38 protein-coding genes are annotated in these 41,047 nt (G+C 69.1%); 17 read left to right on the top strand and 21 right to left on the bottom strand.

Annotated elements, in window-relative coordinates:
- Positions 1–170 precede the first annotated feature (170 nt).
- Entirely contained in the window at positions 171–440 is a 270-nt protein-coding gene (locus tag ACESK5_RS07670; RefSeq protein ID WP_372910965.1) for a BolA family protein, read from the top strand.
- A 30-nt stretch (positions 441–470) separates the two neighbouring features.
- Here the strand turns inward: ACESK5_RS07670 and ACESK5_RS07665 are convergent, their stop codons facing one another.
- Positions 471–2,525 (bottom strand): 5'-nucleotidase C-terminal domain-containing protein, encoded by a 2,055-nt coding sequence (locus ACESK5_RS07665; protein ID WP_372910964.1) that lies wholly within the window; start codon positions 2,523–2,525, stop codon positions 471–473.
- A 158-nt stretch (positions 2,526–2,683) separates the two neighbouring features.
- Between ACESK5_RS07665 and ACESK5_RS07660 the strand changes: the two genes are divergently transcribed.
- Entirely contained in the window at positions 2,684–3,364 is a 681-nt protein-coding gene (locus ACESK5_RS07660; RefSeq protein WP_372910963.1) for a hypothetical protein, read from the top strand.
- 39 nt (positions 3,365–3,403) lie between these two features.
- Here ACESK5_RS07660 and ACESK5_RS07655 read toward each other — a convergent pair whose 3' ends face one another.
- From ACESK5_RS07655 to ACESK5_RS07640, 4 genes are all read right to left on the bottom strand, one after another.
- Positions 3,404–4,552 (bottom strand): ABC transporter ATP-binding protein, encoded by a 1,149-nt coding sequence (locus ACESK5_RS07655; protein ID WP_372910962.1) that lies wholly within the window; start codon positions 4,550–4,552, stop codon positions 3,404–3,406.
- An 80-nt stretch (positions 4,553–4,632) separates the two neighbouring features.
- Entirely contained in the window at positions 4,633–5,541 is a 909-nt protein-coding gene (locus tag ACESK5_RS07650; RefSeq protein ID WP_372910961.1) for a carbohydrate ABC transporter permease, read from the bottom strand.
- Positions 5,538–6,641 carry a carbohydrate ABC transporter permease gene (locus ACESK5_RS07645; protein ID WP_372910960.1) on the bottom strand — a complete coding sequence of 368 codons (1,104 nt, stop codon included), beginning with the start codon at positions 6,639–6,641 and terminating at the stop codon, positions 5,538–5,540. The genes ACESK5_RS07650 and ACESK5_RS07645 overlap by 4 nt, the downstream gene beginning before the upstream one ends.
- A gap of 21 nt (positions 6,642–6,662) precedes the next feature.
- Positions 6,663–8,036: an ABC transporter substrate-binding protein gene (locus tag ACESK5_RS07640; protein ID WP_372910967.1), complete on the bottom strand. Its 1,374-nt coding sequence runs from the start codon at positions 8,034–8,036 to the stop codon at positions 6,663–6,665.
- A 391-nt stretch (positions 8,037–8,427) separates the two neighbouring features.
- Here ACESK5_RS07640 and ACESK5_RS07635 point away from each other — a divergent pair, with 391 nt between their 5' ends.
- Both ACESK5_RS07635 and ACESK5_RS07630 read left to right on the top strand, forming a co-directional pair.
- A complete protein-coding gene (locus ACESK5_RS07635; RefSeq protein WP_372910959.1) occupies positions 8,428–9,834 on the top strand; it encodes a class II fumarate hydratase in 1,407 nt (468 codons plus the stop codon).
- Positions 9,835–10,107: 273 nt separating this feature from the next.
- Positions 10,108–10,272: an HVO_2901 family zinc finger protein gene (locus ACESK5_RS07630; protein WP_201741598.1), complete on the top strand. Its 165-nt coding sequence runs from the start codon at positions 10,108–10,110 to the stop codon at positions 10,270–10,272.
- On the opposite strand, the gene ACESK5_RS07625 is transcribed toward ACESK5_RS07630, so the two are convergent.
- Positions 10,269–12,032 carry a hypothetical protein gene (locus ACESK5_RS07625; protein WP_372910958.1) on the bottom strand — a complete coding sequence of 588 codons (1,764 nt, stop codon included), beginning with the start codon at positions 12,030–12,032 and terminating at the stop codon, positions 10,269–10,271. The two genes, ACESK5_RS07630 and ACESK5_RS07625, sit on opposite strands and share 4 nt — an antisense overlap.
- A 138-nt stretch (positions 12,033–12,170) precedes the next feature.
- On the opposite strand from ACESK5_RS07625, the gene gatE reads away from it, so the two are divergent.
- Entirely contained in the window at positions 12,171–14,039 is a 1,869-nt protein-coding gene (gene gatE / locus ACESK5_RS07620; RefSeq protein WP_372910957.1) for a Glu-tRNA(Gln) amidotransferase subunit GatE, read from the top strand.
- Between the two features lie 63 nt (positions 14,040–14,102).
- On the opposite strand, the gene ACESK5_RS07615 is transcribed toward gatE, so the two are convergent.
- A complete protein-coding gene (locus ACESK5_RS07615; protein ID WP_372910956.1) occupies positions 14,103–14,771 on the bottom strand; it encodes a helix-turn-helix domain-containing protein in 669 nt (222 codons plus the stop codon).
- Positions 14,772–14,854: 83 nt separating this feature from the next.
- Here ACESK5_RS07615 and ACESK5_RS07610 point away from each other — a divergent pair, with 83 nt between their 5' ends.
- From ACESK5_RS07610 to ACESK5_RS07600, 3 genes are all read left to right on the top strand, one after another.
- Entirely contained in the window at positions 14,855–16,126 is a 1,272-nt protein-coding gene (locus ACESK5_RS07610) for an FAD-dependent monooxygenase (RefSeq protein ID WP_372910955.1), read from the top strand.
- A 2-nt stretch (positions 16,127–16,128) separates the two neighbouring features.
- On the top strand, positions 16,129–16,929 hold the full coding sequence (locus ACESK5_RS07605; protein ID WP_372910954.1) for a cytochrome bc complex cytochrome b subunit: 801 nt from the start codon (positions 16,129–16,131) through the stop codon (positions 16,927–16,929).
- 125 nt (positions 16,930–17,054) lie between these two features.
- Positions 17,055–17,765, top strand: coding sequence for a ferredoxin--NADP reductase (locus tag ACESK5_RS07600; RefSeq protein ID WP_372910953.1), 711 nt, complete (start codon positions 17,055–17,057; stop codon positions 17,763–17,765).
- A gap of 180 nt (positions 17,766–17,945) precedes the next feature.
- Here the strand turns inward: ACESK5_RS07600 and ACESK5_RS07595 are convergent, their stop codons facing one another.
- A complete protein-coding gene (locus tag ACESK5_RS07595) occupies positions 17,946–18,428 on the bottom strand; it encodes an Lrp/AsnC family transcriptional regulator (RefSeq protein WP_372910952.1) in 483 nt (160 codons plus the stop codon).
- A gap of 173 nt (positions 18,429–18,601) precedes the next feature.
- On the opposite strand from ACESK5_RS07595, the gene ACESK5_RS07590 reads away from it, so the two are divergent.
- A complete protein-coding gene (locus ACESK5_RS07590; protein WP_372910951.1) occupies positions 18,602–19,537 on the top strand; it encodes a DMT family transporter in 936 nt (311 codons plus the stop codon).
- A 25-nt stretch (positions 19,538–19,562) separates the two neighbouring features.
- Here ACESK5_RS07590 and ACESK5_RS07585 read toward each other — a convergent pair whose 3' ends face one another.
- The gene (locus ACESK5_RS07585) at positions 19,563–20,315 is read right to left on the bottom strand and encodes an RNA methyltransferase (protein WP_372910950.1); all 753 of its coding nucleotides are present in this window, start codon (positions 20,313–20,315) and stop codon (positions 19,563–19,565) included.
- On the bottom strand, positions 20,312–20,932 hold the full coding sequence (locus tag ACESK5_RS07580; protein ID WP_372910949.1) for a hypothetical protein: 621 nt from the start codon (positions 20,930–20,932) through the stop codon (positions 20,312–20,314). Before ACESK5_RS07580 ends, ACESK5_RS07585 begins: the two co-directional genes overlap by 4 nt.
- Before the next feature lie 142 nt (positions 20,933–21,074).
- Here ACESK5_RS07580 and ACESK5_RS07575 point away from each other — a divergent pair, with 142 nt between their 5' ends.
- Together ACESK5_RS07575 and ACESK5_RS07570 are read left to right on the top strand one after the other, a co-directional pair.
- Complete coding sequence (locus ACESK5_RS07575; RefSeq protein ID WP_372910948.1) at positions 21,075–22,214, top strand: dihydropteroate synthase; 1,140 nt, start codon at positions 21,075–21,077, stop codon at positions 22,212–22,214.
- A 169-nt stretch (positions 22,215–22,383) separates the two neighbouring features.
- Positions 22,384–23,064 carry a 6-hydroxymethylpterin diphosphokinase MptE-like protein gene (locus ACESK5_RS07570; protein WP_372910947.1) on the top strand — a complete coding sequence of 227 codons (681 nt, stop codon included), beginning with the start codon at positions 22,384–22,386 and terminating at the stop codon, positions 23,062–23,064.
- Between the two features lie 15 nt (positions 23,065–23,079).
- On the opposite strand, the gene ACESK5_RS07565 is transcribed toward ACESK5_RS07570, so the two are convergent.
- Positions 23,080–23,892: a hypothetical protein gene (locus ACESK5_RS07565; protein WP_372910946.1), complete on the bottom strand. Its 813-nt coding sequence runs from the start codon at positions 23,890–23,892 to the stop codon at positions 23,080–23,082.
- Between the two features lie 288 nt (positions 23,893–24,180).
- Between ACESK5_RS07565 and ACESK5_RS07560 the strand changes: the two genes are divergently transcribed.
- Complete coding sequence (locus ACESK5_RS07560; protein ID WP_372910945.1) at positions 24,181–25,593, top strand: deoxyribodipyrimidine photo-lyase; 1,413 nt, start codon at positions 24,181–24,183, stop codon at positions 25,591–25,593.
- A gap of 9 nt (positions 25,594–25,602) precedes the next feature.
- Here ACESK5_RS07560 and ACESK5_RS07555 read toward each other — a convergent pair whose 3' ends face one another.
- The 3 genes from ACESK5_RS07555 to ACESK5_RS07545 all read right to left on the bottom strand — a co-directional run bounded on the left by ACESK5_RS07555 (position 25,603) and on the right by ACESK5_RS07545 (position 31,575).
- On the bottom strand, positions 25,603–27,294 hold the full coding sequence (locus tag ACESK5_RS07555; RefSeq protein ID WP_372910944.1) for a histidine kinase N-terminal 7TM domain-containing protein: 1,692 nt from the start codon (positions 27,292–27,294) through the stop codon (positions 25,603–25,605).
- A gap of 135 nt (positions 27,295–27,429) precedes the next feature.
- Positions 27,430–29,952, bottom strand: a complete 2,523-nt coding sequence (locus ACESK5_RS07550) for an RND family transporter (protein WP_372910943.1) — start codon at positions 29,950–29,952, stop codon at positions 27,430–27,432.
- Positions 29,953–29,961: 9 nt separating this feature from the next.
- Positions 29,962–31,575 (bottom strand): COG1361 S-layer family protein, encoded by a 1,614-nt coding sequence (locus ACESK5_RS07545; RefSeq protein WP_372910942.1) that lies wholly within the window; start codon positions 31,573–31,575, stop codon positions 29,962–29,964.
- A 232-nt stretch (positions 31,576–31,807) separates the two neighbouring features.
- Here ACESK5_RS07545 and ACESK5_RS07540 point away from each other — a divergent pair, with 232 nt between their 5' ends.
- Positions 31,808–32,455: a DJ-1/PfpI family protein gene (locus ACESK5_RS07540; RefSeq protein ID WP_372910941.1), complete on the top strand. Its 648-nt coding sequence runs from the start codon at positions 31,808–31,810 to the stop codon at positions 32,453–32,455.
- Here the strand turns inward: ACESK5_RS07540 and ACESK5_RS07535 are convergent.
- On the bottom strand, positions 32,420–33,586 hold the full coding sequence (locus tag ACESK5_RS07535) for an MFS transporter (protein WP_372910940.1): 1,167 nt from the start codon (positions 33,584–33,586) through the stop codon (positions 32,420–32,422). The two genes, ACESK5_RS07540 and ACESK5_RS07535, sit on opposite strands and share 36 nt — an antisense overlap.
- Before the next feature lie 154 nt (positions 33,587–33,740).
- Here ACESK5_RS07535 and sod point away from each other — a divergent pair, with 154 nt between their 5' ends.
- Positions 33,741–34,340 (top strand): superoxide dismutase, encoded by a 600-nt coding sequence (gene sod, locus ACESK5_RS07530; RefSeq protein WP_372910939.1) that lies wholly within the window; start codon positions 33,741–33,743, stop codon positions 34,338–34,340.
- 93 nt (positions 34,341–34,433) lie between these two features.
- Positions 34,434–34,631, top strand: coding sequence for a hypothetical protein (locus ACESK5_RS07525; protein WP_372910938.1), 198 nt, complete (start codon positions 34,434–34,436; stop codon positions 34,629–34,631).
- Positions 34,632–34,687: 56 nt separating this feature from the next.
- Here ACESK5_RS07525 and ACESK5_RS07520 read toward each other — a convergent pair whose 3' ends face one another.
- Positions 34,688–34,825, bottom strand: coding sequence for a hypothetical protein (locus ACESK5_RS07520; protein WP_372910937.1), 138 nt, complete (start codon positions 34,823–34,825; stop codon positions 34,688–34,690).
- 102 nt (positions 34,826–34,927) lie between these two features.
- Between ACESK5_RS07520 and ACESK5_RS07515 the strand changes: the two genes are divergently transcribed.
- Positions 34,928–35,224, top strand: a complete 297-nt coding sequence (locus tag ACESK5_RS07515) for a DUF5827 family protein (protein WP_372910936.1) — start codon at positions 34,928–34,930, stop codon at positions 35,222–35,224.
- A gap of 4 nt (positions 35,225–35,228) precedes the next feature.
- Here ACESK5_RS07515 and ACESK5_RS07510 read toward each other — a convergent pair whose 3' ends face one another.
- Together ACESK5_RS07510 and ACESK5_RS07505 are read right to left on the bottom strand one after the other, a co-directional pair.
- A complete protein-coding gene (locus tag ACESK5_RS07510; RefSeq protein WP_372910935.1) occupies positions 35,229–35,837 on the bottom strand; it encodes an MBL fold metallo-hydrolase in 609 nt (202 codons plus the stop codon).
- Between the two features lie 61 nt (positions 35,838–35,898).
- A complete protein-coding gene (locus ACESK5_RS07505; RefSeq protein ID WP_372910934.1) occupies positions 35,899–37,305 on the bottom strand; it encodes an alpha/beta hydrolase family protein in 1,407 nt (468 codons plus the stop codon).
- A 103-nt stretch (positions 37,306–37,408) separates the two neighbouring features.
- Here ACESK5_RS07505 and ACESK5_RS07500 point away from each other — a divergent pair, with 103 nt between their 5' ends.
- The gene (locus ACESK5_RS07500; RefSeq protein ID WP_372910933.1) at positions 37,409–38,581 is read left to right on the top strand and encodes an alanine--glyoxylate aminotransferase family protein; all 1,173 of its coding nucleotides are present in this window, start codon (positions 37,409–37,411) and stop codon (positions 38,579–38,581) included.
- A gap of 78 nt (positions 38,582–38,659) precedes the next feature.
- On the opposite strand, the gene ACESK5_RS07495 is transcribed toward ACESK5_RS07500, so the two are convergent.
- The 3 genes from ACESK5_RS07495 to ACESK5_RS07485 form a co-directional block, all read right to left on the bottom strand.
- The gene (locus tag ACESK5_RS07495; protein WP_372910932.1) at positions 38,660–39,043 is read right to left on the bottom strand and encodes a VOC family protein; all 384 of its coding nucleotides are present in this window, start codon (positions 39,041–39,043) and stop codon (positions 38,660–38,662) included.
- 171 nt (positions 39,044–39,214) lie between these two features.
- Complete coding sequence (locus tag ACESK5_RS07490) at positions 39,215–40,594, bottom strand: HEAT repeat domain-containing protein (protein ID WP_372910931.1); 1,380 nt, start codon at positions 40,592–40,594, stop codon at positions 39,215–39,217.
- Between the two features lie 324 nt (positions 40,595–40,918).
- Positions 40,919–41,047: PGF-CTERM sorting domain-containing protein (locus ACESK5_RS07485; protein WP_372910966.1), on the bottom strand; the 129-nt coding region annotated here is incomplete at its 5' end.

Genomic DNA, 41,047 nt, shown 5'->3' with positions numbered 1-41,047 from the left:
GCGAGCGGAGTATTTCAGCGTTCGTCCCCGGCTATCACGTCTGGACTCGGCCCGTGGACCGAACTCCACTCCTACTTGACGCTTCGCCCCCGACTATCACCGCTGAGTCGAGGCGATCGGGGGGGGGCAGGACCCGTCGATTTTTCACCTCACGGCTCCCCCGTCACGGTATGGACACCGACGAAGTCGAGCGGCTCATCGAAGCAGGCATCGAGGACGCCGAGGCGACGGTCACGACGCCCCGGAACCCGGACCAGGAGTTCGAGGACGCCCACTTCGCGGCCGTCGTCGTCTCGCCCGCCTTCGCGGGGAAGTCGCTCGTCCAGCAGCACCAGATGGTGTACGACGCGCTCGAAGGGCACATGACGACCGACATCCACGCGATGGAGATGAAGACCTACACTCCCGAGGAGTACGAGGAACACGCCGGCGGGGTGTGAGCGCGGCGCGCCCGGCCCGCGGCGGCCGGTTCAGTTCTCGGTGATGCGTCCCTCGGTGGTCGGGGCGATGGTACCGTCCGCCTCGACGGCGTCGACGACCACCGTCGCGAGGAGCGGTCCGTCGTCCGCGCCGACTTGTCGCGGGACGTCAGTGAACATGGCGTAGCCGTCGCCGCCGCCGGCGACGAAGTTGTTCGTCGCGAGCGTGTACGTCGCGTCGAGGTCGAGCGCCGACCCGCCGACCGTCACGTCCGCGGGGTCGACGCGTTCGCCGACGGGCGCGCTCGGCGTCCACGCGAACGACAGCCCACTGACCTGCGGGAAGCGTCCTTCGAGGTTCGCGACGCCGCTGACGCCGTTCTCCAGCGCGTCGTGGAGTTTCTGGCCGGTCACTTCGAGTTTCACGACGGTGTTGCCGAACGGCAGGATGTCGAAGACGAGGCGTTTCGAGACGTCGAGCGGCCCCTCGTACAGTGTGTCGGTCCGGATCCCACCGCCGTTCATCAGGCCGACGTCCGCGTCGACGACTGCTCGCTTGGCGTCGGCGACGTAGTTGCCCGAGTTCGCTTCCTCGGTTCTCACCGTCGACCGACGCGTATCGAACGTCGCGCCGGATTCGAGTTCGCCGACGACTTCGCCGAGCGCGGCGTCGAGGCCTTCCTCGTAGAACGACTGGACGTTCCCGACCGCCTGGCTCGGCTCGAACGACTCGCCCGACGTCGCCTCGGCGACGTCGTGGAGCGTGAAGTCGACGGCCGCGACCGATCCCCGTACGACATCGAGGGTGAGTTCGCCGAGATACTCGTAGGAGTCGCCGACGAACGAGAGGACCGTGTCGTTGATCACCTCGGGTTCTTCGAGCACCTGCGCGGCGTGGTCGCCGACGATCGCGTCGATGCCGTCGACGTTGCGCGCCAGGTCGCGGGCGACTGGACTGGAGAGGTGCGACAGTACCACGACGATGTCCGCGCCCGCCGCGCGCATCTGTGGGGCGACCTCCCGCATCGCTTCGTCGACGGGGACGACCGTGTTGTCGCCGAGGCTGGTGATCTCGGGTGCCTCCTCGTTGATGAGACCGGTGATGCCGACGTCGAGTCCGCCGACCTCGTGGACGACGAACGGCGCCGCGCCGGCGTCGGCGGCGAACACCTGTTCGCCCGAGGGGTCGCGCATGTTCGCGCTGACCCACGTGAAGTGACTCTCCGCGACCTGCTGGCGGAGCACCTCGGGCCCCATGTCGAAGTCGTGGTTGCCGAACGTGTCGTACGCGAGGTTGCCCGCGTTGAACGCGTCGACGACGTGGACGCCGTCGAACACCGACGAGAGGACCGAGGAGGCGAGGTCGTCGCCGTTACCAACACGCACGGCGTTCGGGTTCTCCCCGACCACGTCGCGCATCAACCCGAAGTAGTCGGCCGCGTCCACCTCGTCGTGCGAGAGGGTCCCGTGGACGTGCGTGTCGTGGAGGAACGTGATAGACCCCGACCCTCCGCGGCCGCGCCCCGCCCGTCCGTCCGACCGCTGGTCGGGGAACTGCCCGCGGATCTCTCCGTCGGGATACGCCGTGGTGTGGACGTTCACGTAGGCGTCGCCGGCCTCGAGGTCGTCGACGAGCGCCTGGAACGGCCGTTCGGCGAGCGGACCCTGGAGGTCGCTCTCGGTGAGTCGCCCCGTCGCCAGAACGCCGGATTGCCGCCCGTCCGTGGTCGGCCCGTCGAACAGTGTCGCGACCGGTGGCCCGTTCTCGTCCGGCCCTCCACGGTGAACGTGGGCGGCAGTGACGTCGTCGATGTTCGCGACGGTGAGGCGGTACTCGAGTTCGGTCGCGGCGTCGTTCAGGGAGAACGTCGCGCGGCCGCGGCCGCGACTGTCCACCGACGGGACCTCGGCAGCGCCCGTGAGGACGACCGTCCGGTACCGCTGTGGGTCCTCGAGCGCCGCCGCCGACTCGACGCCGGTCGCCCCCAGGGTCGCCAGCGCGCCACCCGCACCCAGCGCGCGCAGGAACGTTCGCCTGCTCGTCCCCCCGGTGAGGTCCTCATCTGCCTCGTCCGCCTCGTCGTGGGAGTTGTTGCCACTTGCCATTGTTCTGGATTCGACACGGTTTCGAGACACAAAATGACACCGATTTACCACCTTCTCCCCGCGGTGGCTGTCGGACGACGACACGGTTTTCCGACGGCGTGGAGAAGCGGTCACGTGTATCGACGCGTCGACCGTCCGCGACACAGCCGAGTGGGCTGATGCTCGCCGAGTCGTTCCGATATCCGCTCGCCGACAGCGACGCCCGGGACGCCGTGGCCATCTGTTCGGGGCTCGTCCTGGTCACGCTCCTCTCGCTCCGTGCGGCACGCGCGCTGTGGCCCGACCTGCTCGCTCTCGTCCCCGCCGCCCTCGCGGTCGGTCCGGCGGTGCTGTTCGCCGGCTACCTGGGACGCGTGCTCGGCGGAGACTCGGCCACAGGGACGGTTGCCTTCTCGTGGTCCGCCCGGAGTGTCCGTCTCGGCGTCCGGGTGGTCGTCGTCGCCGCCGTCTACCTCCTGCCGGCCGTGGCGGCGCTCGCGCTCACCGCGTTCGTGGTTCTCAACGGGGGCGGGATGCTTCTGACCCTCGCACCCACCCTCGCGCTCCTCGTCACCGTCGCGGCCTGCTACGTGCTCCCCGCCGCGGTGACTGCCGCCGGGCGGAACGGCCTTCGCTCGGGCTTCAGGCGGTCGTCGCTCGACAGACTCGCCAACGGGTCGTACTTCTTCGCGTGGACGGTGGCGACGGCGCTCGTCGTCAGCGCGTGGAGCCTCCTCACCGCCGCGCAGTCGGCGACGCCCGCCGCGGTGGCGCTCGTTGTCGTCTTCGCGTACGCACACGTGGTCGGTGCGCGACTCGTCCGTGACGGACTCGAGCGAAGCCGGTGGGAGCCGGCGTGAGCGAAGGACGCGAGAGCGGCGAGAGCGGTGACGGTCCGGTCAGTTCGACGGCGCGTCGGCGAGAGCGTCCTCGTCGACGATGGTCCGGTTGTGGAGTGCCTCCCCGGTCCGGCGGTCGAAGACGTGGATGGCCTCCTCGGGGAAGCGGACGACGACGCTCTGCCCGCGGCTGAACTGGCGCATGCTGTTCGTCGTCGCGACGACTGCGTCGTCCGGGTCGCGGTCCCCGAACGTCAGGTACACCGTGTTCTCGTCACCCATCGGTTCGACGACGTCGACCTCGGTCTCGAAGTCGTGGGGGCCCGACGCCTCGGCGACGAGTTCGATGGCCTCGGGACGGATACCGAAGACGAGGTCGGTCTCGCCGCCGAGGTCCGCTGCGACCTCCTCGGAGACGGGGTACTCGAACGAGTCGGCGACCAGCGTCTCCCCGTCGAAGTCGACGTCGAAGAAGTTCATCGACGGTTCGCCGAGGAAGCCCGCGACGAAGACGTTGGCGGGTTCGTGGTAACACTCCAGCGGCGTCGCCACCTGCTGGAGTTCGCCCCCGTCGAGGATGGCGATGCGGTCGCCCATCGTCATCGCCTCCGTCTGGTCGTGGGTCACGTACATCGTGGTGACGCCGAGGTCGTCCTGTAGCCGCTGGAGTTCCGTCCGCATCTGCGCGCGGAGCTTCGCGTCGAGGTTCGACAGCGGTTCGTCCATCAGGAACACCTCGGGGTCGCGCACGATGGCGCGCCCGAGGGCGACGCGCTGTTGCTGGCCGCCGGAGAGGTCCCGGGGCCTGCGGTCGAGGAGGGGAGACATGTCGAGCAGTTCGGCCGTTTCCTCGACGCGCTCGCGAATCTCGGCGTCCGAGAGGCTCGTGCTCTCTTCGAGGCCGAACGACATGTTCTGCCGCACGCTCATGTGCGGGTAGAGCGCGTACGACTGGAACACCATGGCGATGTCGCGGTCCTGCGGTTTGACGTCGTTGATGACCCTCCCGTCGAGGCTGATGGTGCCGCTCGAGACCGTCTCGAGGCCGGCGACCATCCGGAGCGTCGTCGACTTCCCGCAGCCGGAGGGACCGACCACGACGAGGAACTCGCCGTCCTCGATGGACACCGTCACGTCGTCGACTGCGACGACTTCGGAATCTCCGTCCTGATACACCTTCGTGAGCGAATCGAGTTCGAGTGCTGCCATGGGTTATTGTCTCCTGTTGTCCACCGACGCTACTGGAGCTATCGGCGTAGTACGGTCGTGAACGGTCTGCACGTGGCGGATCACGTCGCCACCCCCTCGGCGAACTCCTCGCCGAACATGATGTACACCGCGAGGGTCGGGAGCGCCGCGAAGAACGCCCCGGCCATCCGGAGTCCGAAGTCCTGTCCCTCGAGCGACTGGCCCAGCCCCGCGAGGATGAGGACGACGGGGGCGGCGGCGCTCGACTCCGTCGCGACGAGGATGAGCGTGAAGAGCAGGTCGTTCCAGATCTGGGTGAACTGGTAGATGAGGACGACAGCGAACATCGGCGTCGACAGGGGGAAGACGATGCGCTGGTACACGCGCCGGAGCGTCGCCCCGTCGAGTCGTGCGGACTCGACCATCTCCGTGCTGATGTTCTTGTAGTACGAGCGGAACAGGATGGTGCAGATGGGGATGCCGTAGGCGACGTGGGTGACGATGAGTTCGAGGATGCCGACGTAGTCGTTGTTGATGCCCGCGGCCCAGAGGAACGACAGCCACTCCTCTAGGGGAGCGACCTGCGCCCAGAACTGGCTCAGCGGGACCAGCACGGCCTGGTACGGGATGAAGATGCCGGCGACGAACAGCGCCAGGAGCGGGGCCTTGTAGCGCATCCGCCAGTTGGTGATGGTCAGCCCGTACGCGGTGATGCTCCCGAAGAACGCCGAGAGGATGGTCGCCGGCACCGCGTAGAGCAGGCTGTTGCCCATGCCCCGCAGGAGGGCGTCCACGGCCGTCTGCCACTTCTCGGTCGTGAACCCGCCGCCGCCCGGGGGGGCGAACGGGGCCGTCTCGACGACGGCGGTGTTGGTCTTGAACGAGGTGACGAGCCCCGACTCGATGGGCGTCAGGTAGAACGCCGCCATCCCGGCGAGGACGACGTACAGGCCGACCCGGTAGAGGTCGAGCCCCGAGAACCGAGCGCCGAACGAGGTGTCGGTGCTCATAGGTTCCCCCTCCGGAACTGGTAGGCGAGATACGGTCCGATGACCGACAGCGCCATCCCGAAGAGGATGATGGCCAGCGCCGCACCGTACGCCCAGTTCTGATTCGAGTACGCCTCGCGGACCATCTTCGTCGCCAGGATGTCCGCGCCGTTCGGCGGCCGGTAGTTGGCGTTCAGCGAGTAGAGGAAGTCGAACGCCTTCAGCGCGAACACCATCAGGACCACGGCGGCCCCGATGGTCGCGCTCTTGAGCTGAGGGACGATGACCCGCCAGTACATCTTCAGGGTGGAGGCGCCGTCGACCTTCGCGGCCTCGTAGTGTTCGGTCGGAATCGCCCGGAGCCCGGCGAGGTAGACGACCATCGCGTAGCCCGAGAACTGCCACATCAGCGCGAAGATGACCGCCCACAGAACGATCTGCTGGTTACCGATCCAGTCGATGGGTCCGACGCCGACAGTCCCGAGGAGGATGTTGACGACGCCGTTGTTGAAGTTGTACATCCACAGCCAGAACTGGGCGGTGACGACGAACGAGAGGCTCATCGGCAGCAGGTAGAGAGTCCGGAACGTGTTCTCGAACCGGATGCCGCGGTCGATCAGGATAGCGAGCACGAGACCGAGTGCCAGCGTCGCGACGGTGAACGCGACGAGCAGGATGACCGTGTGTACCGCGGCGTCGACCGCACCGGAGTCGGTCGCCGCCCGGACGTACATCTCGAAGTCGAGGTTCCCGTAGTTCGGCGCCTGTGCGAACCCCTCGTAGTCCGTGAGGGAGATGAGGAGGTTCCAGAGGATGGCGCCGTAGACGAACAGTCCGACGAGGAGGAACGCCGGGAGCCAGAACGGGAGCGACTCGACGAAATCCTGGCCGAGTCGGTCGTCGACGGCACCGACGAGTCGGTCGACCCCACCGGACCGCGACGACGAGTCGGTCACGACGCCGCCGTCGGTGGCCACGCTCCCCGACGAGGCGCCGCTCGCTCCGCTCGCGGAACCGCCGTCGGCGCGTGCTGCGTCCGACGAGGTTCCGCTGGCCTCACTGTCGCGCTCGGTGCCTTCACCCGGGAGTAGCCGTCGAAGCCTGCGAAAAATTCGGGACATGAGTCGGTGTGGACTCCTCGGTTAGTTCGAGACCGCGTCGAGGAAGCCCTGCGTCGCGGCGTCGACGTTGTACGGGCCGGTGAACTCCGAGGAGATGACCTCGTTGAGCGCGGTCATCTTCTCACGCGTGACCGCGAGGCCGTGCTGGAGCGTCGGCGGTCGCTGCTCCGCGTTCGCGAAGTCCTCCGCGGTCTCCTGGAGGTAGGGGCCGAACTCGCCCATGTCCACGTCGGTCCGCGTCGGGATGGACCCCTTGAACTGGTTGAACGCGATCTGCGCCTCGGGGCTGCCGACGAACCCGAGGTACGTCTTGGCCTTCTCGGGGGTCGGGTTGTTCGACGGGTAGAGGAACGAGTCGAAGTGGAGCGTGTACATCCCCTCCGTCCCGGGGAACGTCTTGAAGCCCCAGTCCTCGTCGTACGCGAAGTCCTCGGCGTTGCGGTACGCGCCCGCGGCCCAGTTACCCTGGTGGATGAACGCCGCGTTCCCGTTGATGATGTTCTGGTTCGACTCGGTGAGACCGATGGAGGACGCGTCCGCCGAGATGTAGTTCTCGAGGACCGTCTTCGTCGACTCGAACGTCGCCCGGACCGCCTCCTCCGGGCCTTCACCGTTGATGAAGCTCATGTACGCGTCGTAGCCTTCCTGCCCGAGCATCATCGCGGCCCAGAGCTGTGTCGTCGTCCAGGTGCCGGACATGCCGTGCGTGAACGGGATCTTGTCCGTCTCCGTCGCGACGGTGTCGAGGGCGTCGACGAGCGCCGAGACGCTGTTGAGCGAGTCGGGGTCGACTCCCGCCTCCTCGACGACCGAGACGTTGTAGAACAGGCAGTTCAGGCGGTGCGAGCCGAGCGGGACCGCCCGGAAGCTCCCACCCTGCTGGTGGAGGTCGACGGCCTCGTCGACCATCACCTCGGAGAAGTTGTTCTCCGACCAGACGTCGTCGACGGCGCCCAGTGCGCCCTCGTACCGCTGGAGGTTCTTGCCCGGCCAGTTCGCGAACGAACTCGGCGGGTCGCCGCTCTGCAGGCGGTTCGCGACGACGGCGTCGAGGTTCTCGTTCCCGCCCCCACCGATGGGGTTGAACTCGGCCTCGATGTCCGGATAGGCCTCGCCGAACGCGGACGCGAGTGCCTCTGCGGCTCTCGCCCCGTCCCCCCCGGTCCAGCCGTGGAGGACTTCGAGCGGCGCGCTCGACCCACCGCCGCCGGAGTCCCCACCACCGCCGTCGCCGCCACCGTCGCCATCAGAGCCACCGGAGTCGCCACCACTGCCACCGTCGCCACCTGAGCCACCGGAGTCGCCGCCGCCACCACCGCCGCCGGAACAGCCGGCGAGACCGGCCATACCGGCGGTGGTGAGCCCTGCGAGTGCGACGTACGTCCTCCGTGACATTCGTTCGTTATCGTCCATGGTTTTTCCTCCACGTCAGAGGCACTCAAAACCTTCGGGACGAACATTGTAAAAGTTTTCAAGCTTTATTCCATTTCGAGTCAAAATTCAATTTTCGGGCCGTGGTCGGATTATTTCTGCCGAGAGCGGCGAACGACGGCCCGAAACGATACCTCTCCGTCCGGTGGAACGACTGGCCGGTGTCCGTCGACGGTCCGCCGGGTGAACGGCAGTCTGGAGTGGGTCGACGGCGGGACGCGGCCGAGGACCGAGCGACGCCGAGTAGTGTGGCGGGGTCCGTCGGTGAACCGCGTCGCTGCTCGCCCGCGACGGCCCGTGACCGAACCGTGCCGCAAGAGTAGCTTTTAGGCGACGCGGCCGCGTTGCCCCGGGCATGAGTGACGAGTATCGCATCGAGCGGGACAGTCTCGGCGAGATGCAGGTACCGAAGGAGGCGTACTGGGGCGCACAGACCCAGCGTGCGGTAGAGAACTTCCCCATCTCGGGCATCACGTTCAGTCGGCGGTTCGTCCGGGCGCTCGGCGTGGTGAAGAAGGCCGCCGCGCAGGCGAACCGTGACCTCGGCCACCTCGACGAGGAGACAGCCGAGGTCATCGTCGACGCCGCCGACGAGGTCATCGCGGGCGACCACGACGACCAGTTCCCCGTCGACGTCTTCCAGACGGGGTCGGGGACCTCCTCGAACATGAACGCCAACGAGGTCATCGCGAACCGGGCCGCCGAACTCCTCGGCGAGGAGGTCGGCGACCGCGTCGTCCACCCGAACGACCACGTCAACTACGGTCAGTCGTCGAACGACGTCGTCCCGACGGCGATGCACGTCTCCGCGCTGGAGGCCGTCGAGAAGGACCTCCTGCCCGCTCTGGAGACACTCGCTGGGGCGCTGGGCGAGAAGGAAGCCGAGTTCGAACACGTCGTCAAGACGGGCCGCACCCACCTGCAGGACGCGACGCCCATCACCCTGGGCCAGGAGTTCGAGGGCTACCGGACCCAGGTCGAGAAGGGCATCACGCGCGTGGAGAACACGCGTGCACACCTCGCCGAACTCGCGCTCGGCGGCACCGCCGTCGGGACGGGGCTGAACACCGACCCCGAGTTCCCCGAACTCGCCGCCGAGTACATCTCCGAGGAGACGGGCGTCGAGTTCCGCGAGGCCGACAGCCACTTCGAGGCGCAGGCGGCACACGACGCCATGAGCGAGGCACACGGCGCACTACGGACCGTCGCCGGGTCGATGAACAAGATCGCGAACGACCTCCGCCTGCTCGCCTCGGGGCCGCGGAACGGCCTCGGTGAACTCGAACAGCCGGAGAACCAGCCCGGTTCGTCCATCATGCCGGGGAAGGTCAACCCGGTCGTCGCCGAGGCGGTCAACCAGGTCCACAAGCAGGTCGTCGGTAACGACGCGGCCGTCTCCGCGGGCGCCGCCGAAGGGCAGATCGACCTCAACCTCTACAAGCCCGTCCTCGCGCACAACTTCCTCGAGTCCGCCCAGTTGCTGTCGAACTCCGCGGAGGTGTTCGCCGAACGGTTCGTCGCCAAACTGGAGGCCAACGAGGACCACTGCGCCGACCAGGTGGAACGCTCGATGGCCCTGGCCACCGCGTTGAACCCCGCCATCGGCTACGACAAGGCCTCGAAGGTGGCGAAGCAGGCACTCGCCGAGGGGAAGACCGTCCGCGAGGTGGCTGTCGACGAAGGGTATCTCACCGAGGAGGAGGCCGACGAGGTGCTCGACCCGATGGCGATGACCCGTCGCGGCATCCTCGGCGACGACTGACGCCGCCGTGTCCGTCGTCCGCCACGACCGACGCCGGAAACGGTCCCGGGCGAGTCGTCGGGCGGCGCTGCAGTGTTCCCCACCCGTCGTCGTCCACGACTGGCCAGTGTCGGGGCCGTGTGGCGTCGGCGGTCCGTCTGACACGGTCTTGACAGTCTATCACACGGTCCGAACCCCTCGACGGGCCAGTCGGGCGATTTTCTTGCGTGTGAACTTTTCCCGAAACCGAAGAGAAGCGACATCTTGAAGCTACATGCAGATGTCTTTGTGCATATGGCGGGGATGCAGATTACAAAGCAGTCAGGCCGAGACATGCTCGTATGCCGAAAATGTGCCGCGGAGTTCCCCGAGGGACGGGCCACGAAGGACGGGTGGCACTACGAATGTCCCGAGTGTGGTGAGGCGGAAGGCATCGGTGAGGGACTCCGGCGACTCTAGGACGACTCTCGATTCTCCCGACGACGTCGCATCCCCCCCAGGACACCCGCCGCGATTCCGACGCCGAACCCCCCGACTGCGGCCCCGACGCCGAACCCGGGTGTCTCCGCTCGCGTCTCTGTCGTCGACGGACGCGTCTCACGCCCCGACGGCGCCGTCGTCTCGTGCTCCGTGACCGCGGACGACGTCTGCGTCGTCGTCTCTGTGCGCTCGCTCGTGACTCGCTGGACCGCCGGGTCGGTCGGATACGCGTCCAGCGCGTCGTTCGTCCCGTCCCCGTCAGTGTCTCTCAGCGTCGGGTCGGTCCGGGCCTCGCGCTCGCGGGCGTCCGACAGCGTGTCGCCGTCGGTGTCGGCCGCGAACGGGTCGGTCGGCGGCGTCGCAGACACCTCCGAACGACTAGTGAGGCCGTCGCCGTCGGGGTCCAGGTCACCACCCTGGACGTAGCGCGTCGGGTCGTCGGGCAGTGGTGGGAGGGCGTCCGTCGTGACGTAGCGGTCGAGCCACGGCTCGAGCGACTCCTCGCCTGTCGTCTCGACGACGGCGGCCCGGAAGGCCGCGTAGTCCTCGAACGATCTCTGGGCGACGAAGACGTCGTACAGCGTCGCGTCGGTCCGAGCACGGATTTCGGCGTCGAGCGCGGCGAGGACGTGCGCTCCCTTCTCGTAGTCGGCGAGCGTCCCGCGCCAGCTCTCGGGCTCCGCGAGGACGACTGCCGTCCGGTTCGGGGCGAACGAGTCGGCTCGCGTCTCCCGGTAGAACGCCTCGTAGCTGGTGCCGCCGACGTTCAGCACCGCGAGAGAGCCGTAGTACTCGGCGGTGGCCTCGGTGAGCCACGCCGCCGACCCGTTGCCGACGTCCCCGAGTCGGGAGTGGACGTACTCGTGAGCGAAGGCGTTCTCGACGCCCGACACGCTGGTCGCGTCGGCGGTCACCCAGAAGGCGTCGCCGTAGGCCTCGCCGGTCACGGTGGCCTCCTCCGTCCCCACCCGTCCCTCGTACGGGAGGACGAACACGACGAGGCGTTCCGAGCGAACGCCGAAGTCGAACCGGCCCCGCGCCCGTTCGAGGAACGTCCTGGCCGCCGAGACGTTCCCGTCGACCGCCCCGTCGCCGACGACGAACCGGACCGCCTCCCCCGAGGCGTTCGCCTCGACGGTGTCGTACGGCCCCATGAACGCCATGCGGTCGGTCGCGTAGCCCGACTCCTCGACCCGGGTCGTCGACACGAGGCGGGGACGTGTGCCGGCGTAGGTGACGTCGATGGCGGTCGGCGGCACTGTCGCGAACGCCCAGCCGTCGCGCTCGACGCCCCACTCGCTCGTCGAGACCCCCTCGGTCGCTACCTGGAGTTCGAACGTGAGCGTCGGAGTCGACGTCGACCGGGTCCACTCGAACGCCGTCTCGCTCCGGCGGTCGAACCCCTCGCGGTCGACGAGACTGATGGACGACCCGGTCAGGTCCGGGAGGCGGACCCGGAACGCCGTCACGCTCGGCGGGACGTCGTACGCCAGTTCGAGGCGGACGGTCCCGCGCGTCTCACCGCGGACGAACGTCTGTCGCTCCCTGATCTCCGGTTCGTGGCGCGACGGGACGACGGGGACGGTCGCACCCCCTGACGCACCGGTGGCTTCGGTGGCTTCGGTCGCGGCGGACGACGCTCCGGTGGCCACGACTGCGGCGCCCGCAGTCGAGGCGACGGCCGACGCCACCACGAGCGTGAGCACGAGGAGCGACAGGGCGCGCGTCCGTGACGACATCGGTCCCGCGTACGCGGACCGGCCACTTCAAGTCGCTCCTCTCCCGGTCCCGCTCCTGTCGCGCCCGGCCCGACGGCCGCGGGGCACCGCGAGCGGAACTGGGGCCTTTTTTACGCCCGCCGTCCGCAGGTGAGACCAATGAGCGCGTACGACTACGAGGACCTCGGACTCGTCGCTGGGCTCGAGATCCACCAGCAGTTGGACACCTCGCGCAAACTGTTCTGCGAGTGTCCGACCGAGCGCCGCGACCCCGAGGAGGCGGAGCGGACGCTCACCCGGTACCTCCACCCGACGAAGAGCGAACTCGGTGAACTCGACGACGCCGCGCTGGAGGAGAGCCGCGTCGACCGGGAGTTCGAGTATCTCGGCTTCGACACCACCTGTCTGGTCGAGGAGGACGACGAACCGCCCTCTCGACTCTCGCGCGAGGCGCTCGACGTGACGATGCAGATCGCCGCCCTGCTGGACATGGAGGTGGTCGACCAGGCGCACGTCATGCGGAAACTCGTCATCGACGGCTCGAACACCTCCGGCTTCCAGCGCACCACGCTCGTCGCCCAGTCGGGCGAGATTTCGACCTCGGAGGGACCGGTCTCGGTCGAGGACTTGCTCCTCGAAGAGGAGTCGGCCCAGCGGGTCGAAGCGACCGACAGCGGAGTGCGCTGGTCGCTCGACCGACTGGGAATCCCGCTCGTCGAAATCGGCACCGGACCGGACATCTCCTCGCCGGCGCAGGCGCGCGAAGCCGCCGAGACCATCGGGATGCTGCTGCGCTCCACGGGACAGGTGAAGCGCGGCCTCGGGACTATCCGCCAAGACGTCAACGTCTCCATCGCCGACGGCGCCCGCGTCGAAATCAAGGGCGTCCAGGCGCTCGATGACATCGACGACATCGTCCGCCTCGAGGTCCAGCGGCAGGTGGAACTCCTCGCTATCCGTGACCACCTCCGTGAGCGAGACGCCGCGGTCGGCGACCCGCAGGACGTCGCGTCGGTGTTCGAGGACACCGACTCGGGCGTCGTCGCCAGCGCGCTCTCGTCGGGCGGAACGGTCGGCGCGGTCCGTCTGGCGGGGTTCGACGGCCTCGTCGGCCACGAACTCCAGCCCGACCGCCGCCTCGGGACCGAACTCTCGGACCACGCGAAGCGACACGGCGCGGGCGGCGTCTTCCACACCGACGAACTGCCGGCTTACGGCGTCACCGAGGCGGAGGTCGAAGCGCTGCGCGAGGCGGTCGATGCCGGCCCCGAGGACGCCGTCGTCATCGTCGCCGACGACACCGAGACGGTCGATTTGGCCATCGAGGCCGTCGCCGAGCGCGCCCGTGCCGCCATCGAGGGCGTCCCCGAGGAGACACGCGACGCGCTGGAGGACGGAACCACGCGCTACCTCCGTCCGCTCCCCGGCGCGGCGCGGATGTACCCCGAGACGGACGTCCCGCCGGTCGAACCGGACCCCTCCGAGGTCGAGGTCCCGGAACTGCTCACCGACAAGACCGAGCGGTACCAGTCCGAGTACGGTCTCGGGGCTGGCCTCGCCGAGCAGGTGGCGTACGGCCGGCGGTTCACCCTGTTCGAGGCCGCCGTCGACGAGGGGGTCGACCCCACGCTCGCGGCCAACACGCTCGAGTCGACGCTGACCGAACTCCGCCGCGACGACGTGCCCGTCGAGCGACTCACCGACGACCACCTCGTGAACGTCCTCCTGCTCGTCGACACCGGTGAACTGGCCAAAGAGGGCATCGGCGACGTGCTCACCGTCCTCGCGGAGAACCCCGACCTGACAGCCGAGGAAGGCGTTGAAGAGGCCGGCCTCGCCGGCGTCGACGACGACGAGGTCCGCGAGGCGGTGGCCGAAGTGGTCGAGCGGAACGCCGACCAGGTCGAGGCCGAGGGGATGGGCGCGTTCTCGGCGCTCATGGGCGAGGCGATGGGCGCGCTCCGCGGGAAGGTCGACGGTGGCCAGGTGAGCGACATCCTGCGCGAGGAGATACAGAAGCGGGCCTGAGACGGGCGTCGCGGCCGACAGTTCCCGACGGCGCGGGGGGACGGGACGGGCTCGAACGGCGCCTCACTCTCGCTCCGTGGGCAGCATCGACGTGAAGACGCGCTCTTCTATCTTCCGGAGGTGAGCCCCCACGGTCGACGGGGAGAGGTCGACCGCCGCGGCGACGTCCTCGTGCGTCGCCTGCCGCGGTGCCCGGTAGTAGCCGAGGTCGACGGCAGTCGACAGAACCTCCTGCTGTCGGGCGGTCAGCGAGCGCAGGAACCGCTCCGTCCCCGGGTCGTACTCGCCGGCCTCGACGACGTCGAAGGTGAACGAGCCCAGCCCCGACCCCACCCGAAACAGGCGCTCGAACGCCTGCTGGTCGCCGATGACAGTCATCCGCTGTGAGCCGTCCGGTTGAAACAGCATCGGCGTCTCGACGACCACCTCCGCCTCGTGCGTCCACTCCAAAACCTGTCTGACGGACTCCGAGGAGTCGAGCCGACTCACCGCCATCCAGCGTTCTGTCCCCGACGCCATGTACTCCACGACGGACGGCGACGACGACATGATCTCCTCGTACCGTTCGCGGTCACCGACCGCCTCAGCGAGTAACAGTACCGTCCCGTCGTCGAGCAGTTCGACGTGGTGGATGGCCTCCCGCCGAATCGACGGCTCGTCGCACAGTCGCTCTCCGAGCGGGTGGAACCCCTGTCCCTCGGCCGGCGAGAGCCGAAGCGTCACGTACCGCATACCGGCACTCGCCGACCGACTCTCTTAAAACGACGTGGATGACCGCCAGAAGCCCGTTGCGGTCACCGCCCGTCGGTGGAGACATGGAGACGAATCAGTCCTCGACGGCCGTGGATCAGCTCTCCTCCCGCCGGCCCGCCGGTCCGCCCGACGACCGGCCTCCGGTAGCCATCGTCGGCGGGGGCATCTGCGGGCTCACGACCGCAGTCGCGCTCGAACGGCGCGGCGTCTCACCGACGGTGTACGAGGCCGCCTCGGAGTACGGACCCGTCGGTGCCGGCATCCTGCTGCAGACGAACGCCATGCTCGTCTTCGACCGCCTCGGCCTCGCCGCCCGCATCCGAGATGCCGGGACACCACTCGACGGTGGTGGCCTCCGGGCGACGGACGGCGAGTTCCTGACGCGGTTCGACCTCGACGCGGTCGAACGGCGCGACTTCGGGTACGGCTTCGTCGCCGTCCGACGCGCGGACCTCCTGCGGATACTGCGGGACGAACTCGGTACGGACGTGCGGACCGGGAAGGAGTGTGCCGACGTCGTCGGGACCGACCCTCCTGTCGTCCGGTTCGAAGACGGCACGACGGTCCAGCCCGCGGTGCTCGTCGGGGCAGACGGGATTCGCTCGGCGGTCCGCGAAGCGGTCGCACCCGGTCTCACCCCCCGCTCCCTCGACGCGGCCGCGTACCGTGCGCTCGTCTCGCTGGACCTCCCCGATCCTCACCGGACGGAAGGGTTCGAGGTCTGGGGCCGCGGGACCTACACCGGTGGGTCACCCGTCGACGACGACCGGTTCTACTGGTTCGTGACGGCACCGGCACCGCTCGTTCACGACCGGGCGTCCCCCCCGGCGCTCGAGACGGCACTTCGGGAGCACCTGGCCGGTTACCCGGAACCGATTCCGGCGCTTCTCGACGGACTCGACCCGAGCGACGTCGTCCGAACCGACCTCGAAGACCTCCCGCCGCTCGAGGCGTGGTCGCGTGACCGCGTCGTCCTCGCCGGCGACGCCGCACACGCCATGCTCCCCTTCGCCGGCCAGGGTGCCGCACAGGCCGTCGAGGACGGCCTGATGCTCGCCGACGCGATTGCCACGCACGACACGCACACGGCCGCGTTCGCGGCGTACGAGCGGGAGCGTAAGCCACGCGCCGACCGCGTCCGGACCGAGTCCCACCGCCTCGGGCGACTCGGGACGATGCAGTCCGGCCTCGGCTGTCGCCTCCGTAACGCCGCCGTCGCCGCCGTCCCCGACGCGGTCGTTCGACGGCGTCGCCGCCGACAGGTCGCCGGGACGTCTCTCCCGCGCCGACACACAGGGGCGAACGACACGGCCTTGGCCTCGCGGGGTGACTGACCGTGGCCGACAACCGAACCGACGACGAGTCGGCGCACGATGTTCCCGGCGAGGACGGGGACGAGGACCCCCGAACGGACGGCGCCGGCGTCGTCGCGCCGGATACCGAGACGCCGACCTGGGACGAGCGAAAGACACGACAGGTCGGTCTCTCGCGGCTCACGTACGAGTACTTCGAGCGCGCCCGTCGGGAGGACCAGGACCTCCGGGGGGAGTCGACGTACGTCGAACGCGACGTGCTCGGCTTCCCGACGTGGCCCCACGAGGTCGTTCGGAACCTCTCCATCGCCTCGTTCTTCGTCGGGATGGTCCTGTTCCTCGCCGCGACGATGCCGCCGCACATCGGGCCGCCCGCCGACGGGTCGACCACGCCCGCGGTCATCCTGCCCGACTGGTACCTCTACTGGTCGTTCGGCCTGCTGAAACTGGGCCCGCTCAACCCCGAACTGGCCGTCCTCGGGGGTCAGAAACTGCTCGGGGACCGCCCGTACGGCGTGTTGGCGAACCTCGTCGTCGTCGGGGTCATCACGCTCGTTCCGTTCCTGAACAAGGGGTCGGCCCGTCGACCGGTCGAACAGCCGTTCTGGTCGGCCGTCGGCGTCGCCGGCGTCGTCTTCGCGTTCACCATCAGCGTCTACTCCGCGAAGAACCTCGTACCGATGAACGTCGACCTGCTGTTCGACCTGACGTTCCTGCTCCCACCCGTCGCGGGCGTCGTCGCCTACGCGGTGCTGAAGACGATGCGCGAGGGGTACATGTACGACCTCAACCGCCGCTACTACCGGCTCCGCCCGCCGAAGTGAACGTCCCGGGCGTTCGGTTCGGGCGGGGCGGCTGACGACGCCGGCACCCGGAGCCGGCAGCCTTGCAGGGCCAGGCCAGTCCCTTTTCACTGTCCGGTCACTGGCGTGACTGTCGCTTCTCTCATATGACGCACACAGCAATCGTCGAGGATACGTACCCGTTGACGCACCGCGTGAGTGGCTTCCGGTTGCGGGTTCCGGACCACACGTTCGACTACCACCCCGGCCAGCACACCACGGTTCGGTTCGACTCCGGCGACGAGAGGGTGGTCCGACCGTACACGCCGACGAACCTCCCTGGCACCGACCAGCTCTCGCTCACCGTCAGGCGTTACGATGACGGCCTCGCCTCCTCGTACCTGCACACGAAACGCCCGGGCGACGAGGTGACCCTCGGCGAACTCAAGGGGAACCTGCGCCTCGCCGACACCGACCGTGACGTGGCGTTCCTCTCGACGGGGACGGGCATCACACCCATGCTCGCGATGCTCCGTCAGTATCTCCGGGAGGGCACCGGCGAGGCGACGTTCCTCTTCGGCGAGCGCGACGAGTCGACGCTCATCCACCGGGAGACGTTGAACGAACTCGCGGCCCAGCACGCCGCACTCGACGTGACGTTCACGCTGTCGGACCCGAACTGGGAGTGGACGGGCCGTGCCGGCTACGTCCAGGAACACCTCGAGTCGGCAGTCGACGACTTCGAAGAGACCGACTGCTACGTCTGTGGCGTCCCGGAGATGGTCGTCGACACGAAAGAGCGCCTGCGGGAACTCGGTGTTCCGGACGAACGGATTCACAGCGAGGGGTGGGAAGACGGCGCCGTCGACGAGTCCTGACCCGGTCAGCTCTCACCCTGCGCGCGACGGCCGTCTCGCTCGGCGGTCGGAGCCGTGAGACCCTCGGCAGGTCGGCCGAGCGCGACGCCACAGGCCCGTCCGAGGAGGACGCCGGCAGCACGGTCCGCCGACGCGCCCCACGCGGGCCGGGGCGTGGGCGACCCTCGCAGGAGTCGTGGGTCAGTCGTCGACCAGTTCCGCCAGCAGCGTGTCGAGGCTGTAGCTCTCCAGGGGACGGGTGCTGTCGCGGATACTCGCGATGACGAACGTCGAGTTCGTGCGTTCGACCTCGGGGACGGACTCGAAGTCGCGGACGAGTCGTTCGACGTCGTCGCTGTCGGGGAGGCGCGCGACTACCACGAAGTCAGTCTCGCCCATCGTGAAGTACAGCTGAGTGACTCCCTCGACGTCGAGCAGTTGCTCGGAGACGTCCTCGTACCGGTCGTAGCTCGCGAGCACCTCGACGATGACCGTCACCCCGAGACCGAACGCGTCCAGGTCGACGTCGTAGAGGTCGTTCTCGACGACGCCCGCCTCGCGGAGGTTGTTCAGCCGGTAGTGGATGGTCGAGACGGGGATACCCGTCTCCTCGTGGAGTTTCTCGGGACTCCCCGTGCCGAGGTCCGAGATGGCCTTCAGGAGCGTGATGTCGCGCTCGTCCATGCGGAGTGGATACCGGTGTGGGGGACTTGAATCTCTGTGTCTACGAGCGAGTCGGTGTCGAAACAGGACCGGTGTAGCGGGCGAATCTAGAAGGAACGTTCAACCACGACTCGGGTCGTTGTAGAAGGCCTTAACAACGGTCACCTATTCAGTTCGAACTGAATACCGCTATAATGGAAATAATTGAAACGAAAATACAATCAACACCCGTCCTCTTCGTCTTGCTTGCTACGTTCTGGGGAACCTCGTTCGTCGCCATCGACGTCGGCCTCGAACGCGTGCCGCCGCTGTTGTTCGCCGCCGCCCGGTACGACGTCGCCGGCCTCGCCGTTCTCGGCTACGTGCTGTTCACCCGCGAGCGGTGGCTCCCCCACGCACGGGGCGAGTGGCTCTCTGTGTTCGTCGGTGGCGTGCTCCTCATCGCCGCCTTCCACGCGCTGTTGTACCTCGGCCAGGGGTACATCTCTGGCGCAGTCGCCGCGATCGTCGTGAGCCTCGTCCCGCTGTTGACGGCCGTCTTCGACCACTCTCTCCTCGGTGAGCGCCGGCTCGAACCTGTCGGCGGTGCCGGGCTGGCGTTCGGGTTCGTGGGTGTCGTGGTCGTCGCGAACCCCACGCCGGGGGCGCTCGGCTCCACCGCCGCGCTCGGTGTCGGACTCGTCTTCCTCGCGGCCACCGCGTTCGCCCTCGGCAGCGTCGCAACCCGGTCGCTGTCCACCGACCTCTCGCTCCTCGCCCAGCAGGCGTGGACGATGCTCGTCGGGGCCGCCGTCCTGCACGCCGCCAGTGTCCTCCGCGGCGAGTCGTTCGTCGCGTCCGCGTGGACCCCGTCCGTCCTCGTCGCGTTCGGCTACCTCACAGTCGTCTCGGGCGTCCTCGGCTTCCTGCTGTACTTCGAGCTCCTGGGGCGGGTGGGTCCGTCCGAACTCAACCTGGTCAACTACCTCGTCCCCGTCGTCACCGCGCTCGTCAGCTGGGCGGTCCTCGGAGAGGTACTCGACCCGACTGCCGCCGCGGGCTTCGCTGTCGTCTTCGCCGGGTTCGCCCTCCTCAAGCGCGACGCACTCCGGTGTCTCGTCCGGTCGCGGTGGGCCCTCGCGGACTGTTGAACCGCGTCGAGCCCTCCCGCACCGCCTACCGTCGGTTCTCCGGTGGCTGGACGCGCTCGGACGCCTTGCGGAACAGCCCCGTCAGCGTCGTTACCTCCCGCTCGGTCGGATGCGCCCGTCCCACCAGTCGGCGGAGCATCCGCAGCGTCTTCTCGCGCTTGTGCTCGCGGTGTTCGAGTTGCGAGAGGAACGCCTCGAAGAAGTCGTAGAAGCGGTCGATGTCGGCCTCGGCGGCGCGTTCGCGCTCCACGTCGGGCAACTGCGTCCCCTCGACGCCCGCCCCGAGGGTGAGCGTCCGCAGTTCGTACAGCGCGACGGTGGCCGCCTGCCCGAGGTTGAGGACCGGGTACTCCTCGGAGGCGGGGATGGAACACACCTCGTCGAGGCGCTCCAGTTCCCGGTTCGACAGGCCGGTCCCCTCCCGCCCGAAAACCAGCGCCGTCCGCGTCTCGACGCGGGCGAGCGAGTCGGCCAGCTCACGGGGCGTTCGGAACGGGAAGCGGACGTGCCGGCGGGCGTCCTCGTTGGTGATAGCGGTGAATCCGACGGTGTGGAAGTTCTCCACGACGGAGTCGAAGGTCACCTCGTCGGCCTCGGGGAGGACGTCCTCGCGGGCGTGGCCGGCGAAGCCGTACGCCTCGCTCTCTCGCGTGATCTCCGGCGGGTCCACCAGCTTCAGGTCCGAGAAGCCGAAGTTCTTCATCGCGCGAGCGATGGTCCCGACGTTCCCGGGCGTCTCCTGTTCGACGACCACGACGACGGGCGCCTCCGAACTCATCGCGTCGGGTAGTCCGTGCCGAGGTCAAGGTCGGCGTCGACGTCCGCGTCCTCGTCGGCGTCGGCGTCGCTCTCCGCGTCGTCACCGTCCAGTGTGTCTGGCCGCTCGAACGACAGGCCCTCCCGGAGGTCGATGCGCTCGCCCTCGAAGTCGTTCGCCTCCTCCAGCCGACGCTGAATCTCCTGGGGGTCCGGCGGGTCGGGGAGCGCGTCCGGGTCGGTCTCGACGTGTTCTAGGCCGGCGTACCCCTCGGGGGCCCGTCCGCCCGCGGCGAACCACTCGTGGAACGCGTCGCGGAACTCGTCCTCGCCCGCCAGGTCCTGCCCGCCCTCCTCGCGGAACCAGTAGAGGAAGTCGGCCTCGTGGGCGTCACAGAGCAGTACCTCGTCGAGCGGTTCGCCGTAGACGATGGTCGCCTGGCGACACCGCTCCTTCTCGGCGTCGCCGTGGACGAGGTAACAGGCGTCGCAGGGGCGTTCGACGATGAGCGACAGGCGGACGAGCCGGTGCCGGGGCTCCTCGGGAATCTCCATGAGCGGCCGGAACTCGCCGTCCTCGGTGAACACTTCGCGCTCGTCGAACCGCCAGCCGCGAAGTCCGATGCTGACCTTCGACATACCCACTCTACCCCCGGGACGGACAAAAAGAGCGTGACTCGCCGGTGTGTCAGCGGGCCGTCGCGTCGGTCCGTGGCTGTGCGGCCCCGTCGTCGCTCACCGCGACCGGTCGGCATATGTTCACTGAGTCCTCAGCGCGAGTATGCGAACGGTCAACGCAGCAGGCCTCGACATCGGCGACGACGCGCCCCCGCGCATCATGGGCGTGTTGAACGTCTCGAAGGAATCGCCGTACAAGCCGAGCGTGTTCAACGATCCCGCGGAGGCCGCTGACTACGTCGACGCCGAACTCATCGACCAGGGGGCCGACATCGTCGACGTCGGCCTCGAGTCGGCGAACAAGAAGTTCGAGGTGCTCTCCGCCGAGGGGGAACTCGACCGTCTGGAGACGGCGCTCGCCGTCCTCGACAGCGTCTCGGGCGACGCGGTGTTCTCCATCGAGACCCGGTACCACGAAGTCGCCGAGGCGGCCATCGAGGGTGGGTTCGACATGGTGAACGACATCTGTGGGTTCGCCGACCCCGAGATGCCACGGGTCTGTGAGGAGTACGACGTCGCCGTCGCGAAGATGGCCTCCCCGCCGGACCTCGACCGTCCCGGTGCCATCGAGACGGTGGACGACATCTACGACGCCCTCGAACTGAACGGCTTCACCGACAAGACCATCGTCGACCCCGCCTTCGGTGGGTGGTCCGAGGAGAAGACGCTCGAAGACGACCGGGAGACGTTCCACCACCTCCGCGAGTTCAGGGGGTACGGTCGTCCCATCCTCGTCTCCATCAACCGCAAGAACTTCCTCCGCGACGTCGCGGGCCGCTCCACGGAGGAGGCGCTCCCCGTGTCGCTCGCGGCGACGGCGATGGCCGTCGAGCGCGGGGCGCACGTCGTCCGGACCCACGACGTCGCCGAGACGCGCGACGCGGCGCTCATCGGCGAGACGTTCTCCCGCGAGCGCGTCCGCGAGACGGGCGACATCGACGTCGAGGAACTCGACGTGACGACGCTCGGTGACGCCAGCCGCCACCTCGACCGACTCGGCGGTGACGCCGACCTGGCGGCGGAGAGCGTCGTCCGCACCGTCGAACTCACCGGGGTGAGCGACGAGGAACGGGCGACGCTGGACGCCGCCGCCCGAACGGCCGGGGTGACACTCGTGACGGGCAGCGACCGCAACCGTCTCCTGCTCGTCGGGACGCCGGGCGGCTACACGCGCCTCCGGGCGGCCACCGACGACGCGACCAGGGCACTCGAGACGGCGCTCGAGCGCCTCCCGACGGCGTGAACCTCTCACAACCCCGATATTCACGGACGAGAAAACTTATGCAGGAAGACTGTAAACCGAATACGCGGAGGCCGGAGGGGCACGCGGGTAGGGGTACACGTTGCCACTCCGGCTCGTGCGGTTCGTCCTTCATTTATCAGCGTGAGCGCCACGACGCCGAGGGGTGGGTATGAACTTCGACGAATGGGAACCCGTCTACGAGCGCATCCTCGCCGACTTCGGCTTCGAGCGCGCTGCAGACGAACGGGCCAGAGACGTCTGTCGCTCGCTTCTCGACGACGCCTTCGACGTCGAGCGTCTCCGGGGCGCTGTCGCGGGCAGTACGGTCGCCGTCGTCGGGGCCGCCCCCTCGCTCGGGGCGGAGGTCGACCGGGCGGCCGACGCCGACTGCGTCTTCGCCGCATCGACGGCCGCCGACGTCTGCCTCGACCACGGTGTCGACGTCGACCTCATGGTGACGGACCTCGACAAGAATCCCGAGACTGCCGCCGCCCTCACACAGCGGGGGACGCCGGTGGCGGCACATGCCCACGGTGACAACGTCGCGCTCCTCCGGGAGTGGCTCCCCCGCTTCACCTCCGAGACGACGCTCCCGACGACGCAAGCCGCGCCCGCCCCGCCCGTCGTGAACCTCGGCGGGTTCACCGACGGCGACCGGGCCGCCTTCGTCGCGGACCACCTCGGCGCCGACGTGCTCCGCTTCGTCGGCTGGGACTTCGCGGACGCGAGCGTGGACGAGACGAAGGCGAAGAAGCTCCGCTGGGCCGCACGGCTGCTCACCTGGCTCGAGTCGCGCCGCGGCGACCACTTCCCGGTCCTCGACGGGCACAGAGAGCCAGCGCCGCGCTGACCGGTCCTGGCGTCCTTACCGTCCGACGACCGATGGGGAGGTGTCGTCGCCGACGACGGCGACGCTCGTCCTGAACCCGCTCTCGAAGAGACGGGCGTCGCAGTCTGCACAGGTCACCGCGACGGTCCGCCCGGTGGCTCCCGGGACGCGACTCGGCGCACGGTCGAGCACCGTCTCCCCGTCACAGGTGGGGCAGACGTCCAGATAGAGGCGGAGCGTGTCGAGCATCGCCCCGCGGAGCGGCGGGGAGCAGCGGTCCCACTGTGGGTACCGGCGGCGAAGTTCGTGGATGCTCGCCGTGTCCGCAACCAGCGCGGCGCGCGAGAGCCACGCCCCGAGCGGTGTACCGGCGACTTCGGCGAACAGGACGTCCGCCCGCCACCGGAGGGAGACGCAGCCGGGGTCGACGTCGAGCGCCGTGGCGAGAGCGCGGGTGTCCTCCTGGCGGCTACCGGCCGAGCGGACGCGCGCCCGCCACGCGGCGAGGAACGACGCTGTCGGTCGAATCTCACCGTCCGTGTGCGCGAGGACGCCCGCCTGGAGGAGTTCCCGCTCGTCTCGCGGCACCGGGTCGGGAGCGTGTGCGGCGTCGGCCAACGTCATCACCCAACGGACGAACGCGGGCGTTCCGGGGACGGCGTAGCCCCGCAGGACCAGCAGTCCGACGGAGACGGCGATGAGGACCGTCCCCGCCAGCGGGACGAGCCGTTCGACGCCCACTGCGAGGAGGCTCACCACGAGGACGTTGGCGACGACGAATCCCGGTTCGCGGGCCCGTCCCGTGTACGACGGGTGCCTGAGGGACGAGACGAGCGCGGCGAGGTTCATTGATGATGCGACCCGTGACGGGCGTCAGTACCGATGTATGCAACCACTCATGGTTAGGTATGGGCCGGATACTGTCCAGTTATGGGAAGGTTCGTCCCGGTAGGCGGTGCTGAACCGGTCGGAATCGCTGAACGAGTCGGACCTAACGTGTCGGCCGTCGTACGTCTCGGGTGCTTAACCGTACGACCGACCTGACAGTCTCGAACGCGGACAGGGAGGCTCGGGTGAGTCGAGAACCGAGATGCTGGAGGCCGGTAGCTTCACTTACGACCCAGCCTTGCGGTCGGTATGCAGCTTCACTGGCATCGGCGTGACCTCCGGGCGGCGGACAACCGGGGGCTCGCGTTCGCCGCCGACGCCGGCCCGGTCGTCCCGCTCTTCGTCTTCGACGACGGCGTCCTCGAGCACGCGGGCGCGCCGCGGGTCCGCTACCTGCTCGACGCGCTCGGCGCGTTGCGGGAGCGATACCGTGCCCTCGGCTCCGACCTCGTCGTCCGCCGTGGCGACCCCCGCGATGTCGTGCCCCGCGTGGCGCTCGACGTGGGTGCCGAACGCGTCGTCTGGAACAAGGACTACTCGGGGCTCGCCCGGGAGCGCGACACGGCCGTCCGTCGTGCGCTGGACGGCGTGGACGTCCCCCGTGAGAGCGTCCACGACCACCTCCACCACGAACCGGGCTCCATCACGACCAACGCGGGCGAGCCGTACTCCGTCTACACCTACTTCTGGAAGAAGTGGCGCGACCGGGAGAAGGCGGAGCCGTACCCGGAGCCGCCGGGTGACAGCCTCGCTGACCCGGCCGTCGTCGACGACACGGGGGCGCTTCCGAGCATCGCGGACCTCGGGTTCGAGGAACCGGACGCGACGGTGCAGGAGGCCGGGGCCGACCCCGCACGGGAGCGACTCGACCGCTTCTGTGACGACGGCGTCTTCCGGTACGAGACGGACCGGGACTATCCGACGAGAGAGGCCGTCTCGCGGCTCTCGGCCGACCTCAAGTGGGGGACGCTCGGCGTCCGCGAGGTGTACGCCGCGACGGAAGCGGCGATGGACGCGGCCGAGGGCGACGAGGAGGAGACGTCGGTCGAGGAGTTCCAGTCGCAACTGGCGTGGCGGGAGTTCTACACCCACGTCCTCTTCTTCAACCCCGAGGTGGTCACGGCGAACTACAAAGAGTACGAGAACGACATCGAGTGGCGCGACGACCCCGAGGAGCTGGCGGCGTGGCGCGAGGGGCGGACGGGCTACCCCATCGTCGACGCGGGGATGCGGCAGTTGAAAGCGGAGGCGTACATGCACAACCGGGTGCGGATGATCGTCGCCTCGTTCCTCACGAAGGACCTGCTCTGTGACTGGCGGCACGGGTACGCACACTTTCGGAACCTGCTGGCGGACCACGACACACAGAACGACAACGGCGGCTGGCAGTGGGCGGCCTCGACGGGCACCGACGCCCAGCCGTACTTCCGCATCTTCAACCCCATGACGCAGGGAGAACGCTACGACCCCGACGCCGAGTACATCACGCGCTACGTCCCCGAACTCGAGGGGGTCGACCCCTCGGTCGTCCACTCGTGGCACGAGTGCTCTGCGCTCCAGCGGCGGAACACCGCTCCCGACTACCCCGAACCCATCGTCGACCACTCCGAACGACGCGAGGAGGCGCTCGCGATGTTCGAGCGGGCACGCGGCGACGACTGACCGGACCGGTCACGCCGTTCGGGGGTCGGCGGGTGCGTCGTCGTCCGGAGCGGTGTCGACTCCCGTCGCGACGACGATGGTCCGGCCGGCGTCGTCCGTCGACAGCGACAGCGTCCAGCCGTGAACGCGCGCGAGCGCCCCCGCGTTGGCCAGCCCGATTCCCTCCGCGGCGGCCGTCCCGTAGTCGAACGCCGACTCGGCGTCCGCGAGCGGTCGTCCGTCGTGTCGGACCGTGAAGCCGCGGGCCATCACCGAGACAGTCACGCGACTCGCGTCCCGCTGGACGGCGTGTTCGAACAGCTTGTGGAGGAGTTCGACCAGACGGAGCTCTTCGGCGACGACGCTCCCGTCGCGAACCATGTCGACGGCCAGCGGAGTCGCCGTCAGTCGACGCCGTGCGGCGGCCATGGCGTCGGACATCCGTTGCGGTTCGACGGCCCCGGTCGGCTGCGCGAGTCTCGCGAGCGACGTGAGGTCGTCGACGACGCGTCGCATCCGGGCGTGTGCGTCGCTCAGGGAGTCGGCGGCCCGGCCGTGGCCGCTCCGGGTCTTCCGGACGTTCCGGGCGTCGCCGTCGTCGGCCGTCTCACAGAGCAGGTCCGCGTAGCCGCTCGCGATGTTGAGGTCGTTCCGGAGTTCGTGGGCGGTGGCCGCGGCGATGTCGTCCATCGCCCGGCGCTGACGCTCCAGTTCGCGCTGCTGAGACACGAGGCGCGTGACGTCCGTGAACACGTACGCCCAGCCGCGGTGGTGCGGACCGAACTCGACGGCCGACCGACTCACGAGGAAGTCGCGGTCCTCCCCGTCGACGGCGACCACCACCGGCCCCGTCGAGGCGGTCACCGACTCGAAGCGGTCGGGGAGGGGCGCCCCCACCGCGAGGGCGTGGTCGGTCCCCTGGAACAGTGCGCCCGCCGCCGCGTTGCGGTCCCGGACGGTGCCGTCGGCGTCGACGACCACGACCGGGTCCTGGAGGTGGTCGACCAGCTGGGTCCGCGCGGGCCGGCGGAGCCGTCTGCTGTCGGTCTCGACGACGAACAGCGAGCCGAGCGCGAAGGCCGCGACGCCGACGGGTTCGTAGGTGACTCCGATGAGGAGGTCGGGCCGGAGCACCGACACCAGGTCGGGGACGACCGGGACGGCGGACACCGTCGCGAGGAGCGCGACGGGTCCGCGGTCGTACCCCGACCGCTCGTACGTCCGGAACAGGAAGAGAAAGCCGATGCCCGCCAGGGTGTACGCGACCCCGGTGACGACCCAGTGGGGCCAGTGCCGGGCGAGCGAGAGGTGGACGAACGGGTCGGCCACCAGGGTGTACGAGAAGTACCGGCCGTGCACTCCGTTCGTCAGCTTCACCGCGGACACGGAGAGGAAGACGGCGGCGGCGAGGCGTCTGACGTGTCGGTCGCGGTGGAACCCGACGCCGGTGTACGCCGAGACGAAGTAGAGCCAGCAGCCGACGGTGGCGAAGCCGACGACCAGCCCCACCGTGTAGAACCATACCTTCGCCGCGGGGGACGGCGAGACGAGCTGGCAGACCGTCAGTGCCGCCCAGACTCCGGAGAGCACGAAGAGCGAGACGAGGCCTCGGCGGACCCCGTCGGACGCGTGCTGTCGGAACTGCCAGCCCGCCGAGAGACAGGCGACCGTCGCACCGCCGAACGTCGCGACGTAGAGCAGATGGAGGGGGCCCAGAGACATCACGCACCGTGACTGTCGGGTTCTGATATGAATTTAGCGGCACCGCTATCGCTCTCGATACTGCTGTGGGGCCGAGACGGGGTCGCTCGCCGGTCGACGCTGCGGGCCAGAGTGCGTCCGCCCGCGCCTCCCCGGTCAGTCGGTCGTCGTCCCCGAAGCGCCCGACCGTTCGGCCCCGGGCGTCGCCGCCTCGATGTCGCCCGCGCCGAAGAACCGCTCCCAGACGACCAGCGCCGAGGGCAGCACGAGCAGCGAGGCCACGAACGCGTAGAACACCGACAGCGCCGCGATGAGCCCGAAGTCGCCGATGGCCGGGAACACCGACAGCACGAGCACGCCGATCCCGAACATGGTCGTCAGCACGCTCCCGAGAAGTGCCCCGCCCGTGCCGTAGACGGTGCGCGAGAGCGCCGAGAGGACCGTCGGCTGGACCTCCCGCTCGTCGATGTACCGGTGTGTGAGGTGGACGGAGTAGTCGATGCCGAGCCCGATGGTCATCGCCAGCACGGTGGCGGTGAAGGCGTTCAGCGAGAACCCCAGATAGCGCATCGACCCGGCGACGAGGGCGACGGTGACGACGATGGGGACCAGGTTCGCGACGCCGAGCGTCGCCCTCCCCTCCAGGACCCAGTAAACGAACACGAGGAAGACGGCGGTGCCGAGGATGGCGAGTCCGAGGCTGACGATGGCGGACTCGAAGATGATGTCGGAGATGGCCTTGAACACGACGATGCTCCCTGTGGCGGTGGCCTGCATCCGGTAGCGCTCGGCGACGGCGCGGGTGTCGGCGGTGATGGCGCCGTCGGACTCGTCGGCCTTCACCACGTACACTACGCGAGCGTTCCGGCGGTCCTCGGTGAGGTACTCCAGCGCCTCTCCCCGCGCGGGAGAGGCGAAGAGGTAGTCGTACACCTCGCCGAGGTTCTGGTCGGGGATTCCGTTGGCGTTCCGGTCGTTTCGCGCCACGAGCGCGTCGAAGGCGGGGTCGCGCTCCTGGTAGGCCAGGATGACCGTCACGATGGACGTCTCGCGGGCGTGTCGACCGTCCCGCACGAAGGTGTCGGGCGGATCCTCGCCCGCTTTCCACATCGACTCCAGTGCCGAGTTGCGCTCCATCGGCCCCTCGACGAACACCACCGTCTCGTCGTCCTCGCCCGACTCGAAGTTGTCCTCGAGGAAGTTGATGGTCGCCGTGATGGTGTACTCGCTGGGTTTGAACGGTTCGGGGAGGACGTCGTAGAAGTCGGCCGTCTCCTCGGGCGGGAGGAACTGCTCCTGCGAGAAGGTGGTGTCGATGCCCGTCGCGTAGTACGCGGAGTAGCCCGAGGCCACGACGGCCACGAGCAGGAAGACCAGCGGGAGGCGCTTGGCGATGACGACGCCGAGCGAGAGGACGCCACCGAGCGACGAGCCCTCGGAGCCGATGGGCGACTGCGAGAGCGTCGGGATGGGGTACCGCTCGCGGAGTTCGTCGGTGTACAGCTTCAGTGCGGGGAGGAAGACGCCGAAGACGAGGAAGGTGAAGACGATGCCGATGGCGGCGACGACGCCGAACTCCCGGATGGGGAGCAGCCCACTGACGAGGTTCGAGGAGAAGCCGATGACCGTCGTGGCGGTGACGATGAAGAACGCCACGAGCAGCTGGTCGGTCGTGGTCCGCATCGCCCGAACGGGGTCGTCCTCGACCAGTCGCTCCTCGCGGTAGCGGTTGATGGCGTGGATGCCGAAGTCGATTCCGACCGCCAGCAAGAGCGGCGGGACAGCGATGAGAATCTGCGAGAACGCGATGCCGGCGAAGCCCATGAAGCCGAACGTCCAGACGATGGCCATCCCGAGCGCCGCCGTACCCAGGAGGAGATCGACCAGGTCGCGGTAGGCGATGACGAGGAAGAAGATGATGAAGAACACCGCGGCGGGGACGACGATGAGTAGCGAGTCGCCGATGACGGTGCCGAACTCCTGCGCGATGACGCCGGAGCCGAAGACGATGATGTCGCCGCCGGCGGCGTTCGCCACGTACACCGCTTCGAGCTGGATCGGCTCGAGCGGGCTGGCGCCGCCCTGGCCGGAGCCGCTGGAGATGCCGCTCGGCACCTCGTGCCGGACGATACCGACCGTCGCCGACGCGTACGCGGACGTGGGGTTGAAGTCGTCGCTCAGGAGCGAGGCGAAGCCGGGGTTCTCACGCGCCAGCGTGCCGACGGCGACGCGAATCTGCCCGGGCGTGGCGCGTTCGACGGCGTCGATTTCCTCCTCGAGCGTCGACGCCGAGGGGTCGAGTTGGCGGGCGACGAGGCGGGCGGCGCTCTCAGTGGAGACGACGCGCATGTCCGGTTCGTTCGCCATCCGCTCCTGCACGCGGAGCATCCGGAGGAGTCCGGGCTTCGACAGGACGTTCTCCCCACGCTGGACGAGTTGCGTCGAGCCCTCGTCGGGGGCGAACGGGTCCGAGAACTTGTCGTTGACGTCCTGGAGCGCCCGCTCGGCGGGGACCTCCTCGGAGAACTGTTCGGTCCCCGATTCGGTCGACACCGCGGGCAGGCCGACGGCGAATCCGGCGGTCAGGAGGACGAAGACGAGGACGACGGTGCCGGGACGGCCCGTGATCCACCCGTCGGCCGCGTCGATGAGTCGCTGGTAGTCGAACTTCGCTGGCACGGGCGCGTCTCACCTCCGACGGACGACGACCACGGCTGCACCGAGGAGGACGATGGCCCCCACGCCGACGATGAGGCCGAACGGGAGGCCGCCGCCGGACGACTCCTCGACCGTCACGGGGAGACGGAACGAGTCGGACACCTGCGTCGTCCCGTCCTCGCGGTCGTACTCGAAGTCGACGGAGACCGGGTAGTCCTTGGCGAACGTCGAGCCGGCGGTACTGATCTGGAAGGTTATCTCCGCGGACTCGCCCGGTTCGAGCGCGTCGACGAACGCCTCGTCGTCGCTCGTGGAGATGGGGTCGTCGACGAACAGCTTCGCGGAGATGTCCGAGAGCGTCTCCTCCTCGGCGTTGGTCACCGTCAGCGTCAGTCGGCCGGAGTCACCCGCCGTCAGTCGAGACTCGCTCGCTTCGACGGTGAAGGGGTCGCGCTCGGCGGCGACCTGGATTCGGGTAGTGAGCGGGTCGCTCGTGCGGGCGTCGCCGTCCTCGTTCTCGTACTCGACGGCGAACGAGAGCTGTCGCGACCCGGGATCGGCGGCGCTCGACACCTCGACGTCGAACGCGAAGTCGGCCGACTCGCCGACGGCGAGGTCCGGAATCGCGTACTCCGTCTCGCCCGCATCGAAGTTGGCGCTGGCGGGTCGGAAGACGACGACGGCGTCCGAGACGGGCGCGGGCCCGTCGTTCGTCACCGTCCCCTCGACGGTTCCCTCGTAGTTGACTCGCAAGGTCGAGGAGACGTCCGAGAGCGAGAACGACTGTTCGGTGAGGGGTCGCACGCTCGTCCGGAGTTCGTTCGAGGTCCGGACGATGCCGTCGGTGTCGGTGTAGGTCACCGCGCCGGTGAGCGTGTAGTCGCGGAGTTCGGCGTCCGCGCCGACGCCGACGGGGAACGTCGCCGTCTTCGTCTCGCCGGGGGCCCACGAGCCGACGAAGCTCTCCGCGGTGGCGACGCCGCCGAAACTGAGGTCGCTGTTCGCCGAGATGAGTTGGACGCTCGCCTCGCGGGCGGGTTCGGTCCCCACGTTCCTCACGGAGACGGCCATCGTCCCGTTGTCGCCCACCTGGACGCCGGACTCGACGCCGACGACGCGGAACCGCGCCTGCCCCTCGACGACGACGGGGATGGAGAGGCGTCGGGTCACGGAGCGGTCGTTGAACTGCGGATTGTCGTTCGGCGCCTCCTCGTCGTACGTCACCGTCCCCGTGTACGTGTACGAGACGGTCACGGGGAGTTCGTACCGGCCCGGGGGGACGAACTCGGGGACGGTGACGTCGATGTCGACGGGGCCGACGACGCCCTCGGGCACCTGCCCGACGGCGACGCTCTCCGTCTCGATGTCGAGTCCCTGTACGTCGCCGATGTCGAGCGTCGTCGCACGGGCCGTCGTGACCCGCGTCGTGAACCGTTCGGGACCGCCGCGGACCAACACCCCGTCGTTGACGACGAGGACGCGGATGGTGGTCGCTTCACCGGGAACGACCCGGTTGTCCGGCACCGAGAGCGAGAGGTCGGGTCGGCCGATGACCTGGTTCTCCGCGGCGGCTGCGAGCGGCACGCCGGAGAGGACGACGAGGAACGCGAGGACGACAGTGAGGAGTGAACGTGTGAGGGCCATGTGTGATTGAGTATTTACTCATCTTCGACAGCAGCAGACAATAACGTATCGCTCACATAATCCAGATGAAACGACCACCCTCGACACACAGAGACGTCCAGAGTGAACGGCGGCTCGCGTCACGGGTCGCCGTGGTCGCCCGTCGCCGCTGTCGACGACGCCGACGCCGGCCAGCGACCCCGTCGCCGGTGGCAAACGTTTTGCGCGCGGGGGCCGACGCTTCACCCCTATCATGACACGGACGCCGGAGACGGACGCGGACGGAGTCGACGTCGAAGTGTTGCTCTACGACGGGTTCGACGAACTCGACGGGGTCGGACCGTACGAGGTGTTCGAGACGGCCGGCGCCCTCGGTGGCGACGTCGAGGCGCGGACGGTGAGTCTCGACGGCCAGGAGTGGGTGACGGCGAGTCACGGGCTCCGGGTGGGCGTCGACGGGACGCTCGGGACGCCCGACCTGCTCGTCGTCCCCGGCGGCGGGTGGAACGCCGGTGACGACCGGTCGGGGGCCCGGCGCGAAGCCGAGCGCGGCGCCATCCCCGAAGCCGTCGGTCACCTCGTCGACGACGGCGTCACCGTCGCGTCGGTCTGTACGGGGGGGATGCTCCTCGCCGAGGCCGGCGTCCTCGACGGTCGACCCGCGGTCACACACGCGAGCGCGCTCGACGACCTCCGGGCAACGGCGGCGGACGTAGTCGACGCCCGCGTCGTCGACGACGGTGACGTCCTCACCGCCGGCGGCATCACCTCGGGGCTGGACCTCGCGTTGCACCTCGTCCGGCGGTTCTGTGGCCCCGACGTCGCCGAGCGCGTCGCGGCGGAACTGGAGTACGACGCGAACCCCTCACGCGTGTTCGTCGCGGGCGAGGCCGACGAGTAACGCGCCCGCGACGAGCGTACAGCAGGCGAGCAGCGTCCAGCCGGCGTCGTACGAGAGGGTGTCGGCCAGGTAGCCGAAGACGGGTGGGGCCGAGAGCCCCCCGAGGTTGAGTGCGGTCTGTCCGCCCGCGGTGGCCGCACCGACCTGGTCGTCGGGGACGAGTGCGGTGAGACAGGCGTAGTAGACGCCGGGGAACCCGAGAATGAAGAGACCGAGGACGGCGAAGGCGACACCGGCGGTGAGCGGGGTGGCCGCCGCGACGATGCCGCCGAAGGCGACGACGGCACAGAGCGCCTGGACGACGAGGACCCGCGCCGACGAGCGCGCATCGTCACCGGGGAGCCAGTCCGCGACGCTCCCCCCGACGAGTCGGCCGACGCTCCCCGTCACCTGCACCGTCGCGAGCACCAGTCCGCCGAACGTCGCGGCTGCCCCCACCGACTCGGTGAGGTGCAGCACGACGTAGCCCGTCGTCGTGAAGACGGCCGCGCCGAAGAAGAACCCGGCAGCGACGAGTGGCCGGTAGCCGTCGAGTCCCGCCAGCCCACGGACGTCGGGCGAGGCCAACTCGCCCGACCCCTCACGCCCCCGATAGGTGAGGGTGAAGACGAGGGCGACACAGGCGGCGAGGACGGCGGCGACGCCGAAGCCGACGCGCCAGCCGTACCGCGTCCCCGCCGCCGTCGTGACGAGGAGCGCGCCGAGGCCACTGCCGGCGGTGACGCCGACCTGTTTGACGTTCATCGCCAGGTTCCGGCGGCCGTCGGGAGCGACGACGAGCACGGCGCGGTTCGTCGAGGGCATCGCCGTCGCGTACGCACAGCCGACGAGTACCAGCGCGACCAGCAAGAGAGGATAGGAGGGGGCGAGTGCGACGCCGACCATCGCCGCGGCGAGGCCGACCAGTCCGGCGACCATCACGGGTCGCTCGCCGTAGCCGTCGACGGCCGCGCCGGTGAGAAAGAGGAAGGCGGTGTAGCCAGCCATCGTCGCCGTGAGCGACACCCCGACGAGCGTGCGCGAGACGCCGAAGCTCTCGCGGACGAAGGCCGTCGCGGCGAAGATGGCGTAGAAGCAGAGACTCGCCGTCACCTGCCAGCCGCTCACGACGCCGACGCCTCGCCACGTCACGTTCGAGCGTGCGAGGAGGGGACACAAGTGCGCTCCGACTCCGGGCCGAAAACCGTACGACTCCACCGTCGTCGAAAGTGTATGTATACTGTTAGCATACTCTTCCTCAAGGTTTAACAGCGCTCCGCCCTACCCATACGATGGAGGTTCAATCATGAGCTACGAACTCGACCCACTACCGTACGATTACGACGCGCTGGAAGGGAGCATCTCCGAGCAGGTGCTGAAGTGGCATCACGACACGCACCACCAGGGCTACGTGAACGGGTGGAACTCCGCCGACGAGACGCTCGCGGAGAACCGCGAGAGCGGTGACTTCTCGTCGTCGGCCAGCGCCATCCGGAGCGTAACGCACAACGGGTGTGGGCACATCCTCCACGACCTGTTCTGGCAGTGCATGTCGCCCGAGGGAGGCGACGAGCCGTCCGGTGCACTCGCGGACAGGATCGAGGAGGACTTCGGCTCCTACGAGGCGTGGAAGGGCGAGTTCGAGGCCGCAGCCGGCAACGCGTCCGGCTGGGCACTTCTGGTCTACGACTCGTTCTCGAACCAGCTTCGGAACGTCGTGGTGGACAAGCACGACCAGGGCGCGCTGTGGGGCTCGCACCCGGTCCTGGCGCTCGACGTGTGGGAACACTCGTACTACTACGACTACGGCCCGGCCCGTGGCGACTTCGTCTCGGCGTTCTTCGACGTCGTCGACTGGGACGAACCCAACGCCCGCTACGAGCAGGCCGTCGAACTGTTCGAGTAAGCGACGACCCGGTCGATCTTCGTTCTTTCTTTCGACGCCCGCTCGTCAGCGAGTGGCGACACGGCTAACACCGCGGTGTGAGAACGCGAGACCATGGCTGGCGAGAGCATCGTCGCGTTCGTCGAGGAGTGGCAGACGGGCTTCTTCCTCGTCCTCGCCGTCACGGCTGTCGGCGTCGCCGCGGGAGTGGTCGGTCTGCGACTCGCCGGCCCGCCCGGTTTCTTCGCGGGCTTTCTCGTCGGGATGCTCGCGGCGTTCCTCGGGTACTCGTACCTGCGGTACGGTCGGTGATACGTCGCTCCTCGTCGGTGTCCCGGCCGAGAACGCCGAGACGTCGCGACGTGGGGTTACCGGAGCGAACGACCGTCGGGGTCGCCGAGCGTTCCCCGCATCCGGAGCCAGACGTAGACCACGGGGAGGAGGAGCAGTGCCATCGCGAACACCACACCGAGGGCGTCACCGGCAGCGGTGAGTAGGAGGGACACCTCCCGAACGGTTCACTCGCGGGCCGGAAGTCAGTTGCGTCTCGGTCGACCACGGCGACTGGAGAGGACACACGTTTACCCGCCCCGCGCGAACCCACCGCCATGCCCCGACCGAAAGAGGACTTCGACACGCTGTACCCGTACCAGATGTACACGCCCGCCGAAGTACTGGAACCCGACCTGATGTACACGGTGCCCGAAATCGGTCGGCGCCTGCAGGACCTCGCGCCGGATACGAACCTAGAAGAAGAGACCGAGGCGCGCATCATCGCCTGGACTATCCCGTGGCTCGTCTACCACCAGGAGGACATGGTCATCAACGACCCCGAGGGCGACGAACCGGGCTACTTCGGCGTGAGCGAGGCGGCGGTGGCGGCGCTGGACGAGGACGAGCAGTAGGTATTCAGGCGCTCAGTCGGGCCGCCTGCAACGACTGCTCCAGCGCCTGCTGCGGTCCGTCGACCACGCTCGGTCCGTGGCCGGTGTGGAGGACCTGGAGGTTCCCGCTCACCTCGTCGACGACGCGTTCGATACTCTCGACGAGCGTGCGCCCGTCGCCGCCGGGTAGGTCGGTCCGTCCGAAGCTCCCGCCGGCGAAGACGAGGTCACCGGCGAACAGCACGCCCGAGTCGGGCGCGTACAGGCAGAGGTGGTCGACGGCGTGGCCGGGCGTGTGGAGCGCGCGGAACTCGTCGGTGCCGATGCGGACGACGTCGCCGTCCGCGATTTCCCTGTCGACCGCGTCGTGAGACGTGTCGAACCCCCAGGTGTCGACGCCGAACCGCTCCCTGACGGCGTCGACGTTGCCGACGTGGTCCGGGTGGGTGTGCGTGATCACGACGGCGTCGAGGTGGTCGACGTCACCCACCAGGTGCGAGACGGCGGCGAAGTTCGCGCCGGTGTCGACGAGGACCGTCCGTCCGTCGGCGCCGTGGTCGCCGCGGGCCTCCGGCGAGACGAGGAACGCGTTGCTCGTGAACGCCTGGACGCCCTGGGCGATGTTGTGGATCATAGCAGGGAGTGAGCGCCCGGAGTACTTCGGCGTTTCCCGGACGGGTGCCGGCCGCTCACGCTCACGTCGTGGTCACGTGCGGCCGCGACGAGTCGGCGACGGAGAGCGCCGCGTCGACGACGGGGTCGAGGTCACCGCGGATGGAGCGGAGCAACACGCCGAAGTGGCCCGTCTCCCAGGCCGTCCGGTTCTCGTCGGGGACGCCCCAGGCGTCGAGCGTCGCCGTGAGCGTGTGTGGCGGGACGAGCGTGTCGGTCCGGCCGAAGACGGGGAAGACGCGCTCCGGTTCGAGGCCGCAGGTGTCCGGGGGACTCAACAGGGGGCTGAGTTCGTACAGGTGCGGGTACCACCCCGCCGACCGGAGGGCGTCGTCGAGGTCCAGAAGTGGGGAGAGCCCCCCCTCGACGAGGACGGCGTCGACGTCGCCCGTCGCCGCCGCGGGGACGACGCTGTCGGGCCGCGCCGACTCGGGCCACGAACCACAGCGCCCCGCGACGTGCATCGCGACGATGCCCCCGAGGCTGACGCCGCCGAGCGCAGCGACCGACCCCTCCGTGTGGGCCCAGTCGACGAAGACACCCGCCTCGACGGCGGCCGTCGCGTACAACTGGAGCATCGACTCGGGCGCGCGTGCGAGGTAGGGTTCGCCGCTGAACCGCCCCTCCGGTTCCCGACGGCCGTGCCACGGGGCGTCGGGGAGGACGACACGGACGCCCCTGGGGGCGAGCGCACGGCCGAGATACGCCTCCTCGGGCCAGTAGTCGGCACAGTCGTTCACCATACCGAGCCCTCCGTAGAAGACGAGCGTCGGCAGGTCGTCGCCGGCGTCGACCGGTTCGTACACGCGCGCCGTAGCGTCGTCCGAGACGTACGGCGACGGGGAGGGGAAGCGGAGCCAGTACTCGACCGTGTCGGGGCCGGGGACCCAGTCCGACCGCTCCACGCGCGGGAACCGGTCGGAGACGCGGTACAGTCCCTCGGGTGCCGAGACGTCGGCGTGGTGCGCCGAGAGCGCCGTCTCCGGGGCGGGGACGTCGTAGTCGACGGACGGGACGAGATGGTCGTCGACGAGGAAGCCGAAGACGTCCGCGACGTCGCGTCGCCGGTGTTCGGCCCGTCGGCGCTCTCGTTCGGCGTCGAGGCGTTCCTGCACCGACGACGAGGGGTCCCAGAGGACGTCCTCCCACCGCTCTGTCGCGTCGAGCGCGGCTTCTCGACGTGGGGCGTAGCGCGCGAGGGCGGCCTCGATTCGCTCCGAGAGGTGTGGTGCCGGTGGGGCACCGACGGTGCGGAGATACGTTCGCGGCGACGCGCCGACGGCGACGTCGGCCGCGGCGCGTGCACGCTGGACGGCGAACTCGCGTCGGAGCGACCGGGTCTTCAGTCGCTCGAACCAGCCGGTGTCGAGCGCCCCCCCGAGCGGGGAGGCCAGGAGTCGGTGGACGCGTGGGGTCGCGAGGTGGTCCATACGGTCGAATGGAACGACGTCGTATTGACAGTTCGTGTGGGAGTGTCGCGCACTGAGCGAGCGATTCATGCGGATTTTTTACCCAGGACCGTCGAGAGGGAGTATGGACGAAGCACCAGACGTAGGCGAGTTGACACCTCCGAGTCGGACGCTGATGGGCCCGGGTCCGAGCGACGTCCACCCCCGGGTGCTTCGCGCGATGAGCACGCCTCTCGTCGGCCACCTCGACCCCTCGTTCATCGACATCATGAACGAGGTGCAGGAACTCCTCCGGTACACGTTCCGCACCGACAACCAGTGGACCATCCCCGTCTCGGGCACGGGGTCTGCGTCGATGGAAGCCGCCATCGGCAACCTCGTCGAACCCGGCGACACCATGTTGGTGCCGACGAACGGCTACTTCGGCGGGCGCATGGCGTCGATGGCCGAACGCGCCGGTGGCGACGTCGTCCACGTCGATGCACCGTGGGGCGAACCGCTCGACCCCGCAGACGTCGAGGCGGCGTTCGACGAACACGCCATCGACGTGTTCGGCTTCGTCCACGCCGAGACGTCGACGGGCGTGAAACAGCCGAACGTCCCCGAACTGACCGACATCGCCCACGCGCACGACGCGTACGTCATCGCCGACAGCGTCACCTCGCTGGGCGGCGTCGAACTCCGCGTCGACGAGTGGGGCATCGACGTCGCCTACTCCGGGCCGCAGAAGTGCCTCTCCTGCCCGCCGGGCGCCTCGCCGCTGACCCTGAACGATCGGGCGATGGACAAGGTGCTCTCCCGCGAGGAGGAGCCGCGGTCGTGGTACCTCGACCTCTCGTTGCTCGAGGGGTACTGGGGCGAGGAGCGCGCGTACCACCACACCGCCCCCGTCACGAACGTCTACGCGCTCCGCGAGGCGCTGCGACTGGTGGCCGAAGAGGGCATCGAGAACCGCTGGGAACGCCACCTCGACGTCGCGGGCGACCTCAAGTCGGGGCTCGAGGCGATGGGGCTGGAGATGAACGCCCCCGACGAGTACTGGCTCCCCTCGCTGAACGCCGTGCGCGTGCCCAGCGGCGTCGACGACGGAGCGGTCATCTCTCACCTGCTGGACGAGTACGACCTCGAAATCGCCTCCGGACTCGGTGACCTCTCCGGAGACATCTGGCGCATCGGCTGCATGGGCTACTCCGCCCGCCGGAAGAACGTCGAGTACGTCCTCTCGGCGCTCGAGGACGCCCTCGCCACCGAAGGACACGACACCGACCAGGTGGCGGCGACGGCCTCGGACGACTGAATTCGGCGCGGCAGTCTGCGCCCGCCACGCGGCGCTCGCTCACGTCCACTCCTCTTCTCTTCTCCTCGCGCGCTCGACTCACCCGTAGTGGGCGAACTCCACCAGGTTGCCGTCGGGGTCTCTGACGTAAACCGACTCCATCTCGCCCCGCGCACCCGCCCGGGTGCCGGGCCCTTCGACGAGTGATACGCCGGCGTCCTCGACTCGTTCGACGACCGTGGAGATCGGGTCGTCGACGACGAGACAGAAGTCGGCCGCCCCCGGTGCCGGGTCGGCAGCGTGTGGGTCGTACTCGTCGCCGGCGGGGTGGAGGTTGAGCTTCGTGGTGCCGAACGAGAGCGCGATGCGTCCGTCGCCGAACCGTTCGACGTCCGCCACGCCGAGCGTCTCAGCGTAGAACTCGCAGGTCGCCTCGACGTCGGTCGCGTACAGCACGAGGTGGTCGATGCCGGAGACGTGCATGACCCCACAGAGGGGACCCACCGGCAAACCGATACCGGCCGTCAGAGCCCGCGCGCTCACCGCTCCGAGCGCGCGTGGACCGTGGCGGCTCACCAGCCTTCCCTGTGTCGTCGGTCTCTCGGTTCCCGGTCGTCGGTCCCCAGCCGCCGAGCACCGGCCATCGACTGCCGGTCAGTCCGTGGCTCCGACACCGTCGACTTCGTCGAGCGCCCACGCCGCCCGTCCCCGGACGCGCTCGTTGCCGTCGTCGGTCCGGACGCGCTCGAGCACCGGCCGGGCCGGACGGGCCTCGTCGCGGAGGTAGCCCAGCGTCCAGCAGGCGTTCTCGCGGACCAACGGGTCGTCGTCCTCGAGTGCGTCCACGAGACGGTCGACGTGTGGGCAGACCGTCTCGGGGAACTCGCGGGCGACGCGCGCGAGCGCCGTCGACCCGTTCGCCCGCGTGACGTCGTCCTCGTCGTCGAGACAGGCGAGGAGCGCATCGACGTGTCGTCGGACGGCGACGGCGTGCGCCGTCGCGACGTCGCCGACCACACCGGCCGCGTTGGCGCGAACGCCCGCGTCGTCGTCGTCGAGGGCGCCGGCGAACGTCGGGAGGTACTCGACGACGGCGTCGGGCCACTCGCCGGTGATTCGACCGACGGCACAGGTCGCGTTCAGCCGGGTCGCCGTCCGTTCAGTCCCGTCGCCGATCACCCGGACGAGGCTGTCGACCCCCGGGCGGACCGCCTCGGGCGCGACGACTGCGACGCGTCCGAGCGTGTACGTCGCGTGTAGCCGGACGGTCGGGTCGGCCGTCGTCGTCAGGTCGACGAGCGAGTCGGTGGCGGCGCTCACCGATGCGGGGTCGGCGCTCGCGACGTGGGAGACGCAGGTCGTCGCCGCCGTCACGAGGGGCCGGTCCTCGGCCGTGAGCGCGGGGAACACGCTCTCGACGTGCGGAGCGACCTCCCCGGGACGCGCGGCGGCGAGCGCGGCGAGACACGTGAGCGACGCGGCGTGGACCGTGTGGTTCGCCGGGTCGGTGACGAGCGCGTGCACGCGCGGAATCGCCGCCACACAGTCCGCCGGGCGCTCGTCCGCGAGCGTCGAGAGACACCGAAGGGCGTCCGTGACGACCGGACCGTCGTCGGCGGGGGACGCGAGGAGACAGAGGACGACGCCGACGTCGACGAGTTCGGGTGCGTGCGCGGCGAGTCCCCGGAGGAGCGCCGCGCGCCGCGGCCGGTCGTCCGGGAGCGCCGCAGTCGCCGTTTCGGTCGTCGGGAGCGTCCGAACGGCGTCGACCGCTGCCAGCGGAATCGGCCGAGCGACCGGGGGCTCTGCGTCGACGGCCCGGACGTCGACCACCGACTCCTCGTCGGAGGCGACCCCGGGCGGAACGGGGTCGGCGCCGGACGCGAACGTGACCCGTCGGTCGTCGCCGTCACGCCACCACAGTGCGACGACAGCGGCGTCGGTGGATTCGACGAAGGCGACCAGATTCGCGCCCTCGTCGAGCACGTCGTTCGGGACCCCGTCATCCCCTGTCGCCGAGTCTTCCTCACTCACCCGTGGACCTCCCCGTCCCGTCCGTGCCTGGTCTCGGTCACTGCCCTTTATTCGCGACCTCCCCTCTTGAAATCATGCCCCGTGGCAAACGGTGCCACGGCCGTGGCGAGTGGACGGCTTTCCCCACAGCGTCGGGCCCCGAGCGGTCGCTCGTTCGGACTAGCTGCGCCCAGTGAGGGTGACGAGTCGGTACTTCCACCGGCCGCCGGCCGGTGAGGCGGTGTCGCCACTCGGGGAGTGGCGTCGTCGAAAAATGACTCCGCCCGACGCGGAGCGAGTGAGTGGAGTGACCGGTTTCGCCGGTCAGTCGTGGTTCAGTTCAGATCAGTCGCGGCGGACTGCGAGGAGTGCCGCGGCGATGAGCGCGATGAGGGCCACGACGACACCGAAGCCGGGCGTCGAGGTGGACGTCGTCTCAGTCGCTTCCTCGGTCGGCTCTGCGGTGCCCTCCGT

It is taken from the genome of Salinigranum sp. (assembly GCF_041641895.1).
Taxonomy (GTDB): domain Archaea; phylum Halobacteriota; class Halobacteria; order Halobacteriales; family Haloferacaceae; genus Salinigranum.
Note: the sequence above shows the minus strand (reverse complement) of the source record. Positions and strands in the feature narration are given on the sequence as shown.

Coding starts and splice junctions, on each gene's coding strand:
- gatE (WP_372910957.1), top strand. CDS start 12,171: ATGAGCGCGTACGACTACGAGGACCTCGGACTCGTCGCTGGGCTCGAG.
- ACESK5_RS07540 (WP_372910941.1), top strand. CDS start 31,808: ATGACACGGACGCCGGAGACGGACGCGGACGGAGTCGACGTCGAAGTG.
- ACESK5_RS07585 (WP_372910950.1), bottom strand. CDS start 20,315: ATGAGTTCGGAGGCGCCCGTCGTCGTGGTCGTCGAACAGGAGACGCCC.
- ACESK5_RS07500 (WP_372910933.1), top strand. CDS start 37,409: ATGGACGAAGCACCAGACGTAGGCGAGTTGACACCTCCGAGTCGGACG.
- ACESK5_RS07590 (WP_372910951.1), top strand. CDS start 18,602: ATGGAAATAATTGAAACGAAAATACAATCAACACCCGTCCTCTTCGTC.
- ACESK5_RS07570 (WP_372910947.1), top strand. CDS start 22,384: ATGAACTTCGACGAATGGGAACCCGTCTACGAGCGCATCCTCGCCGAC.
- ACESK5_RS07510 (WP_372910935.1), bottom strand. CDS start 35,837: ATGATCCACAACATCGCCCAGGGCGTCCAGGCGTTCACGAGCAACGCG.
- ACESK5_RS07525 (WP_372910938.1), top strand. CDS start 34,434: ATGGCTGGCGAGAGCATCGTCGCGTTCGTCGAGGAGTGGCAGACGGGC.
- ACESK5_RS07610 (WP_372910955.1), top strand. CDS start 14,855: ATGGAGACGAATCAGTCCTCGACGGCCGTGGATCAGCTCTCCTCCCGC.
- ACESK5_RS07660 (WP_372910963.1), top strand. CDS start 2,684: ATGCTCGCCGAGTCGTTCCGATATCCGCTCGCCGACAGCGACGCCCGG.
- ACESK5_RS07560 (WP_372910945.1), top strand. CDS start 24,181: ATGCAGCTTCACTGGCATCGGCGTGACCTCCGGGCGGCGGACAACCGG.
- ACESK5_RS07655 (WP_372910962.1), bottom strand. CDS start 4,552: ATGGCAGCACTCGAACTCGATTCGCTCACGAAGGTGTATCAGGACGGA.
- ACESK5_RS07600 (WP_372910953.1), top strand. CDS start 17,055: ATGACGCACACAGCAATCGTCGAGGATACGTACCCGTTGACGCACCGC.
- ACESK5_RS07515 (WP_372910936.1), top strand. CDS start 34,928: ATGCCCCGACCGAAAGAGGACTTCGACACGCTGTACCCGTACCAGATG.
- ACESK5_RS07665 (WP_372910964.1), bottom strand. CDS start 2,525: ATGGCAAGTGGCAACAACTCCCACGACGAGGCGGACGAGGCAGATGAG.
- ACESK5_RS07645 (WP_372910960.1), bottom strand. CDS start 6,641: ATGTCCCGAATTTTTCGCAGGCTTCGACGGCTACTCCCGGGTGAAGGC.
- ACESK5_RS07650 (WP_372910961.1), bottom strand. CDS start 5,541: ATGAGCACCGACACCTCGTTCGGCGCTCGGTTCTCGGGGCTCGACCTC.
- ACESK5_RS07545 (WP_372910942.1), bottom strand. CDS start 31,575: ATGGCCCTCACACGTTCACTCCTCACTGTCGTCCTCGCGTTCCTCGTC.
- ACESK5_RS07670 (WP_372910965.1), top strand. CDS start 171: ATGGACACCGACGAAGTCGAGCGGCTCATCGAAGCAGGCATCGAGGAC.
- ACESK5_RS07555 (WP_372910944.1), bottom strand. CDS start 27,294: ATGTCTCTGGGCCCCCTCCATCTGCTCTACGTCGCGACGTTCGGCGGT.
- ACESK5_RS07625 (WP_372910958.1), bottom strand. CDS start 12,032: ATGTCGTCACGGACGCGCGCCCTGTCGCTCCTCGTGCTCACGCTCGTG.
- ACESK5_RS07575 (WP_372910948.1), top strand. CDS start 21,075: ATGCGAACGGTCAACGCAGCAGGCCTCGACATCGGCGACGACGCGCCC.
- ACESK5_RS07505 (WP_372910934.1), bottom strand. CDS start 37,305: ATGGACCACCTCGCGACCCCACGCGTCCACCGACTCCTGGCCTCCCCG.
- sod (WP_372910939.1), top strand. CDS start 33,741: ATGAGCTACGAACTCGACCCACTACCGTACGATTACGACGCGCTGGAA.
- ACESK5_RS07630 (WP_201741598.1), top strand. CDS start 10,108: ATGGCGGGGATGCAGATTACAAAGCAGTCAGGCCGAGACATGCTCGTA.
- ACESK5_RS07615 (WP_372910956.1), bottom strand. CDS start 14,771: ATGCGGTACGTGACGCTTCGGCTCTCGCCGGCCGAGGGACAGGGGTTC.
- ACESK5_RS07580 (WP_372910949.1), bottom strand. CDS start 20,932: ATGTCGAAGGTCAGCATCGGACTTCGCGGCTGGCGGTTCGACGAGCGC.
- ACESK5_RS07640 (WP_372910967.1), bottom strand. CDS start 8,036: ATGTCACGGAGGACGTACGTCGCACTCGCAGGGCTCACCACCGCCGGT.
- ACESK5_RS07595 (WP_372910952.1), bottom strand. CDS start 18,428: ATGGACGAGCGCGACATCACGCTCCTGAAGGCCATCTCGGACCTCGGC.
- ACESK5_RS07565 (WP_372910946.1), bottom strand. CDS start 23,892: ATGAACCTCGCCGCGCTCGTCTCGTCCCTCAGGCACCCGTCGTACACG.
- ACESK5_RS07635 (WP_372910959.1), top strand. CDS start 8,428: ATGAGTGACGAGTATCGCATCGAGCGGGACAGTCTCGGCGAGATGCAG.
- ACESK5_RS07495 (WP_372910932.1), bottom strand. CDS start 39,043: ATGCACGTCTCCGGCATCGACCACCTCGTGCTGTACGCGACCGACGTC.